At 75.7% G+C, this 53,548-nt stretch carries 49 protein-coding genes; 17 read left to right on the top strand and 32 right to left on the bottom strand.

All coding sequences use genetic code 11. The features are described 5' to 3' along the window. Positions 1–305: 305 nt before the first annotated feature. Positions 306–458 (top strand): hypothetical protein, encoded by a 153-nt coding sequence (locus tag D0Z06_RS25535; RefSeq protein WP_158580056.1) that lies wholly within the window; start codon positions 306–308, stop codon positions 456–458. Between the two features lie 6 nt (positions 459–464). Here D0Z06_RS25535 and dapF read toward each other — a convergent pair whose 3' ends face one another. From dapF to D0Z06_RS21850, 3 genes are read right to left on the bottom strand one after another with little or no spacing between them, the layout of a single operon-like run. Continuing rightward, on the bottom strand, positions 465–1,331 hold the full coding sequence (dapF, locus tag D0Z06_RS21840) for a diaminopimelate epimerase (protein WP_233517881.1): 867 nt from the start codon (positions 1,329–1,331) through the stop codon (positions 465–467). Beyond that, complete coding sequence (miaA, locus tag D0Z06_RS21845; RefSeq protein WP_199522470.1) at positions 1,328–2,266, bottom strand: tRNA (adenosine(37)-N6)-dimethylallyltransferase MiaA; 939 nt, start codon at positions 2,264–2,266, stop codon at positions 1,328–1,330. The genes dapF and miaA overlap by 4 nt, the downstream gene beginning before the upstream one ends. Then, positions 2,263–2,985 (bottom strand): class III extradiol ring-cleavage dioxygenase family protein, encoded by a 723-nt coding sequence (locus D0Z06_RS21850; protein ID WP_117379657.1) that lies wholly within the window; start codon positions 2,983–2,985, stop codon positions 2,263–2,265. The genes miaA and D0Z06_RS21850 overlap by 4 nt, the downstream gene beginning before the upstream one ends. A gap of 40 nt (positions 2,986–3,025) precedes the next feature. Here D0Z06_RS21850 and D0Z06_RS26990 point away from each other — a divergent pair, with 40 nt between their 5' ends. Together D0Z06_RS26990 and D0Z06_RS21860 are read left to right on the top strand one after the other, a co-directional pair. After that, a complete protein-coding gene (locus D0Z06_RS26990) occupies positions 3,026–4,558 on the top strand; it encodes a DUF349 domain-containing protein (protein ID WP_117379698.1) in 1,533 nt (510 codons plus the stop codon). A gap of 4 nt (positions 4,559–4,562) precedes the next feature. Next, positions 4,563–5,267 carry an alpha/beta fold hydrolase gene (locus D0Z06_RS21860; RefSeq protein WP_117379658.1) on the top strand — a complete coding sequence of 235 codons (705 nt, stop codon included), beginning with the start codon at positions 4,563–4,565 and terminating at the stop codon, positions 5,265–5,267. Here D0Z06_RS21860 and miaB read toward each other — a convergent pair. Further along, complete coding sequence (gene miaB / locus D0Z06_RS21865; protein WP_117379659.1) at positions 5,257–6,714, bottom strand: tRNA (N6-isopentenyl adenosine(37)-C2)-methylthiotransferase MiaB; 1,458 nt, start codon at positions 6,712–6,714, stop codon at positions 5,257–5,259. The genes D0Z06_RS21860 and miaB overlap by 11 nt on opposite strands. Before the next feature lie 144 nt (positions 6,715–6,858). Here miaB and D0Z06_RS21870 point away from each other — a divergent pair, with 144 nt between their 5' ends. The 5 genes from D0Z06_RS21870 to D0Z06_RS21890 all read left to right on the top strand — a co-directional run bounded on the left by D0Z06_RS21870 (position 6,859) and on the right by D0Z06_RS21890 (position 10,676). Then, positions 6,859–7,632 (top strand): amino acid ABC transporter ATP-binding protein, encoded by a 774-nt coding sequence (locus D0Z06_RS21870; protein WP_117379660.1) that lies wholly within the window; start codon positions 6,859–6,861, stop codon positions 7,630–7,632. A gap of 23 nt (positions 7,633–7,655) precedes the next feature. Continuing rightward, a complete protein-coding gene (locus D0Z06_RS21875; protein ID WP_117379661.1) occupies positions 7,656–8,546 on the top strand; it encodes a glutamate ABC transporter substrate-binding protein in 891 nt (296 codons plus the stop codon). Between the two features lie 70 nt (positions 8,547–8,616). Then, positions 8,617–9,267: an amino acid ABC transporter permease gene (locus tag D0Z06_RS21880; protein WP_117379662.1), complete on the top strand. Its 651-nt coding sequence runs from the start codon at positions 8,617–8,619 to the stop codon at positions 9,265–9,267. Then, the gene (locus D0Z06_RS21885; RefSeq protein ID WP_117379663.1) at positions 9,264–10,175 is read left to right on the top strand and encodes an amino acid ABC transporter permease; all 912 of its coding nucleotides are present in this window, start codon (positions 9,264–9,266) and stop codon (positions 10,173–10,175) included. Before D0Z06_RS21880 ends, D0Z06_RS21885 begins: the two co-directional genes overlap by 4 nt. A gap of 57 nt (positions 10,176–10,232) precedes the next feature. Continuing rightward, on the top strand, positions 10,233–10,676 hold the full coding sequence (locus tag D0Z06_RS21890; protein ID WP_117379664.1) for a hypothetical protein: 444 nt from the start codon (positions 10,233–10,235) through the stop codon (positions 10,674–10,676). A gap of 106 nt (positions 10,677–10,782) precedes the next feature. On the opposite strand, the gene D0Z06_RS21895 is transcribed toward D0Z06_RS21890, so the two are convergent. The 9 genes from D0Z06_RS21895 to D0Z06_RS21935 form a co-directional block, all read right to left on the bottom strand. Further along, positions 10,783–11,334 (bottom strand): regulatory protein RecX, encoded by a 552-nt coding sequence (locus tag D0Z06_RS21895; RefSeq protein ID WP_233517882.1) that lies wholly within the window; start codon positions 11,332–11,334, stop codon positions 10,783–10,785. Between the two features lie 197 nt (positions 11,335–11,531). After that, positions 11,532–12,569 (bottom strand): recombinase RecA, encoded by a 1,038-nt coding sequence (recA, locus tag D0Z06_RS21900; protein WP_117379666.1) that lies wholly within the window; start codon positions 12,567–12,569, stop codon positions 11,532–11,534. 168 nt (positions 12,570–12,737) lie between these two features. Continuing rightward, positions 12,738–13,385, bottom strand: coding sequence for a response regulator (locus tag D0Z06_RS21905; protein WP_117379667.1), 648 nt, complete (start codon positions 13,383–13,385; stop codon positions 12,738–12,740). Beyond that, positions 13,382–14,554 carry a sensor histidine kinase gene (locus D0Z06_RS21910; RefSeq protein WP_117379668.1) on the bottom strand — a complete coding sequence of 391 codons (1,173 nt, stop codon included), beginning with the start codon at positions 14,552–14,554 and terminating at the stop codon, positions 13,382–13,384. Before D0Z06_RS21910 ends, D0Z06_RS21905 begins: the two co-directional genes overlap by 4 nt. A gap of 38 nt (positions 14,555–14,592) precedes the next feature. Next, positions 14,593–15,411, bottom strand: coding sequence for an ABC transporter permease subunit (locus D0Z06_RS21915; RefSeq protein WP_199522471.1), 819 nt, complete (start codon positions 15,409–15,411; stop codon positions 14,593–14,595). Beyond that, on the bottom strand, positions 15,408–16,328 hold the full coding sequence (locus tag D0Z06_RS21920) for an ATP-binding cassette domain-containing protein (RefSeq protein WP_117379669.1): 921 nt from the start codon (positions 16,326–16,328) through the stop codon (positions 15,408–15,410). Before D0Z06_RS21920 ends, D0Z06_RS21915 begins: the two co-directional genes overlap by 4 nt. 123 nt (positions 16,329–16,451) lie before the next feature. Then, complete coding sequence (locus D0Z06_RS21925) at positions 16,452–16,646, bottom strand: DUF3046 domain-containing protein (protein WP_117379670.1); 195 nt, start codon at positions 16,644–16,646, stop codon at positions 16,452–16,454. Positions 16,647–16,796: 150 nt separating this feature from the next. Next, complete coding sequence (locus tag D0Z06_RS21930; protein ID WP_117379671.1) at positions 16,797–18,068, bottom strand: MFS transporter; 1,272 nt, start codon at positions 18,066–18,068, stop codon at positions 16,797–16,799. A gap of 7 nt (positions 18,069–18,075) precedes the next feature. Beyond that, positions 18,076–19,221, bottom strand: a complete 1,146-nt coding sequence (locus tag D0Z06_RS21935; protein WP_117379672.1) for an acyl-CoA dehydrogenase family protein — start codon at positions 19,219–19,221, stop codon at positions 18,076–18,078. A gap of 102 nt (positions 19,222–19,323) precedes the next feature. Between D0Z06_RS21935 and D0Z06_RS21940 the strand changes: the two genes are divergently transcribed. Further along, positions 19,324–23,961 (top strand): ATP-dependent helicase, encoded by a 4,638-nt coding sequence (locus tag D0Z06_RS21940; RefSeq protein WP_117379673.1) that lies wholly within the window; start codon positions 19,324–19,326, stop codon positions 23,959–23,961. Positions 23,962–24,006: 45 nt separating this feature from the next. Here the strand turns inward: D0Z06_RS21940 and D0Z06_RS21945 are convergent, their stop codons facing one another. Beyond that, complete coding sequence (locus tag D0Z06_RS21945; protein ID WP_233517883.1) at positions 24,007–24,663, bottom strand: antibiotic biosynthesis monooxygenase; 657 nt, start codon at positions 24,661–24,663, stop codon at positions 24,007–24,009. A 128-nt stretch (positions 24,664–24,791) separates the two neighbouring features. Between D0Z06_RS21945 and D0Z06_RS21950 the strand changes: the two genes are divergently transcribed. Then, positions 24,792–25,646, top strand: coding sequence for a DNA-formamidopyrimidine glycosylase family protein (locus D0Z06_RS21950; protein WP_117379674.1), 855 nt, complete (start codon positions 24,792–24,794; stop codon positions 25,644–25,646). A 45-nt stretch (positions 25,647–25,691) separates the two neighbouring features. On the opposite strand, the gene D0Z06_RS21955 is transcribed toward D0Z06_RS21950, so the two are convergent. Continuing rightward, positions 25,692–26,531 carry a PspA/IM30 family protein gene (locus D0Z06_RS21955; RefSeq protein WP_117379675.1) on the bottom strand — a complete coding sequence of 280 codons (840 nt, stop codon included), beginning with the start codon at positions 26,529–26,531 and terminating at the stop codon, positions 25,692–25,694. A gap of 148 nt (positions 26,532–26,679) precedes the next feature. Here D0Z06_RS21955 and D0Z06_RS21960 point away from each other — a divergent pair, with 148 nt between their 5' ends. Next, positions 26,680–27,696 (top strand): carbohydrate kinase family protein, encoded by a 1,017-nt coding sequence (locus tag D0Z06_RS21960; RefSeq protein ID WP_117379676.1) that lies wholly within the window; start codon positions 26,680–26,682, stop codon positions 27,694–27,696. Beyond that, on the top strand, positions 27,693–28,151 hold the full coding sequence (locus D0Z06_RS21965) for a GNAT family N-acetyltransferase (RefSeq protein ID WP_158580057.1): 459 nt from the start codon (positions 27,693–27,695) through the stop codon (positions 28,149–28,151). The genes D0Z06_RS21960 and D0Z06_RS21965 overlap by 4 nt, the downstream gene beginning before the upstream one ends. Here the strand turns inward: D0Z06_RS21965 and D0Z06_RS21970 are convergent, their stop codons facing one another. The 11 genes from D0Z06_RS21970 to D0Z06_RS22020 all read right to left on the bottom strand — a co-directional run bounded on the left by D0Z06_RS21970 (position 28,152) and on the right by D0Z06_RS22020 (position 41,789). Beyond that, complete coding sequence (locus D0Z06_RS21970; protein WP_117379678.1) at positions 28,152–29,807, bottom strand: glycoside hydrolase family 13 protein; 1,656 nt, start codon at positions 29,805–29,807, stop codon at positions 28,152–28,154. An 83-nt stretch (positions 29,808–29,890) separates the two neighbouring features. Next, positions 29,891–31,198 (bottom strand): ABC transporter ATP-binding protein, encoded by a 1,308-nt coding sequence (locus tag D0Z06_RS21975; protein ID WP_117379679.1) that lies wholly within the window; start codon positions 31,196–31,198, stop codon positions 29,891–29,893. A gap of 46 nt (positions 31,199–31,244) precedes the next feature. Next, a complete protein-coding gene (locus tag D0Z06_RS21980) occupies positions 31,245–32,078 on the bottom strand; it encodes a carbohydrate ABC transporter permease (protein ID WP_117379680.1) in 834 nt (277 codons plus the stop codon). After that, positions 32,079–33,041: a carbohydrate ABC transporter permease gene (locus D0Z06_RS21985; RefSeq protein WP_117379681.1), complete on the bottom strand. Its 963-nt coding sequence runs from the start codon at positions 33,039–33,041 to the stop codon at positions 32,079–32,081. After that, a complete protein-coding gene (locus D0Z06_RS21990; protein WP_117379682.1) occupies positions 33,038–34,303 on the bottom strand; it encodes an extracellular solute-binding protein in 1,266 nt (421 codons plus the stop codon). The genes D0Z06_RS21985 and D0Z06_RS21990 overlap by 4 nt, the downstream gene beginning before the upstream one ends. 211 nt (positions 34,304–34,514) lie before the next feature. Next, the gene (locus D0Z06_RS21995; RefSeq protein ID WP_117379683.1) at positions 34,515–35,744 is read right to left on the bottom strand and encodes a DUF4032 domain-containing protein; all 1,230 of its coding nucleotides are present in this window, start codon (positions 35,742–35,744) and stop codon (positions 34,515–34,517) included. Between the two features lie 85 nt (positions 35,745–35,829). Further along, on the bottom strand, positions 35,830–36,429 hold the full coding sequence (locus tag D0Z06_RS22000) for a TetR/AcrR family transcriptional regulator (RefSeq protein WP_233517884.1): 600 nt from the start codon (positions 36,427–36,429) through the stop codon (positions 35,830–35,832). A gap of 64 nt (positions 36,430–36,493) precedes the next feature. Continuing rightward, on the bottom strand, positions 36,494–36,886 hold the full coding sequence (locus tag D0Z06_RS22005; RefSeq protein WP_117379684.1) for a helix-turn-helix domain-containing protein: 393 nt from the start codon (positions 36,884–36,886) through the stop codon (positions 36,494–36,496). A 307-nt stretch (positions 36,887–37,193) separates the two neighbouring features. Continuing rightward, complete coding sequence (gene pgsA / locus D0Z06_RS22010) at positions 37,194–37,856, bottom strand: CDP-diacylglycerol--glycerol-3-phosphate 3-phosphatidyltransferase (protein WP_117379685.1); 663 nt, start codon at positions 37,854–37,856, stop codon at positions 37,194–37,196. Continuing rightward, the gene (locus D0Z06_RS22015) at positions 37,853–39,280 is read right to left on the bottom strand and encodes a MiaB/RimO family radical SAM methylthiotransferase (protein WP_117379686.1); all 1,428 of its coding nucleotides are present in this window, start codon (positions 39,278–39,280) and stop codon (positions 37,853–37,855) included. The genes pgsA and D0Z06_RS22015 overlap by 4 nt, the downstream gene beginning before the upstream one ends. Before the next feature lie 130 nt (positions 39,281–39,410). Beyond that, complete coding sequence (locus D0Z06_RS22020; protein ID WP_233517885.1) at positions 39,411–41,789, bottom strand: DNA translocase FtsK; 2,379 nt, start codon at positions 41,787–41,789, stop codon at positions 39,411–39,413. Between the two features lie 246 nt (positions 41,790–42,035). On the opposite strand from D0Z06_RS22020, the gene D0Z06_RS22025 reads away from it, so the two are divergent. The 3 genes from D0Z06_RS22025 to D0Z06_RS22035 are packed head-to-tail and all read left to right on the top strand — an operon-like array spanning position 42,036 to position 45,260. Beyond that, positions 42,036–43,997 (top strand): prolyl oligopeptidase family serine peptidase, encoded by a 1,962-nt coding sequence (locus D0Z06_RS22025; protein ID WP_117379702.1) that lies wholly within the window; start codon positions 42,036–42,038, stop codon positions 43,995–43,997. A 55-nt stretch (positions 43,998–44,052) separates the two neighbouring features. Then, a complete protein-coding gene (locus D0Z06_RS22030) occupies positions 44,053–44,592 on the top strand; it encodes a sigma-70 family RNA polymerase sigma factor (protein WP_117379688.1) in 540 nt (179 codons plus the stop codon). Continuing rightward, positions 44,589–45,260: an anti-sigma factor family protein gene (locus D0Z06_RS22035; protein WP_117379689.1), complete on the top strand. Its 672-nt coding sequence runs from the start codon at positions 44,589–44,591 to the stop codon at positions 45,258–45,260. Before D0Z06_RS22030 ends, D0Z06_RS22035 begins: the two co-directional genes overlap by 4 nt. A gap of 118 nt (positions 45,261–45,378) precedes the next feature. Here D0Z06_RS22035 and D0Z06_RS22040 read toward each other — a convergent pair whose 3' ends face one another. The 6 genes from D0Z06_RS22040 to D0Z06_RS22065 form a co-directional block, all read right to left on the bottom strand. Further along, positions 45,379–46,749: a right-handed parallel beta-helix repeat-containing protein gene (locus D0Z06_RS22040; RefSeq protein WP_147332110.1), complete on the bottom strand. Its 1,371-nt coding sequence runs from the start codon at positions 46,747–46,749 to the stop codon at positions 45,379–45,381. Between the two features lie 86 nt (positions 46,750–46,835). Beyond that, positions 46,836–48,536, bottom strand: a complete 1,701-nt coding sequence (locus D0Z06_RS22045; protein WP_117379691.1) for a ribonuclease J — start codon at positions 48,534–48,536, stop codon at positions 46,836–46,838. After that, positions 48,533–49,429 (bottom strand): 4-hydroxy-tetrahydrodipicolinate synthase, encoded by an 897-nt coding sequence (dapA, locus tag D0Z06_RS22050; protein WP_117379692.1) that lies wholly within the window; start codon positions 49,427–49,429, stop codon positions 48,533–48,535. Before dapA ends, D0Z06_RS22045 begins: the two co-directional genes overlap by 4 nt. Positions 49,430–49,439: 10 nt before the next feature. After that, a complete protein-coding gene (locus D0Z06_RS22055) occupies positions 49,440–49,970 on the bottom strand; it encodes a dihydrofolate reductase (protein ID WP_117379693.1) in 531 nt (176 codons plus the stop codon). A gap of 28 nt (positions 49,971–49,998) precedes the next feature. Next, positions 49,999–50,817, bottom strand: a complete 819-nt coding sequence (locus D0Z06_RS22060; RefSeq protein WP_199522473.1) for a thymidylate synthase — start codon at positions 50,815–50,817, stop codon at positions 49,999–50,001. 10 nt (positions 50,818–50,827) lie between these two features. Next, on the bottom strand, positions 50,828–52,075 hold the full coding sequence (locus D0Z06_RS22065; protein ID WP_117379694.1) for a winged helix-turn-helix domain-containing protein: 1,248 nt from the start codon (positions 52,073–52,075) through the stop codon (positions 50,828–50,830). Positions 52,076–52,161: 86 nt separating this feature from the next. Between D0Z06_RS22065 and D0Z06_RS22070 the strand changes: the two genes are divergently transcribed. Both D0Z06_RS22070 and D0Z06_RS22075 read left to right on the top strand, forming a co-directional pair. Next, positions 52,162–52,749 carry a GNAT family N-acetyltransferase gene (locus tag D0Z06_RS22070; RefSeq protein ID WP_117379695.1) on the top strand — a complete coding sequence of 196 codons (588 nt, stop codon included), beginning with the start codon at positions 52,162–52,164 and terminating at the stop codon, positions 52,747–52,749. Beyond that, positions 52,746–53,411 (top strand): DUF2461 domain-containing protein, encoded by a 666-nt coding sequence (locus D0Z06_RS22075; RefSeq protein ID WP_117379696.1) that lies wholly within the window; start codon positions 52,746–52,748, stop codon positions 53,409–53,411. Before D0Z06_RS22070 ends, D0Z06_RS22075 begins: the two co-directional genes overlap by 4 nt. The last annotated feature ends 137 nt before the right edge of the window (positions 53,412–53,548 follow it).

Consider the following 53,548-nt stretch of genomic DNA (forward strand, 5'->3'; position numbering starts at 1 on the left):
ATCCAGCGGATGCCCTTCTGCGCGGACCGGTCAAGCCTTAGACAAGCCCGATCGTTCCTCGTCAGAGGGGCATTCGTGCTTTCCGACGCGCAGTCACCCGCCTATTCGACGGTGGATCGAGGCTCAGTTGTCATCGCCCGGTGCAACACCGGCACGGCCCGACCCCATCCCAGGCGTGAGCGCGACCCCGGCGGGTAGGGCCGCACGGACGACGACCGCGAGGAGGTACGCCGATTAGCGAGTCCGAGCACGGGTCGCACGCGCCCGGTGCCGACGAGGAGATCGACGACCCGGGCCGCGACCCGGTGGGCCTGCACCCGCCCCGCGACATCCTCGACGCGCCCGGCGGCACGACCGCCGAGCCCGGGTACACGCCGCAGCGCCCGTCCGAGGCCGAGCGGCGGGCCGGCAGCAAGCCCGACGAGCCGCCGACCGGCAGCGAGAAGGGCGGCCCCTGACCGGGGTCAGCTGCCGAGCCACTCCGCGGTGAGCTCGCCGGCGGCCACCACGACGGCCGGCCCGGTCAGCACCGTGGTCGTGGGCTCCACCCGCACCGACAGCCGGCCACCGGGGACGTCGACCGCGACGGTCCCGGTGGCCGCACCCGCCGCCTCCAGCGCCGTCCACGCCGCGGCGCAGGCGCCGGTCCCGCACGACCGGGTCTCCCCCACCCCGCGCTCGGACACCCGCAGCCGCACGTGCGCCCCCGGGTCGAGCACGGTGACCAGCTCGACGTTGACGCCCTCCGGGAACAGCGCGCCGTCCACGGCGGGCGCGGAGGTCAGGTCCAGCGCGTCGACGTCGACGTCGGTCAGGCAGACCAGGTGCGGGTTGCCCATGGAGACGGCCCGCCCCGGGAAGGCCGTGCCGCCCAGCACCGCCGCCCCCGCCCCGAACGGCCGGGCCGGGCCCATGTCCACCCAGTAGCCGCCGTCGGCGGTGGCACCCACGCGGCGGGGCCCGCCCCGGGTACCCACCCAGACGCCGTCGGCGCAGGCCGCCCGGTCGAGCAGGCCCTCGGTGAGCAGCACGTGCAGGAACAGCCGGATGCCGTTGCCGCACATCTCCGCGTACGAGCCGTCGGCGTTGCGGTGGTCCATGAACCACTCGCAGCGGGCGATCCCCTCCCCCAGCACCGCCGGGGCGTCGGGCACGTGCACGCTTCGGACGACGCGCAGCACGCCGTCGCCACCGAGCCCGGCGCGCCGGTCGCACAGCCGCCGGACCAGCGCGGCGTCCAGCCGCTCCTCGGGCCAGGCGGTGCCGTCGGGGTCGGGGAGGACGACGAAGTCGTTCTCCGTGCCGTGCCCGACCAGCACCCGCGCGCTCACGCCCCCAGCGTACGGGCGTCGAGGACCGCCCCCGCCGCGTCGACGAGGTCCGGGCGGGCGGCGTCCAGCCAGGTGGTGGCCGCGTCCCGGCGGAACCAGGAGCGCTGCCGCCGCACGAACCGGCGGGTCGCCGACACCGTCCGCTCGCGGGCCTCGGCAGCGGTCAGCCGCCGGTCGAGCTGGGCGAGCACCTGCGCGTAGCCGAGGGCGCGGGAGGCGGTCGGCCCCTCGCGCAGCCCGTCGGCGGCCAGCGCCTCCACCTCGGCGACGAACCCGGCGGCCCACATCCGGTCCACCCGCTGCGCCACCCGGGCGTCGAGCTCGGCCGGCTCGCGGTCCAGCCCGAGGACGACGGCCGGGTAGTGCGGGCGCGGCTCGGGCAGCGTGGCCCGGAACGGCCCGCCGGTCAGCTCCACCACCTCCAGGGCGCGCACCACGCGCCGCCCGTTGCCGGGCAGGACGGCGGCGGCGGCCGCGGGGTCCACCGCGGCGAGGCGGGCGTGCATCGCCGCGGACCCCCGCTCCGCCAGCTCGGCCTGCAGCCGGGCCCGCACCGCGGGATCGGTGCCGGGGAGGTCCAGCTCGTCGAGGACCGCGCGGACGTAGAGCCCCGACCCACCCACGAGCAGCGGGACGACGCCCGCGGCGCGCATCCGGTCGATCACCCCGCGGGCCCGCCGCCGGTACTCGGCGACCGACGCCGCGTGGCGGACGTGCCACAGGTCGAGCAGGTGGTGCGGGACGCCGCCGCGCTCGGCGACGTCGGGCTTGGCGGTGCCGATGTCCATCCCGCGGTAGAGCTGCATGGAGTCGGCGTTGACGACCTCCCCGCCGAGCCGCCGCGCCAGGGCCACACCCAGCGCCGTCTTGCCGGTGGCGGTGGGGCCGACGAGCGCGACGACGGGCGGGCCGCCCGGGGGCGGCGTCGGCGTCACCGCGGCACCCAGCTCGCGACCAGGTAGCCGACGCCGAAGGGGGCCTCGTCGGCGAGCAGGCGCGCGGTGACCGGCCGGCCGGCGAGCAGGGCTCCCACCGCCCGCCAGGTGGGGACGCCCGCGGCCAGGAGCCGCTCCCCCTCGGCGGGGTCGAGCGCCGCCAGCGCCGCCGCGTCCCCGCCGGCCAGCGCGGCGGCGACGGCCGCGTCGAACGGGGCGGCGGCGTCGTCGAGGTACCCGGGGGCCTTCGCCGTGCGCCGCGCCGAGCCGTCACCGACCGCGAGGACCGCGGCCGGTCCCGGCAACCCGGTCAGCGCGGCCGCGAGGTCCGCGGGGGCGACGCCGAGACGCGGCCCGCGGTGGCCCACCCCGTCGAGCAGCCACGCGCCCACGGTGAGCGCCAGCGGGGTGCGCCGTCCCCCTGGCCGGGCCGGGCGGCAGAAGGGCACCTCGAGGTCGACCCCGTGCCCGCGCAGGTCCCCGGCGTCCCCGGGCCCGTAGCGACCCCGCCCGCCGACGCCGACCACGACCACGACGGCCGGGCCGGTGGCCAGCAGGTCGCCGAGCGCCTGCGCGCACGCGGCGCGCAGTCCGGCGGTGCCGGCGGCCGCCCGGCCGGCGACCTGCGGCAGCAGCAGGGGCGGGCCGGGGCAGAAGGCGACGGCCACCGGCGCGGCGGCGGCCCGGGCGCCCCGGTCCTCGCCCGGGAGGGAGGTCACCGCAGCAGTCTCCCCGATGCGGCGTGGGACACTCCGGGGCGTGTCGAGCACGGAGAACGTCGGAAGCCCCGCCCCGCAGGACCCCGCGGCCACCGTCGCCGGGTCCGAGGCGGTCGCCCCCGAGGCCGGGACGCCCGCCGCGCCCACCCCCGGCGACGCCGCGCTGGCCGACCCGGCGGCAGCCGCCGGCCAGGAGCCGGCACCCGCGGGGACCGCCGGGGAGGCGCCCGACCCGGCGACACCGCCGGCCGAGGCGGCACCCCCGGCCGAGGCGGCACCCCCGGCCGAGGCGGCACCCCCGGCCGAGGCGGCACCCCCGGCAGCTCCCGCCGAAGCCGCCCCGCCCGCGCCCGAGGCACCCGCGGACCCTGCGCACTGGGGCCGGGTCGACGAGGACGGCACGGTGTACGTGCGCACCGCCGACGGCGAGCGCGCCGTCGGCTCCTGGCAGGCCGGCGACCCGGAGGCCGGCCTGGCGCACTTCGCCCGCCGCTACGACGACCTGGCCACCGAGGTCACGCTGCTGGAGGCGCGGCTGCGGGCGCACACCGGCAACCCCAGCGAGATCAAGGCCAAGGCGCAGACGCTGGCCGACTCCATCCCGGCCGCCGCCGCCGTCGGCGACCTCGACGGCCTGGCCGCCCGGGCCCGGGCCATGGTCGGCACCGCCGACGAGGCCGCCGCCGAGTCGCGCGCGGAGAAGGCCGCGGCCCGGCAGGCCCAGATCGCCCGCAAGGAGGCGCTGGCCGCCGAGGCCGAGCAGATCGCCGCGGAGTCCACCTCCTGGAAGGCGGCCGGCGACCGGCTCAAGGCCATCGTCGAGGAGTGGAAGACCATCCGGGGCATCGACCGCAAGACCGACGAGGCGCTGTGGACCCGGTTCGCCGCGGCCCGCGACGCCTTCGGCCGCCGCCGGGGCGCGCACTTCGCCGCGCTCGACGCGCAGCGCAGCGAGGCCCGGGCGCAGAAGCAGGAGCTCATCGCCGAGGCGCAGCGGCTCTCCGGCTCCACCGACTGGGGGCCCACCTCGGCGGCGATGCGCGGCCTGATGGAGCGCTGGAAGGCCGTGCCGCGCACCGGCCGGGACGGCGACGACGACCTGTGGAAGCAGTTCCGGGCGGCCCAGGACGTCTTCTTCTCCGCGCGCGCCGAGAACGACAAGCACCGCAACGCCGAGCAGCTGGCCAACCAGCAGGCGAAGGAGGAGATCCTCGCCGAGGCCGAGAAGCTCGACCCCAGCTCGGACCTGCGCGGCGCCCAGGCCGTGCTGCGCAAGCTCCAGGAACGCTACGACGCCATCGGGCACGTCCCCCGCGGCGCGATGCGGCAGCTCGAGGACCGCATGCAGGCCGTCGAGCAGCGGGTCCGCGGCGCCGCCGACTCCACCCGCGCCCGGGTGGCCCCGGAGAACCCGATGGTCACCTCGATGCGGCAGGCGGTCGCCAAGGCCGAGGAGCAGCTGGCCAAGGCCGAGGCGGCCGGCGACACCCGGCGCATCGAGGACGCCCGCGCCAACCTGGCCACCCGGCGCGAGTGGCTGGCCGAGGCGGAGAAGACGGCGTCCCGCCGCTGAGCCGGTGACCGCGGTCGTCCTGGTCCACGGCGCCTGGGGCGGGGCCCACGGGTTCCGCTCCGTGCGCCGGTTGCTCGCCGCCGCCGGCCAGGAGGTGACCGCCCCGGCCCTGACCGGCATCGGCGAGCGGGTGCACCTGACCGGCCCCCAGGTCGGCCTGGACACGCACGTCACCGACGTGGTGAACCACGTGCGGTACGAGGACCTGACCGACGTGGTGCTGGTCGGCTTCTCCTACGGCGGGATGGTCGTCACCGGCGCCCTGGACGAGATCGGCGACCGGGTGCGGGCGCTGGTCTACCTCGACGCGTTCGTGCCGGACGACGGCGACTCGGTGTACGGGCTGCTCGGCGTCCCCCCACCGCCGGCCGGCCTCGGCGCACCCTGGCTGGTCGACGGCCCGCGGCGCGTGTACGAGGACCCCGCGGAGGAGGCCTTCTCGGTGCCGCGGCGCACCCCGCAGCCGGTGCGCTGCTTCACCGAGCCGGTGCGCCTCTCCCGGCCCGTGGAGGAGTGGCCGCTGTCGCGCACCTACGTCCGGGCCACCGAGGCCGAACCCGGCGTGCCGCCCAGCCCGGCCTTCGCCGCGGCCGCCGAGCGCGCCCGGACGTCGGCGGCGTGGACCTACCGGGAGCTCGCCGCCACCCACATGCTGCCGCAGAACCGCCCGCGCGAGGTGGCCGACCTGCTGCTCGAGCTCACCGGCTGAGGGCGGGGGCGCCGATCCGCGGCATGCCCAGCAGCACGCCGGGCGTGGTGGGCCGGGTGCCGGCCTCGCTCGCGTCCCCCGCCCGGGTCCGCCGGTGCGAGCGCAGCGGCCCGTCGGCGACCAGGTGGTGCGGCGCGGCCCGGGTGACCACGGTCTCGACGACGTCCCCCGGGCGGACCCCGTCGGTCCCGGTGAAGTGGACCAGCCGGCCGTCGCGCGCCCGGCCCGACATCCGGCCGGTGCGCGCGTCCTTGCTGCCCTCCCCGGCCGCCACGAGCAGCTCGACGGTCCGCCCCACCTGGGTGCGGTTCTCCGCCCAGCCGATGTCGTCCTGCAGCGCGACCAGCCGCTCGTAGCGCTCCTGGACGACCGCCTTGGGCAGCTGCCCGGCCATCTCGGCGGCCGGCGTCCCCGGGCGCTTGGAGTACTGGAAGGTGAAGGCGCCGGAGAACCGGGCGGCGCGCACGACCTCGAGGGTCTGCGCGAAGTCCTCCTCGGTCTCCCCGGGGAAGCCCACGATGATGTCGGTGGTGATCGCGGCGTCCGGCATCGCCGCCCGCACCCGCTCGAGGATGCCGAGGTAGCGGTCCTGCCGGTACCCGCGGCGCATCCGGCGCAGCACGTCGTCCGAGCCGCTCTGCAGCGGCATGTGCAGCTGGTGGCAGACCGCCGGGGTCCCGGCCATCGCCTCGATGACGTCGTCGGTGAACTCGCGCGGGTGCGGGCTGGTGAACCGGACCCGCTCGAGGCCCTCGATCCGGCCGGTGGCGCGCAGGAGGTCGGCGAAGGCGCCCCGGTCCCGGAAGTCCACGCCGTAGGCGTTCACGTTCTGGCCGAGCAGGGTCACCTCGAGCACGCCCTGGTCGACCAGCGCCTGCACCTCGGCGAGGATCTCGCCGGGGCGCCGGTCCTTCTCCTTGCCGCGCAGCGCCGGGACGATGCAGAACGTGCAGGTGTTGTTGCAGCCGACGCTGATCGACACCCAGCCGGAGTAGGCGGAGTCCCGCCGGGCCGGCAGCGTCGACGGGAAGACCTCGAGGGCCTCGGCGATCTCCACCTGGGCCTCGGCGTTGTGCCTGGCCCGCTCCAGCAGCGCCGGCAGGGACCCGACGTTGTGGGTGCCGAAGACGACGTCCACCCACGGCGCGCGCCGGACGATCTCGCCGCGGTCCTTCTGCGCCAGGCAGCCGCCGACGGCGATCTGCATGCCCGGGCGCGCGTCCTTCACCGGGCGCAGGTGGCCGAGGTTGCCGTAGAGCCGGTTGTCGGCGTTCTCCCGGACGGCGCAGGTGTTGAGGACGACGACGTCGGCGTCGTCCCCCTCGGCCGCGGCGGTGTAGCCGGCCGCCTCCAGCAGCCCGGCCAGCCGCTCGGAGTCGTGCACGTTCATCTGGCACCCGTAGGTGCGCACCCGGTAGGTGCGCGCGGGGCGGAGCTCGGTACCCATGTCGTCTGCGAGGGTACGGCTGCCGCCCGCCCGGGTAGGGCGACGCCCGATCGGGCGAGGCCGCTGTCGTGAGCAGCGGCTTCGTTACGTCTTCGTGATCGGCGGGTGCGGTTCTCGTGGCCGCGCCGCCCTACTGTCTCCGGGGTGACCAGCCTCGCGAAGGGCGAGACCCGCGCCGCGGGAGGGCCTCTCGTCCGCCTCACCGGCGTCAACAAGTGGTTCGGCGACCTGCACGTGCTGCAGGACATCGACCTCTCCGTCGAGCGCGGTGAGGTCGTCGTGGTCATCGGGCCGTCCGGGTCCGGCAAGTCCACGCTGTGCCGCGCGATCAACCGGCTGGAGTCCATCCAGCAGGGGGAGATCAGCATCGACGGCGAACGGCTGCCGGAGGAGGGCAAGGCCCTGGCCCGCCTGCGCAGCGACGTGGGCATGGTGTTCCAGAGCTTCAACCTCTTCGCCCACAAGACGATCCTCGAGAACGTCACCCTCGGGCCGACCCGCGTCCGCCGGAAGTCGAAAGCGGACGCCGAGCGGCGGGCCCGGGAGCTGCTGGAGCGGGTCGGGGTGGCGGCGCAGGCCGACAAGTACCCCGCCCAGCTCTCCGGCGGGCAGCAGCAGCGCGTGGCCATCGCCCGGGCGCTGGCCATGGAGCCCAAGGTCATGCTCTTCGACGAGCCGACCTCGGCCCTCGACCCGGAGATGATCAACGAAGTCCTCGACGTCATGACGTCGCTGGCCCGCGAGGGGATGACGATGATCGTCGTCACCCACGAGATGGGCTTCGCCCGCCGGGCGGCCAACCGGGTGGTCTTCATGGACGGCGGCCGGGTCGTCGAGTCCTCCGACCCCGAGAGCTTCTTCACCAACCCGCAGTCCGACCGGGCCAAGGACTTCCTCTCGAAGATCCTGAACCACTGAGCCCACCCGAGAGAGGGGAACCGATGCGCACCACCCGCTACGCCGCCACCCTGGCGGTCGCCGGCCTGGCACTGGCCGCGTGCTCCAGCGAGGCCGGCCAGCAGGCCGAGGACGAGGCGGCCTCCGCGCCCACCGTCGCCGAGGACGTCCAGTTCGAGGAGGGCACCACGATGGCCGAGCTCGCCGAGGCGGGCTCGATCACCGTGGGCACCAAGTACGACCAGCCGGGCTTCGGCCTGCTGAACCCCGACGGCGAGCCCGAGGGCTTCGACGTCGAGATCGCCAAGATCGTCGCCGGCGAGCTCGGCATCGCACCCGAGGACATCGAGTGGACCGAGACGGTGTCGGCCAACCGCGAGCCGTTCATCCAGAACGGCCAGGTCGACATGGTCGTGGCCACCTACACGATCAACGACCAGCGGAAGCAGGTCGTCGACTTCGCCGGGCCGTACTACGTCGCCGGCCAGGACATCATGGTCGCCGCCGGCAACCCGGAGGGCATCCAGGGCCCCGAGGACCTCGCCGGCAAGACCGTGTGCTCGGTCGAGGGTTCCACGCCGGCCCAGAACATCCGGGACAACTACCCGGAGGCCAACCTGGTCACCTACGACGTCTACTCCAAGTGCGCCGACGACCTGTCCAACGGCAACGTGCAGGCGGTGACGACCGACAACGTCATCCTCACCGGCCTGGTCGCGGGCAACCCCGAGGGCTTCGAGCTGGTGGGCAACCCGTTCACCGAGGAGCCCTACGGCATCGGCGTCCCCAAGGGTGACGACGAGTTCCGCTCCTTCATCAACGACGTCCTCGAGGAGGCCTACGAGGACGGCCGCTGGGCCGAGGCCTGGGAGCGCACCGCCGGCGCCATCACCGGCGAGCCCGCCCCCGAGCCGCCGTCGGTCGACCGGTACTGAGTTCCGTGGCGTCGCCGGGCGGGGCCCCTGCCCGGCGACGCCGCACCACCCCTGACCTGGCGAGGGCGCAGTGGACTTCCTCTCCGACAACATCGACCTGCTGTGGGGCGCGTTCCTCACGACGCTGTCCCTGGCGGTCGTCAGCGGCCTGTGCGCCCTCGTGCTGGGCACCGTCCTGGCCGGGATGCGGGTCAGCCCCGTCCCGCCGCTGCGGGGGCTGGCCACCTTCTACGTCGAGGTCTTCCGCAACACCCCGCTGACGGTGGTGTTCTTCTTCCTGGTGTTCGGGATCGTGCAGATCGACCTGCAGTTCCCCAGCCGCTTCGCCGCCGCGGTGGCCGCGCTGTCGCTGTACACCGCCGCGTTCGTCTGCGAGGCGCTGCGCTCGGGGATCAACGCGGTGCCCCCCGGGCAGGCCGAGGCCGCCCGGGCGCTCGGCCTCGACTTCGGGCAGACGCTGCGCACCATCGTGCTCCCGCAGGCCTTCCGCACCGTGGTCCCGCCGCTGGGCAACGTCTGGATCGCGCTGGCGAAGAACACCTCGATCGCGGCCGGCTTCGCCGTCGCCGACCTCACCGCCGCCCTGCAGCGGCTGTCCAACGCCAACGCCGACCGGCTGCTGCTGGTCTTCGCGGCGATCGTGGCCGGCTACCTGGCCATCACGCTGCCCTCGGCGTGGGCCATCCGCGTGATCGAGAAGAGGGTGGCGATCATCCGATGAGCGCGCAGACCGTCCTCTTCGACCTGCCCGGACCGCGGGCCCGCCGGCGGCAGCGGATCGGCACGGTGATCGGCGTGCTGCTGATCCTCGGCCTCGTCGGGCTGGCGCTGTGGCGGCTGGGGGCCAACGGGCAGCTGGACCCCAACCGCTGGGCCATCCTCTTCGACCCGGCCGCCGGGGTGCCGCAGGCGCTGTGGGAGGCGCTGCTCAACACCCTCGCCGTGGCGGCGGTCGGCATGGTGGCCGCGACCGTGCTGGGCGCGCTGCTCGCCGTCGGCCGGCTCTCCGACCACGCCTGGGTGCGGGCCCCGGTGACCCTGGTGATCGAGTTCTTCCGCGCCGTGCCGCTGCTGGTGCTGATCCTGTTCTGCCTGCTCTTCCTGCCGACGGTCGGCGTCTCCATGACGGCCTTCCGCGCGCTGGCCCTCGGCCTGACGCTCTACAACATGGCGGTGCTGGCCGAGATCTTCCGGGCCGGCATCCTGTCGGTGGACCGCGGCCAGCGCGAGGCCGCCTTCGCCCTCGGCATGCGCAAGAGCCAGGTGATGACCCTGGTGCTGCTCCCGCAGGCGGTCCGGCGGATGCTCCCGGTCCTCGTCGCCCAGCTGGTGGTGCTGCTCAAGGACAGCTCGCTGGGTTTCATCGTGGGCTACGTGGAGCTGCTGCGGCAGGCGCGCAGCCTGGTGGAGTTCTTCAACTTCCAGTTCGGCAACATCTACACGTTCCAGCTCTACACGGCCGCCGCGCTCATCTACATCATCGTCAACGTCCTGCTCTCCCAGCTGGCGCGCTGGGTCGAGTCGCGCACCCGCCGCGACACCAGGTCCGCCGCCGGGAAGGGCGAGCTGCCGGCGGAGGTCCAGATGGACGGCGGCGGGGGCATGGTGGCCGAGCCGGGCGGCCGGTAGCACCGCGGGCGTTCCGAGGGGGTACCGCGGGCGCCCGGGGCTGCCGATGAGGGAGCCGTGGACACCGCACTGCGCCCCGTCGTCCCCCCGCTGCCGGCCCTCGTGCGCCGGTCCGACGGGCCGTCCGACGCCGCGCAGGAGTTCGTGACCCGGCTCCGCGCGGCCGGCCCGGACTTCGCCGTGGCCGCCGGCGCCGACACCGCCGTGGTGCGGGAGGTGGTGCCGCCGGCGCGGCACCGCCGGGCCCGCTGCCGGGTGGTGCTGCGCTTCGCCGACGGCGACGAGCGCGACGTGACGCTGCTCGGCCCGGTCAGCCGTCCGACCGCCCGGGGCGAGCGCGCGTTCGACCTGCAGGTGCAGGCCTACCTGGCGCAGTCCCTGGGCTCCGACGGGCCGTGGCTGGTGCCCGACGACGAGGCCGAGGACGGCGTGGCCGTCGACGTGCCCGCGTGGACCGCCCGCGCGGCCGCTGCCGCGCTGCCGGAGGCCACGGCGGGCTGAGCAGGAACCCCGGATGACGCTGCGGCCCGCCCCCGAGGGGGCGGGCCGCAGCGTCATCCGGCGTCCGAACCGGCTCGCCGGGTGCCGGGGACCGTCGCCCGCGGGCTCAGGGGAGGTAGGCGTCGAGGCCGACGCCGCCTTCGGTGATCTCGTCGGAGGGGTCGCCCCCGCCGCGGTCGGCGTCGAGGGCCTCGCGCACCACCCAGCCGGCCAGGCCGCCGCCGTAGCCCCGCCGGGCCAGCATCCCGACCAGCCGCCGTTCGGCGGTGGCCCGATCGACCCGGCGCAGACCGGGTACCCGGCGGGCGACCAGCCGCCGGGCGGCGTCCCACTCGTCCTGGTCCTCGACCTGGCCGAGGGCCTCCTCGGCCACCTCGCCGTCGACGCCCTTGGCGCGCAGCTCGGCCTTGAGTGCCCGGCGGGCCAGGCCGCGCCCGCTCTGGCGGGAGGTGACCCAGGCGCGGGCGAAGGCGGCGTCGTCGATGAGCCCGACCTCGGTGAAGCGGTCGAGCACCCGCTCGGCGGCGTCGTCCGGGACGCCGCGGCTGCCGAGCAGGTCGGCCAGCTGCCGCCGGGTCTTCGGCGCGCCGGTCAGGGCCCGCAGGCAGATCGAGCGGGCGACCTGCTCGGGGTCGCCCGGGTCGTCGCCGGGCTGCACCGGGTCAGCGCCGCCGACGTCACCCGGGCCCTCGGAGGTGTCGCCGTGGCGGTCGGTGCGGTGGTCGCCGCGCCGGGCCGCCCGGCCGGAGCGGGTCGGCGCCGGGCCCGGCCCGTCCGGGTCAGGGGACGAGCCGGGCCCGCGCCGCTGCCGGCGCCCGGGGCCGGCGGGGCCGGAGCCAGCAGTAGCCACCGGGCTCAGAAGTCGGGAGCATCGGTCGGCGCCGGCGCGTCGACCTGCGGGCCGATGCCCAGCTTCTCCTTGACCTTCTTCTCGATCTCGTCGGCGAGGTCGGGGTTGTCGCGCAGGAAGCTGCGGACGTTCTCCTTGCCCTGGCCGAGCTGGTCGCCCTCGTACGTGTACCAGGCGCCGGACTTGCGGATGAAGCCCTGCTCGACGCCGGCGTCGATGAGACCGCCCTCGCGGCTGAAGCCCTGCCCCCAGAGCAGGTCGAGCTCGGCCTGCTTGAACGGGGCGGCGACCTTGTTCTTGACGACCTTCACGCGGACCCGGCTGCCGACCGCCTCGGTGCCCTGCTTGAGGGTCTCGATGCGCCGGACGTCGAGCCGCACGGAGGAGTAGAACTTCAGCGCGCGGCCACCGGTGGTGACCTCCGGGGAGCCGTAGACGACGCCCACCTTCTCGCGCAGCTGGTTGATGAAGATGGCCGTGGTGCCCGAGCTGTTGAGCGCACCGGTGATCTTGCGCAGCGCCTGGCTCATCAGCCGGGCCTGCAGGCCGACGTGGCTGTCGCCCATCTCGCCCTCGATCTCGGCGCGCGGCACGAGCGCGGCGACCGAGTCGATGACGATGATGTCGAGCGCGCCGGAGCGGATCAGCATGTCGGCGATCTCGAGCGCCTGCTCACCGGTGTCGGGCTGGCTGACCAGCAGCGCGTCGGTGTCGACGCCGATCGACCGGGCGTACTCCGGGTCCAGGGCGTGCTCGGCGTCGATGAACGCCGCGATGCCGCCGGCGGCCTGGGCGTTGGCCACCGCGTGCAGGGCGACCGTCGTCTTGCCGGAGGCCTCGGGGCCGTACACCTCGATGACGCGACCGCGCGGGAGCCCGCCGATGCCGAGGGCGATGTCCAGGGCGATGGAACCGGTCGGGATGACCTTGATCGCCTGCGCGGGGTTGTCGCCCAGCCGCATCACCGAGCCCTTGCCGAACTGCTTGTCGATCTGGGCCAGGGCCATGTCGAGGGCCTTGTCGCGGTCGAGCGTTGCTGCCATGGGGCTCACCTTCGGAAGTTGCGTGGAGCGGTCGGGTCCGACGCTAGGGCGGAGGTCCGACAGTTCCGGGGATCCGGCGGCCCTGTGGAGAGCCGACCCGCCTGTGGACGCGAGGATAGGCCGAACACACGTTCGATGCGAGCGACACGCGGGCGGTGCGGCCGGTGCTCAGTCCAGCCCGTGCCGGTGGGCGAAGACCGCGGCCTGGGTCCGGTCCCGCAGCCCCAGCTTCCCCAGGATCCGGGCGACGTGGGTCTTCACCGTCAGCTCCGACAGCACCAGGTCCCCGGCGATCTCCGCGTTGGACCGGCCCTGCGCGACGGAGCGGAGCACCTCCCGCTCGCGGTCGGTGAGCGAGGTCACGCGCGGGTCGGGGGGCGCACCGTCCGGCAGCCGGTGCGCCACGGTCTCCAGCAGCCGGCGGGTGACCCGCGGCGAGACGACCGCGTCGCCCCGGGCCACCGCCCGCACGGCGGCGAGCAGCGCCGCGGGCTCGCTGTTCTTGAGCAGGAAACCGCTGGCGCCCGCCCGCAGCGCGGCGAAGGCGTGGTCGTCCCGGTCGAACGTGGTCAGCACGAGCACGCGCGCGGGCAGCCCTTCGGCGACGATGCGGCGGGTCGCCGCCACGCCGTCCACCCCGGGCATCCGGACGTCCATCAGCACGACGTCGGGGCGCAGCCGGCGGGCCAGCTCCACCGCCCGCTCGCCGTCCCCCGCCTCCCCCACCACCTCCAGGTCCTCCTGGGCGCCGAGGACCATCGACAGGCCCAGCCGGACCAGGGGTTCGTCGTCCACGAGCAGCACCGTGGTGCTCACGCCGCACCCACGGGTGCCCGCCCGGCGTGTGCCCGCGCCGCTGCGAGGGGCAGCGTCGCGGTCACCAGCCACCCGCCACCGGGGCGGGGACCGGCCGCCACGGCGCCGCCGAAGGCGCCGAGGCGCTCGCGCATCCCCACCAGCCCGTGCCCCGGCACCGGGGCGCCCGCCGTGCTCCGGCCGTCGTCGCCGACCTCCACCGTGAGGGCGTCCCCGCCCCACGCGAGGTGCACCTCGACCCGCCCGGCGCCCTCGGCGTGCCGCAGCGTGTTGGTGAGGGCCTCCTGGACCAGCCGGTACACGGCCAGCTGCGCGCCGGCGGCGAGGGGCACCGGCGCCCCCGTGACCGTCAGCGTGGCCGGCAGCCCCGCCGCCCGCACCTGCTCCACGAGACCGCCGAGCCCGGCCAGCCCGGGGGCGGGAGCGAGGCCGCCGGCCGGGTCGGGGTCCTCGTCGTCGGCCCGCAGGACGCCGACCAGCCGGTGCATCTCGCCGAGCGCCTGGCGCCCCGTGGCCGCGATCTGCGCCACCGCCCGGCGGGCCTGCTCCGTCCCCGGGGCGAACCCGGCGCCGTCTGCCAGCGCGGTCATGACGGACACGTCGTGGGCGAGGACGTCGTGCAGGTCCCGGGCGATGCGGGCACGCTCCTCCGCCACCGCGATGCGGGCCAGCTGGTCGCGCTCCCGCTCGGCCCGGGCCGCCCGGTCCTCGAGCGCCTCCAGGTAGGCCCGGCGGGTGCGCCGGTCGCGCCCGACCACCGCGGCCGTGACCGTCACCGTCACGAACGGCACCAGGGCCTCGACGCCCGGCCGGCCGGCCGCCGCGCCCACGGCCACGACCAGCGGCGGGAGCGCGCAGATCCCGAGCGCCAGCGCGACCCGCCGGGGCCCGCACCGGTCGGCCACCGCGGCCAGCAGCCACCAGACGACCACGCCGGCCGGCAGCAGGCCCCGCAGCGCGAACCCGTTCAGGGCCCACCACCCCAGCACGACCGCGGCCGCGGCGAGGAACGCCGCGAACGGTGCCCGCCGGCGGGCGAGCGCCGGGGCCCAGGCCAGCGCCGAGACGGCGACGTCGGCCGGCGTCGGGCCGCCGAGGCGGGTCAGCGGGCCGAGGCTCAGGACGAAGCCCGCGAGCACCGGCCCACCGGTCCGCAGCACCGCCCGCACGGGAGGGATCCTGCCCCCCGTGCGGCCCCGGTGGGACCTCACGCGTCCCGGCGCCGCACCACGACCACCGCCACCGCGAGCAGGAGGACGACGTAGCCGCACAGGACCGCGAACCCCGTCCAGGGCGCGAACTCGTCAGGCCCGGGGAGCACCTCCGTCACGCCGGCACCGGCCTGACCGGGCAGCCAGCGCACGACGTCCGGACCCCAGCTCGACGGCAGCAGCCCCCCGAGGACCGGGAGGAGGAACACCACACCGAACAGCGTGCCCACCGCGCCGGCCGTGGAGCGCAGCAGCCAGCCGAGGGCGGCTCCCATCAGGCCGATCGCGGTCACGTACAGGGCCGTGCCGACGGTCGCCCGCAGGACACCGGCATCGCCGAGGGAGACGCCCCGGTCGCCGAGTGCGGCCTGCCCGGCCAGCAGCGCGGCCAGCGAGGCGGGCAGGAGGACGGCGAGCGACACGGCCGCCGTCACCGCGGTCCGGGCCAGCACCACCGGCCAGCGGGCGGGGACGGCCGCGAAGAGGACGCGCAGCGCGCCGCTGGTGTGCTCACCGGTGACCAGGAGGACCCCGAGGACGCCGACCGCGAGCGCGGCCGGCCGGTACCCGCCGAGGCTGAGGGCGACCGGGTCGGAGCCGTCCAGCCCCGGCGGCCCGCCCTGCCCGCCCGGCCCACCGCTGCCGGCCGTCGCGCTGAACAGCAGGCCGAACAGGACCATCGCCGCGGCCGCCCCGCCGAGCACCCACCAGGTCGTCCGGAGCGAGCGGACCGCCAGCCACTGGCCGGTGAGCAGGCCCGTGGCCCCGCCGCCGGCCAGGCGCCCGGGGGTCCGGGTCACCGTCAGGGCGCTCACGCCGCCACCTCCGCCGGGCCGGTCCGGTACTCGCGGTCCTCGCGGGTCAGGTCCATGAACGCCGTCTCGAGCGTGGGGGCGACGGGGCTCAGCTCGTGCAGCGTGATCCCGGCCCGGGCGGCGCGGTCGCCGATCGCGGCGGCGTCGAGCCCGGCCACCTCCACCAGCCCGCGCTCCGGCGAGGTCAGCGTGACGCCGTTCCCGGCGAGCAGGGAGGCCAGCCGGTCGGCCTGCGGGCTGCGCACCCGCACCGACCCGCCGCCGGCGCGGCGCAGGAACGACCCGGTGGGCTCGTCGGCGACGAGCCGGCCGCGGCCGAGGACGACGAGGTGGTCGGCCGTGACCGCCACCTCGCTCATGAGGTGGGAGGACACCAGCACCGTCCGACCCTCGGCGGCCAGCGCGCGGGCGAGGGTGCGGATCCAGAGGACGCCGTCGGGGTCCAGCCCGTTGACCGGCTCGTCCAGGACCACCGTGGCCGGGTCGCCGAGCAGGGCGGTGGCGACGCCGAGCCGCTGGCCCATCCCGAGCGAGAAGCCCCCGACGCGCCGGTCGGCCACCGACGACAGCCCGGCGAGGTCGAGGGCCTCGTCGACCCGCCGGCGCGGCAGCCCCGCGGTGGCGGCGAGGACCCGCAGGTGGTCCCGCGCGGTGCGGCCGGGGTGCGCGGCCCGGGCCTCGAGGAGCGCGCCGACCTCGCGCAGCGGGACGGGGAGGTCGGCGTAGCGCCGGCCGTTGACCCGGACGCTGCCGGACGTCGGCCGGTCGAGGCCCACGACCACGCGCATGGTGGTGGACTTCCCGGCCCCGTTGGGGCCCAGGAAGCCGGTCACGCGGCCGGGGAGGACGGTGACGGTCAGGTCGTCGACGGCGGTGCGCTCGCCGTAGCGCTTGGTGAGGGAACGGATCTCGATCACGCCGACGATGCTGGCGGCGCCGACCCGGTCCCCGCGTCCGCCGCCCGGACGGACCTCGCGCGCCCCGGGCTACTCCCTCCGGAGTACCCGGGCGGCAGCGCCGCCCCGGTCGTCCCGGCGTGGTCAGCGCTCCGTGCGGGGGACGTCGAAGGCCTCGCACACCGCCAGCCACACCTTCCGCACCGGCAGCCCTGCCTCGAGCGCGTCGACGGCGGTGCGCCCGCCGAGGGACGCGAAGACCTGGTCGCGGGCGACGCTCTGGGCGCGCACCGGCCCGAACTGGTCGTCGAGGCGGGCCCAGAACTCCTGCAGACGCACGCCGCGACGCTAGCGCGCCCGCGCCACCGCCGTCGGGGCTCCTACGCTGGGAGGCGTGTTCCCCGGTACCGGCTCGGCCACGTGGGACCTGGTCCTGGAGATCGGCATCGCGGTCGTGCTGCTGATCACCCTGGTGCTGCTCTGGCGGAACTACCGGGGCCGCTGAGCCGCCGCCGGCGTCCGCGCCCAGACGACGAGCAGCGGCACGACCAGCACCGCCGACACCGACGCCACCAGCCCGTAGCCGCCGAGGGCCAGCAGCGGACCGCCGACCACCCCGGCCAGCGCCGCGCCCAGCCCCATGAGCAGGTCCGTGCCGCCCTGCGCCGTCGGGCGCTGGCCCTCCCCCACCGCCTCGGTGACCAGCGTGGAGCCGGCGATCAGGCCGCAGGACCAGCCGAGCCCGAGCAGCAGCAGCCCCGCGCCGAGCTGCCAGGCCGCCCCGGGGGCGGCGGTCCCGGCCAGCGCGGCGGCGGCCAGGAGCAGGACGGCGGCGAGGGCCACGGTCGCGCGGCGGCCGGCCCGGTCGGCGAGCAGGCCGACGAGCGGCGAGAACAGGTACATCCCGGCCACGTGCACGCTGATGACCAGGCCGATCACCCGCAGCGTCGTCCCCTCGTCGCCGCCGGCGTGCCCCATGTGCACCGGGGTCATGACCATCACGCCGACCATGACCGCGTGCGAGACCACGACCGCGGTCAGCCCGAGCCGGCCACCGGGGTCGGCCCACACCGCGCGGAGCGCGGTGGTCGTCGCCCGGCGCGGGCGGGCGGGGGCCGTAGCGCCGTCCCCGCGCAGCCGGCGGGCCAGCAGCAGCGGGTCCGGCCGCAGCCCGGCGAGCAGCCCCAGGGCCACGACGGCGAACACGGCCACCGCGACGACGAAGGCGCCGCCCAGCGGTGGCAGGCCGAGCGCGTCGCCGAGGTCGGCGCCCGGGCCGGCCAGGTTGGGCCCGAGCACGGAGCCCACCGTGGTGGCCCAGACGACCAGGGACAGCGCCCGGCCGCGGTGGGCGGGCTCGGCCAGGTCGGCGGCCGCGTAGCGGGCCTGCAGCCCGCAGGCGGTCGCGGCGCCGAAGGCGAAGAGCCCGACGAGCAGCAGCACCAGCGACGAGAGGACCGCCGCGACGACGGTGAGCAGGGACCCGGCGACGGCGACCGCGTAGCCGGCCGCCAGCCCCGCCCGCCGGCCGGCCCGGTCGCTGATCCGGGCCAGCGGGACGGCGAGGACGGCGGCCCCCAGCACCCCGGCGGTCTGGCCGAGCCCGGCGGCGGTGTCGGTGCCGGCGACGTCGCGGGCGAGCAGGCCGCCGACGGTGATACCGACGGTCACGCCCAGCCCGCCGAGGGCGACGCCGCCGCCGAGGACGCCGACGGTGCGGCGCTGGACCCGGGCGACGTCCGGCGCGGTCGTGGTGCTCACGGGGACCTCACAGCCCCATCGAGCGGCCGATGATCTCCCGCATGATCTCGTTGGTGCCGCCGTAGATGGGCTGGATGCGGGCGTCGCGCCAGGCCTTGGAGACCGGGTACTCGTCCATGTAGCCGTAGCCGCCGTGCAGCTGCAGGCAGCGGTCGGCGACCTTGTTCTGCAGCTCGGTGGTCCAGTACTTCGCCATCGCCGCGTCCACGGGGGTCAGGTCGCCGGCGTCGAGCTGCCGGATGCACTCGTCGACGAAGGTGCGCGCGACGGTGACCTCGGTCTGCAGCTCGGCGAGGACGAACCGGCTGTTCTGGAAGCTGCCCACCGGCCGCCCGAAGGCGGTGCGGGAGGTGACGTACTCGACGGTCTGCGCCAGCACCGTCTCGGCCGCCGCCACCGCGCTGACGGCGATCGACAGCCGCTCCTGCGGCAGGTTCTCCATCAGGTGGGCGAAGCCGCGGTTCTCGGTGCCCAGCAGGTTCTCGGCCGGGACCCGGACGTCGTCGAAGAACAGCTCGGCGGTGTCCTGGGCCTTGAGGCCCACCTTGGCGAGGTTGCGGCCGCGGGTGAAGCCCGGGGTGCCCCGCTCCACCACGAGCAGGCTGGTGCCCTTCGCGCCCGGGGCGTCGGGGTCGGTGCGGGCGACGACGACGACGAGGTCGGCGTTGATGCCGTTGGTGATGAAGGTCTTGGTGCCGTTGAGCACCCAGCCCTCGCCGTCCCGGCGGGCCGTCGTCCGGATGCCCTGCAGGTCGCTGCCGGCGGCCGGCTCGGTCATCGCGATGGCGGTGATCAGCTCTCCGCTGCAGAACCGCGGCAGCCAGCGCCGTTTCTGCTCCTCGGTGCCGAGGTCGCGCAGGTAGGGGCCGACGACGTCGTTGTGCAGGGAGAACCCCACGCCGGTGGCGCCCACCCGCATGAGCTCCTCGTCGACCACCGCGAGGTAGCGGAAGTCGCGCACCCCGCCGCCGCCGAAGCGCTCCTCCTGGTCCGTGCCCAGCAGCCCCTGCGCGCCGGCGGAGGTCCACACGTCGCGGGGCACGATGCCGTCGGCCTCCCACCGGTCGTGGAAGGGGACGACGGTCTTCTCCGCCCACGCCCGGACCGTGGCCCGGAAGTCCTCGTGCTCGGCCTCGTACAGCGATCGGCGCATACCCGGGAGTGTGCCGCAGGGCACCGGCTCCCCGGGACCCGTCCGCCGGACGGGGGGACCGTGGCGCGGCGGAACGTCGTACCCCGGGGCGACACTGGCAGCGTGCCGACCCGCCCGAGCCCGCTGGAGCGCTTCTCCGAGCCCACCCGCGCGTGGTTCACCGGCGCGTTCGCCGAGCCGACGGCCGCGCAGGAGGGCGCCTGGCGGGCGATCAGCAGCGGCGGGCACGCGCTGGTGGTCGCGCCCACCGGCTCGGGGAAGACGCTGGCGGCGTTCCTGTGGTCGCTCGACCGGCTGGCGTCGTCCCCACCGCCGGCCGACGAGCAGGCGCGCTGCCGCGTCCTCTACGTGTCCCCCCTCAAGGCGCTGGCCGTCGACGTCGAGCGCAACCTGCGGGCCCCGCTGGCCGGCATCGGCCAGGCCGCCCTGCGGCTCGGGCTGGAGCGGCCCGGCATCCGGGTCGCGATCCGCTCCGGCGACACCCCGGCCGACGAGCGCCGCGCCTTCACCCGCCGGCCCAGCGACATCCTCATCACCACGCCCGAGTCGCTGTTCCTCATGCTGACCAGCTCGGCCCGCGAGGCGCTGCGCGGCGTCGAGACGGTGATCGTCGACGAGGTGCACGCCGTCGCCGACACCAAGCGCGGCGCCCACCTGGCGGTCTCCCTCGACCGGCTCGACGAGCTGCTGGAGCGGCCGGCCCAGCGGATCGGCCTGTCGGCGACGGTGCGCCCGGTCGAGGAGGTGGCCGCCTTCCTGGCCGGGGGCCGCCCGGTCGAGGTCGTGGCCCCCGGGTCGGCCAAGGAGTGGGACCTCACGGTCGTCGTCCCGGTCGAGGACATGAGCACGCTCGGCCAGCCCACCGGCGAGCTGGAGGGCTCGGCGGCCGGCGCGCAGCCGCGGACCTCGATCTGGCCGGCGGTCGAGGAGCGGGTGCTGGACCTGGTGCAGGCCGCCCGCAGCACCATCGTGTTCGCCAACTCCCGCCGGCTGGCCGAGCGGCTGACCAGCCGGCTCAACGAGCTGGCCTACGAGCGGGCCACCGGCGAGACCGTCCCGCCCGGCACCAACGCCGCCGCCCTCATGGCCCAGGCCGGCTCCGGCGGCGGGGTGCCCGAGGGGGTGGCGCCGGTGGCCGCCGCCCACCACGGCTCGGTGTCCCGCGAGCAGCGGGCGGTGGTCGAGGAGGCGCTGAAGTCCGGCCGGCTGCCGGCGGTGGTGGCCACGTCCTCCCTCGAGCTCGGCATCGACATGGGCGCGGTCGACCTCGTGGTCCAGGTCGAGGCCCCGCCGACGGTCGCCTCGGGGCTGCAGCGGGTCGGCCGCGCCGGCCACCAGGTCGGGGCGGTCAGCCGCGGGGTGCTCTTCCCGAAGTACCGCGGCGACCTGGTGCAGTGCGCGCTGGTCGCCGAGCGGATGCGCGCCGGGGCCATCGAGTCGGTCCGCTACCTGCGCAACCCGCTCGACGTGCTGGCCCAGCAGGTGGTGGCGATCGTCAGCGAGCGGCCGCGCACCGTCGACGAGGTGGGCGCCCTCGTGCGCCGCTCGGCACCGTTCGCCGCGCTGCCCGAGTCCGCGCTGCACGCGGTCCTGGACATGCTGGCCGGCCGCTACCCCTCCGACGCCTTCGCCGAGCTGCGGCCCCGGCTGACCTGGGACCGCGTCACCGACACCCTGACCGCCCGCGGCGGCGCGCAGCGCCTGGCGGTCACCAGCGGCGGCACGATCCCCGACCGCGGTCTGTTCGGCGTCTTCCTCGTCGGCGGCGAGGGGGCCGGCGGGCGGCGGGTCGGCGAGCTCGACGAGGAGATGGTCTACGAGTCCCGGGTCGGCGACGTCTTCCTGCTCGGCTCCTCCTCGTGGCGGATCGAGGAGATCACCCACGACCGGGTGCTGGTCTCCCCCGCCCCCGGACAGCCCGGGAAGATGCCGTTCTGGCACGGCGACGCCCCCGGGCGCCCGCTGGAGCTGGGCCGCGCGCTGGGTGCCTTCCTCCGCGAGGTGGGCGCGGCGACGCCCGAGGCCGGGCTGGAGCGGGCCCGGGCGGCGGGCCTGGACGAGTGGGGCGCGGCCAACCTGCTCGCCTACCTGGCCGAGCAGAAGCAGGCCACCGGGCACCTGCCCGACGACCGCACACTGCTGGTCGAGCGGTTCCGCGACGAGCTCGGTGACTGGCGGCTGGTCGTGCACTCGCCCTTCGGGGCGCAGGTCAACGCCCCGTGGGCGCTGGTGCTGGCCGCGCGGCTGCGGGAGCGCTACGGCGTGGACGTGGCCTCCATGCACTCCGACGACGGCATCGTCCTGCGGCTGCCCGACACGACCGGCGAGCCGCCGGAGGCCGACCTCGCCGTCCTCGACCCGGACGACGTCGAGCGGGAGGTGACCGCGGAGGTCGGCAACTCGGCGCTGTTCGCCAGCCGGTTCCGCGAGTGCGCCGCGCGCGCCCTGCTGCTGCCCCGCCGCGACCCGCGCCGCCGCACCCCGCTGTGGCAGCAGCGGCAGCGGGCCGCCCAGCTGCTGTCGGTGGCCGCCGAGTTCCCCGGCTTCCCCATCACGCTGGAGGCCGCCCGCGAGGTGCTGCAGGACGTCTACGACGTGCCCGGGCTGGTCGAGCTGATGCGCGACGTGCGGGCCCGCCGGGTGCGGGTCGCCGACGTCCAGACCCAGACCGCCTCGCCGTTCGCCCAGTCGCTGCTGTTCGGCTACGTCGGCCAGTTCCTCTATGAGGGCGACGCCCCGCTGGCCGAGCGGCGGGCGCAGGCCCTCGCGCTGGACTCCGGCCTGCTCGCCGAGCTGCTCGGCCGCTCGGAGCTGCGGGAGCTGCTCGACGCCGACGCGATGGCCGAGATCGAGCGGGAGCTGCAGCGGCTGCCCGCCGAGCGCCACCCCCGCGACGTCGACGGCGCCGCGGACCTCCTGCGCGTGCTCGGCGACCTCACGCCCGCCGAGGCGGCCGCGCGGGGGGTGCCGCGGGAGTGGCTCGACGAGCTGGTCGCCGCCCGACGGGCGCTGCAGGTGCGCATCGCCGGCGAGGAGCGCTTCGTCGCGATCGAGGACGCCGGCCGGCTGCGCGACGCCCTCGGCACGGCGCTGCCGGTCGGCGTGCCCGAGGTCTTCACCGAGCCGGTCGCCGACCCCCTCGGGGACGTCGTGGGCCGCTACGCCCGCACCCACGGCCCCTTCCTCCCCAGCGAGGTCGCGCGGCGGCTGGGTCTCGGGGTCGCCGTGGTCACCGCCACCCTGCAGCGGCTCACCGGCACCGGCCGGCTGGTCACCGGGGAGTTCCGGCCCGGCGGCACCGGCCAGGAGTGGTGCGACGCCGAGGTGCTGCGGTCGGTCCGCCGGCGCAGCCTGGCCCGGCTGCGCCAGGAGGTGGAGCCGGTGCCGGTCGACGCGCTGGCCCGGTTCACGCCGTCCTGGCAGTCGGTCGGCAGCCGGCTGCGCGGTCCGGACGGCGTGCTGGCGGTCGTGGAGCAGCTCGCCGGCGCCCTCGTCCCGGCCAGCGCCCTGGAGACCCTCGTGCTGCCGTCGCGGGTGCGCGACTACGCGCCGGCGATGCTCGACGAGCTGACCAGCGCCGGGGAGGTACTGTGGTGCGGCGCCGGGGGGCTGCCCGGCGGGGACGGCTGGGTGAGCCTGGTGCCCGCCGACCTCGCCCCGCTGCTGCTGCCGGACGCCCTGGAGGTGCCCGAGGCCGGCGGCCCGGTGCTCGACGTCCTGGCCGGCGGGCAGGCGCTGTTCTTCCGCGGGCTCTCGGACCTGCTCGGCTCGACCGACGACGCGGCGCTGGCCGACCTGGTCTGGGACCTCGTGTGGGCCGGGCGGCTCACCAACGACACCCTGGCCCCGCTGCGGACCCGGCTCTCGGGCGGCGGCACGCACCGCAGCCGGCCCGCCGCGCCGCGGGCCCGGCTCGACCGCACCCGGTACGGCCGGGCGCGGCCGGGCCGGCCGGCCATGCCCACGCGCACCGGGCCGCCCACGGTGGCCGGGCGCTGGTCGCGGCTGCCCGACCGCGAGACCGAGCCGACCCGCCGCGCCACCGCCCGCGCGGAGGCGCTGCTGGAGCGGCACGGCGTGCTGACCCGCGGCGCGGTCACCGCCGAGCAGGTGCCCGGCGGCTTCTCCGCGGTGTACCCGGTGCTGCGGGCCTTCGAGGACAACGGCCGGGCCCGCCGCGGGTACTTCGTCGAGACGCTCGGCGCCGCCCAGTTCGGCACCCCCGGGTCGGTGGACCGGCTGCGCGGCTTCGCCTCGCCCGACCGCCCGCCGCAGGGAGCCGTGGTGCTGGCCGCCACGGACCCGGCCAACGTCTACGGGGCGGCGCTGCCGTGGCCCGAGCGCGGGGGCGCGGCCGGGGGGGAGGGCGCCGCGCAGGTCGCCGTGGACGCCGCGGTGGACGTCGGTGAGGGCGGCGTGCAGCGGGCCGGCGGCGAGCGGCGCGGCGGCAACGGGCACCGGGCCGGGCGCAAGGCCGGGTCGCTGGTCGTCCTGGTCGCCGGCGAGCTGGTGCTCTACGTCGAGCGGGGCGGCAAGAGCCTGCTGTCCTGGACCGAGGAGGAGACCGTGCTCAAGGAGGCGGCCACGGCGCTCTCCGGCGCGGTCGCCGCCGGCGCGCTGGGCCGGATGGTGGTGCAGAAGGCCGACGGCGCCTCGGTGCACGAGTCGACGCCGCTGTCGGCCGCGCTCCAGGCGGCCGGGTTCGCCGCCACCCCGCGGGGGCTCCGGCTGCGCGGCTGACCTCGTCGCCGGGACCGTGCCCGTGCCGGCACCGGCTCCGTCGGGTCAGCGGCGCCCGCGCAGCCAGGGGGCGAACCACCGGGTCAGCCGGGGCATGATGACCTGCCCCAGCAGCACGACGACGACCGTGGCCGACAGCAGCAGCCGGGCCGGCAGCGGCCAGGAGACCAGCCACGGTCCGAGCAGCAGCTGGAACGCCAGGGTGATGGTGAAGACGGCGGCGATGGTGAGCAGCGTGAGCCGCCAGCGCGGGCCCGGCCGCGGCGGGGTGAGCGCGGTGAAGAAGCTGTCGAGGCCCGCCACCCGGGCGTAGTCGGCGCTCTCGGCCAGGTGCTCGACCCGCTCGAGGGCGGCCTGCCGCTCGGGTGAGCGCTCCCAGCGGGCCAGGGACTCGCCGTCGGCGAACCGGTACACCAGGTGGTAGCGGTCGGAGCCCGGCCCGGGCCGCAGCAGGCTGGTGCCCAGGTTGCCGGGGAAGGCCCCGGCCAGGCCGAGGACCTCGGCGGCCCACTGCTCGAACGCCGCCCGCTGGTCGGGGCGCACGTCACGGGCCACGGTCACCGTGACCGGCTCGGCGACCGCGGCGACGTGGGCGGGGGCGATGGCACCGGAGGCGGCACCGGAGGCGGCACCGGAGGCGGCACCGGAGGCGGCACCGGAGGCGGCACCGGCCGGCGTGCTGGGCTCGGGACGTCGGGGCACGCAGGGTCCAGCGCCGCGACCGGCCCGGCCCTTCCCGGCCCTCGGGTGACCTGGCTCGCCCCGGCCCCGTCCTCCCCCGCCGGCGCGCGGCGGTGCCCCGCTCCGGGCCGCGGGGGACACTGGGCCCCGTGCCCGAGGGAGACACCGTCTGGCTGGCCGCGAAGCGGATGAACACCGCGCTCGCCGGTGCCCGGCTGCGCCGCGGCGAGCTGCGGGTCCCCCAGCTGGCCGCCACCGACCTCGCCGGGCGGACGGTCGCGGAGGTGGTGCCGCGCGGCAAGCACCTGCTCACCCGCTTCACCGACGGCTGGACGCTGCGCACGCATTACCGCATGGACGGCTCCTGGCACATCTACCGGCACGGCGCCCGGTGGCGCGGGGGCCCGGCGTTCTCCATCCGCGCGGTCCTGGCCACCGACCGGTGGGACTGCGTCGGCTACCGGCTGCACGACGTCGCCCTGGTGCCCACCACCCAGGAGGACACCGTCGTCGGGCACCTCGGCCCCGACGTGCTCGGCCCCGACTGGGACCTCGACGAGGCGCTGCGCCGGCTGCGCTCCCACCCGGACGAGCAGATCGGGGTCGCGATCCTCGACCAGCGGAACCTGTGCGGCCCGGGGAACCTCTACAAGGTCGAGGGGCTGTTCGTCTGCGGCGTCCACCCGTGGATGCGGGTGGCCGACGTCGCGGACCTCCCCGGGCTGGTCGAGCGCACCCGGGCGCTGATGCTCGCCAACCGCGACCGCCCCGAGCAGAGCACCACCGGCGACCTGCGCCGCGGCCGCGACCACTGGGTCTACGGCCGCAAGGACCGCCCCTGCTACCGCTGCGGCACGCCGGTCCTGCGCGGCGACCAGGGCCCCGACCTGCAGGAACGGATCACCTACTGGTGCCCCACCTGCCAGGCCACCGACGCCCCCGTCGACCCGCGGGCCCGCACCGGGGAGCCGGACCACCCGCCCCCGCTGGCCGGCGCCCACTGAGGAGGTGCTGCCCCCGCTGCGGACGCCGGCGGCGGGCCGGACGGCCTACTGCTCAGGCCGCTGGACGGGCTGCTGGACGGGCTGCTCGGCCTTCTCGAACGACGGGGCCGGCGTCCCCGGGCCGATGGCGCCGGCCGCGCCGGTGCCGCCCTCGACCGCGGTCTGCCCGCCCATCGAGGCGCGGATCTGGTCCAGCCGCGAGGCGCCGGCCACGTCGAGGGTGGCCTTCTCCACCTCGAGCATCCGGCCCTCGACGGAGCTCTGGGCGAGCTCGGCCTGACCCAGGGCGTTGGCGTAGCGGGCCTCGATCTTGTCGCGGACCTCGGAGAGGCTCGGGGTGTTGCCCGGCGCGGAGAGCTCGTTGACCGACTTCATCGAGGCGGCGACGTGCTCCTGCATCTTGGCCTGCTCGAGCTGGCTCATCAGCTTGGTGCGCTCGGCCAGCGTCGTCTGCAGCCGCATCCGGCTCTGCTCCACCGCCCCGCGGGCCTGCTCGGCGGCCTGCAGCGCCTCGTCGTGGCTGCGCTTGAGGTCCTCCATCGACTGCTCGGCGGCGACGAGCTGGGTGGCGAAGGCCTGCGCGGCGTTCTCGTACTCCGCCGCCTTCGCGGCGTCCCCCTTGGCCCGCGTCTGGTCGGCGAGGACCAGCGCCTGGCGGGCGGAGGCCTGCAGCTTCTCGACCTCGCCGAGCTGCCGGTTGAGGCGCATCTCGAGCTGCCGCTGGTTGCCGAGCACGGCGGCCGCCTGGTTCGCGAGGGCCTGGTGGCGCTGCTGCTCGGCCTCGATCGCCTGGGCGATCTGGATCTTCGGGTCCGCGCGCTGGTCGATCTGCGCGTTCGCCGAGGCCGTGAGGTACTTCCAGAACTTCACGAACGGGTTGGGCATGTGCTCCTCCTGCTCCGCGCGGGTCGTCCGCGGCCGGGCTGCCGGTCCGGCGGGCCGCAGCGGTCGTCGTCGTCCCCCATCGTCCCAGGTGCGGTACCCCCCGGGCCACCAGGGAGACCCCGGAGCGGTCCCCCGATAGGGTCGGTCCATGGCGGGCGGTGACGCGGTCCTGAGCGTCCTGGGCGAACTGGTGGTCGACCTGATCCCCGATCCCGATCCCGCGGCCGACCCGCTGGGCACCGCTCCCCGCTACGTCGCCCGCCCCGGGGGCAACGCGCTCAACGTGGCGGTGGCCGCCGGCCGGCTCGGCGTCCCCGTCCGCCTGCTCGCCCGGCTGGGCACCGGGCCGCTGGCCGCGGGCCTGCGCCGGCACGTCGAGCTGGCCGGCGTCGACCCGGGTGGGCTGGTCGTGGCCGGTGAGCCGGTCAGCCTGGCCGTGGTGGGGTTGGGCCCCGACGGCTCCCCCGACTACGGCTTCCACGTCCTCGGCGCGGCCGACTGGCAGTGGACCGACGACGAGCTGGCCGCCGTCCTGCCGCCGGCCACCGCGGTCCTGCACGTCGGGTCGATCTCCAGCTGGACCCCGCCGGGGTGCGAGGCGATCGCCCGGCTCGTCGAGCGGGTGGCGGCCTCGGGCCGGGCGCTGGTCAGCGTCGACCCCAACATCCGGCCGATGCTGGCCGACGGGCCCGTCGGGACGGCGCTGGGCAACACCGCCGCCGACGTCCGGGCCCGGCTCGGCCGGCTGCTGGCGGTGGCCGACGTGGTGAAGGTCAGCGCCGAGGACCTCGCCTGGCTCGAGCCCGAGGCGCTCGACGACCTCGACGCCGCCGCCGAGCGGTGGGCCGCCCGGGGCCGGGGGCTGGTCGTGCTGACCGACGGCGGGGCACCGCTGCGGGTGGCCCGCCCCGGCCGGCCGCTCGTGCACCGCGAGCCACCGCGGGTGACCGTGGTCGACACCGTCGGCGCCGGTGACTCGCTGGCCGCGGGGCTGTTCGCCGGCCTGCTCGACGCGGGCGTCACCACCCGCGCGGCCCTCGACCGGCTCGACGACGACCGGCTGCTCGCCGTGGTGGACGACGCCGCCCTGGTCGCCGCGCTCAACTGCACGCGCCCCGGCGCCGACCCGCCCACCCGCGCGGAGCTGGCCGCGGCCCGGCGGTGACCCCCGCCCTCGTCGCCCTCTCCGACCTCTCCGCCGGGGTGGTGCGCGCCCGGCTGCTGGCCGCGCACGACCGGTTCTGGGACGTCGACACCCGCGCCCGCCACGACCCGGTGTGGTTCGACCAGTTCGGCGGTTTCGGCGTGCTCGCCCGCAGCGCGGACGGCGCGGACGCCGGCTACCTGCTCGGCGTGGTCACCGCCGACCGCCTCGCCGTCGTGCACCTGCTGGCGGTCCGCGACGACGTCCGCCGCCGCGGTCTGGGGCGGGCGCTGCTCGGGTGGTTCACCGACCTGGCGGCGGGCACCGGGGCGCGCGTCGTCCAGGGCGTCGCCCGGCCCGGGGACACGGCGGCCCTGGGCCTGGCCGCCGCGCTGGGGGCCGTCCCGCACCCGGCGCCGGACCGCGAGGGCCCGGGGCAGGACCGGGTGGTGCTCACCCGGTCGCTGCGCACCTGATCAGCCGTCGAGCAGCCAGACCGCGGTGTCGGGCGGGAGCCGATCGCCGACGTCCGCGCTGGCCAGCGCGACCGCGCCGTCCCCCGGGAGCGGGACCGGGGTGGCGGACAGGTTGACCAGGCACCGGAAGCGGCGACCGCGGCGGAAGGCGAGGACGTCCTCCCCCGCCTCCAGCCACCTCAGGTCCTCGCCGGCCAGGTCGGGCAGCTCGCGGCGCAGCCGGAGGGCGGTGCGGTGCAGCCGCAGGGTGGAGCCCGGGTCCGCCTCCTGGGCCGCCACGGTCAGGGTCGACCAGCCGGCCGGCTGCGGCAGCCACGGTTCGACCCCGTCGGCGGTGAAGCCGAACGGCGGTGCGTCGCCCGACCAGGGGATCGGCACCCGGCACCCGTCGCGGCCGCGGGCCGTCCGCCCCGACCGCTCCCAGGTGGGGTCGGTCAGGACGTGCTCGGGGAGGTCCTCGACCTCCGGCAGCCCGAGCTCCTCCCCCTGGTACAGGTAGGTCCCGCCGGGCAGCGCGAGGGTCAGCAGGGCGGCGGCGCGGGCGCGTCGCAGGCCCAGGTCGAGGTCCGCGGGCGCCCCCGGGGTGTCGAAGCCCATGGTGGCCGCGCCGCTGTCGGCCCGGCCGAACCGGGTGACGTGGCGGGTCTCGTCGTGGCTGGACAGCACCCACGTCGGTGGTGCGCCGACCGGTCGCAGCGCGTCGAGCGTCCCCTGCACCACCTCGCGCAGCCGCCGGGCGTCCCAGGGGGCCTTCAGGTAGTCGAAGTTGAAGGTGGTGTGCAGCTCGTCCGGCCGGACGTAGCGGCTCAGGCGGTCCGGGCCGTTGACCACCGCCTCGGAGACGAACAGCCGGTCGCCGGGGTAGGCGTCACCGATCCGCCGCCACCGACGGAAGATCTCGTGCACGGCGTCGACGTCCCAGTGCGGGTTGTCGACCCACTCGCTGGAGGCGAACAGCGCGCCGGGCGCGTGCCCGGCGTCCGGCAGGCCGGGGAGCTTCGCCATGGCCGGGGCCGCGTCGACCCGGATCCCGTCGACGCCGCGGTCGAGCCAGAAGCGGAGCACGTCGTCGAACTCGGCCCGGACCGCCTCGTGCGCCCAGTCCAGGTCGGGTTGCTCCGGGGCGAACAGGTGCAGGTACCACTGCCCGGGCCGGCCGTCGGGCTCGCGCACCCTCGTCCAGGCGGGACCGCCGAACGCGCTGATCCAGTCGTTCGGGGGCAGCTCCCCGCCGGCCCGGCCGTCCCGGAAGAAGTAGCGCTCCCGTTCGGGGGCGCCGGGACCGCCGGTCAGCGCGGCGACGAACCACGGGTGCTGCGCGGAGGTGTGGTTGGCGACGAGGTCGACGACGAGGCGCAGGCCGGCCGCGTGCGCCTCGGCGATCAGCGCGTCGACCTGGCCGAGGGTGCCCAGCCTCGGGTCGATGTCGCGGTGGTCGCTGATGTCGTACCCGCCGTCGGCCAGCGGTGACGGGTACCAGGGCGTGACCCACACGGCGTCGACGCCCAGGCCGGCCAGGTAGGGGATCCGGGACCGCAGCCCGTCGACGTCCCCCATCCCGTCACCGTCGGAGTCCTGGAAGCTGCGCAGGTACACCTCGTAGACGACGGCGCGCCGCCACCACGGTGGCCGGTCCGGGAGGGCCCCGGTGGGCATCGCGCGCTCCCGTCGGTGCATCGGTGTCCGGACGCGCGGGACGGCGCCGGGGGCCTCGCGGGCCCCGGCGCCGTCCGCGGGGCTCAGGCCGCGCCGGCGCGGTGCGCGCCGCCCGACGGGCCCGGCGACCCGCCGGACTCACCGCTGATGGTCTGCCCCTCGCGCTGGGCCTGCTGGACCTGCTCCTCCCGGTCCTCCACGGCCATCTGCGTCAGTCGAGCGCCGGCCTCCGCGTCACGGGTGAGGTTCTCGCCCGACTCCGGGTCGAAGACGTGCACCTTGCGGGCGTCGAGCCAGAACTCGGCCTCCCGGCCCTCGCGGATGCGGCTGGTCGCGTCGATGGACACGATCGCCTGGGTGCGCAGCTCCTCCGAGTCCAGCTCCTTCGCGAGGTCGCGCAGCTCGGTGCGGATGGAATCCGGTGCCTCGTAGGGGATGTAGGCGTACTGCGAGTCCCCGAGCCACTCGGTGACGTCCACCGGAGCGCGGAAGGTCGAGCCGTGCGGCCGCTTGGCCTCGTCGACCAGCGTGGCGTCCTCGAAGTACTCCGGTCGGATGCCGACGAGCAGCAGCTCGCGGCCCTGCACCGCGGCCAGCCGCTTCTCGTCGAGCGTGATCTCGGCGAAGGGCGTCCGCAGCTTGTCGCCCTCCAGCGTGGCCGGCAGGAAGTTCATCGGCGGGGACCCGATGAAGCCCGCCACGAACAGGTTGACCGGCTGCTCGTAGAGCTCCCGGGGGGAGGCGACCTGCTGGATCTTCCCCTTCCGCAGCACGCACACCCGGTCCCCGAGGGTCATCGCCTCGGTCTGGTCGTGGGTGACGTAGACGGTGGTGATGCCCAGACGGCGCTGCAGCCGGGAGATCTCGGTGCGCATCTGCCCGCGCAGCTTGGCGTCGAGGTTGGACAGCGGCTCGTCGAAGAGGAAGGCCTCGGCCTGCCGGACGATCGCCCGGCCCATCGCCACCCGCTGGCGCTGACCGCCGGAGAGGTTGGCCGGCTTGCGCTCGAGGTGCTCGTTGAGCTCGAGCACGTCGGCCGCCTCGGTCACCCGGCGGCGCACCTCGTCGTCCGGGGTCTTCGACAGCCGCAGCGGGAACGCGATGTTCTCGTAGACGGTCATGTGCGGGTAGAGCGCGTAGTTCTGGAAGACCATCGACAGGTTGCGGTCCCGCGGGGCGAGGTCGTTGACCCGCTTCCCGCCGATGACCATGTCCCCGCTGGTGATGTCCTCCAGCCCGACGATCATCCGCAGCAGCGTCGACTTCCCGCAGCCGGAGGGGCCGACCAGGATCATGAACTCGCCGTCGGCGATGTCCAGGCTGACGTCGTTCACGGCGGGGAAGCCGTCGCCGTACTGCTTGACGATGTTCTTCATCTCGATGGAGGCCATCAGATCTCGTCCTCTCGGGAGGTCGGTGGGATGCGCAGCACCGGGGTCAGCCCTTCACGGCGCCGTTGGTGAGGCCGGCGACGATGCGCCGCTGGAAGAGCAGGACCAGGACGACGACGGGGATGGTGACGACCACGGCCGCGGCCGCGATCGCCCCGGTCGGGTCCTCGAACTGCGAGGCGCCGGAGAACAGCCCCAGCGCCGCGGGCACCGGCCGCGCCGCGCTCGTCGACGTCAGCGAGATGCCGTAGGCGAAGTCGTTCCAGGCGATGAAGAAGGCGATGATCGCCGTGGTGAACACACCGGGAGCGGCGAGCGGGACGATCACCTTGCGGAACGCCTGCCAGTTGGTGGCGCCGTCGACCTGGGCGGCCTGCTCCATCTCCCACGGGATCTCGCGGAAGAACGCCGACATCGTCCAGATGGAGATCGGCAGGGTCAGCGACAGGTACGGGATGATCAGCCCGGGCCAGGTGTCGTACAGCCCGATCTGCCGCCACAGGTTGAACAGCGGCGTGACGATGGAGATGACCGGGAAGATGGCCACCGCCAGCGCCGTCGAGAGGATCAGCGTCTTCCCCCGGAAGTCCAGCCGGGCGATCGCGTAGGCGGCGAACATCGCCAGGATGCACGAGATGGCCGTGGCGATCAGGCAGATGCCGAAGCTGTTGCGCAGCGCCGGCAGGAAGAGGTCGCTCGCCGTCCCGGTGATGATGGTCGAGTAGTTCTCCCACGTCGGGTTGGACGGCAGGAACTGCCCGTTGAAGATGTCAGCCGGCGCCTTGAACGACAGCGACACGATCCAGGCGATCGGGAACAGGCAGTAGATGACGATCGCGATCCCGCCGACGATCCACCAGTTTCTCTCCCGACGAGACATCTACTTGTCCCCCCTCGCCTGCGACAGATCGACTCGGAAACCCTTGATGAAGCTGAACGCGATGAGCACCACCGAGAGGAAGAGCAGCACCGAGACCGCCGAACCCAGTCCGATCTCCACGCGGGCGATGGTCTGCCGGTAGGCCAGGAAGGAGACGGTCTCGGTGTTGTTCGCGCCCGCGGTCATGATGAAGATGGCGTCGAAGATCCGGAACGCGTCCAGGGTCCGGAACAGCAGGGCCACCATGATGGCGGCCTTCATGTTCGGGAGCGTCACCCGCCGCATCCGCTGCCACCAGGTCGCCCCGTCGACCTTGGCGGCCTCCTGGAGGACCTCGGGCACCTGCGCGAGCCCGGCCAGGAGCAGCAGGGAGATGAACGGCGTCGTCTTCCAGATCTCGGCCAGGCAGACCACCGCGATGGAGGACCACTGGCCACCGAACCAGTCGGTGGTCTCCGAGACGCCGGGGAGCCAGGCGAACCAGTTGTTGACGAAGCCGGTGTCGATGTCGAAGGCGAACGCCCAGGCGAACGCGGACACGACGGTGATGACCGCGTACGGGATGAGGATCGCGGCGCGGAGGGCCGGGCGGATCGCGCTCAGCGCCTTGGCCATGACCAGGGCCAGCGCGAACCCGAGGACCAGCTCCACCGCGACGGTCACGACCGTGATGACGACGGTCACCCACAGGGACTGCCACCACAGGCCGTCGGTGAGGACGACCGCGTAGTTGGACAGCCCGGTGAACGACCGGTTCTCCGGGTCGGTCAGCCGGTAGTTGAACAGGGAGTAGTAGACCGCCTGGAGGATCGGGTAGGCGGTGACCAGGAGCATGACGAGGAACGCCGGGCCGGCCAGCAACCAGCCGAGCCGACGCTCGGCGCGCGATCGGTCACTCAGCCCCCGTGCAGGCGCCGAGACCGGTTGGGTCTTCTCCGTGGGGGGAAGCGTCGTCTGGGTCATAGCAGCTGCTCTCCTGCCAGGACGGCCTCGATCAGGGCCTGGGCCTGCTCACCGGTCTGCGGACCGACGCTGGACGGCGGGTGGTACTCGCGCTGGAGCGCTCCGGAGACCTCGCTGTAGTACGGGGTCTGCGGCCGGGGCGCGGCCAGTTCGAGGGATTCCCGGATGGTGTCGGCCATCGGGAACACCTCGAGGACCTCCGGGTCGTCGTACACCGACGCCTTCGAGGCCGGGTTGCCGTTGGTGATGAAGTAGTACGCCTGGTTCTCCTCCGAGACGATGCACTCGGCGGCCTCGAAGGCGGCGTCGACGTTCTCGCTGAAGGCGCCGATGCCGATGTTGATCCCGCCGTACGGGGGCGCGGTCTCCTCGTCCTCGTTGACCCGCGGGTACAGCGCCCAGCCGATGTCGTCGGGCAGGGACTCGTCCAGCGTGCCGGCCTCGACCCCCGCGAGGGCGCGCGGCCAGACGAACGGCCAGTTCACCTGGAACCCGCCCTGCTCGCCCTCGAACTCCGTCGCGCTGGTGTCCTCGCTCGACGTCGAGAACGCCGGGCCGACGACGCCGGAGGTGGCCACGGCGTTCATCACCTCGGCGGCCCGGTCGGCCGCCTCCGTGGTGAGCCCGAACTCGATGCCGGTCGGGTCCTCGGGCGAGTTCTCCTGGATGATCGAGCCACCGGCGGACTCGATCAGGGCGTTGAGCCAGACGACGAGCGACTCGGACCGGCGCCCCTGCGCGCTGAGGATGACGTCCTGGTCCTGCGCCGCCTGGATCAACTGGTCCCAGGTCACCGGCTGGCTCATGTCCAGGCCGGCCGCCTCCACCACCGAGTTCCGGTACCAGAGCAGCTGGGTGTTGGCCCAGAACGGGATGGTGACCAGCTCGTCGTCCCAGGTCGCGCCGTCGATGGCGGACTGGACGACGTCCTCGCTGGTCCGTTCGGCGACGTCGTCCGGGACCGGGGCGAGGAAGCCCGCCTGGGCGAACTCCGGGATGTACGGCGGGTCCAGGCTCATCAGGTCGATCGAGCTGTCGTTGGCCGCCAGCCGGCGGACGAGCTGCTCGCGCTGGGCGGGCGAGTCACGGGGCAGCTGCGAGACGGTGATGGTGTACGCGCCGTTCGACTGCTCGGAGCACCGTGCCGCGATCTCCGCCTGCCCGCCGGAGTCGGGGTTGATGTACCAGTTCAGGACGTTGGCGCCGCCGCCCTCACCACCGCAGGCGGTGAGGGTGGAGGCCAGTACGAAGGCACCGGCCATGCCACCGAGCGCACGCCGGCGCGAGGGGAGGACGCGACCAACCGGCGGCGCCCCGTTGCCTGTTCTCGACACGAACATCGCCTCCGTTGGCGAGGGAGTCTTCGATCACCGCGGTCTGCCTAACGTGGCCCAGGCCACAAGGGCTGTCAACTCGAACGAGACCCCGCCGTGACACGCGGCTGACCTGCGTCGACCCCCGTACCGGAACGGGTCAGGTGCGCCGCGCGATGATCGACGGCGTGGTCATCTCCTCGGGTGTCCGCGCCAGGACGTTCTCGACGTAGGAACGGGTCGCGGCCGTCGTCCCGACGTCGCGCCCCTCGCGCTCGGACAGGAACCAGCGGTGCTCGAGGACCTCGTGGAAGACCTCGGCCGGCTCCAGCCGCCCGGCCAGTTCTGAGGGGATCGCCTCGACGACCGGGCGGTAGACCTCGGCCAGCCAGCGGTAGCCCGCGACCGTCTCGGCGACCGGGGTCCCGCTCCTCTGCTCCAGGTAGGCGCGGAAGGAGCGCAGGTCGTTGAGCAGCCGGCGGGCCTGGTTCTCCTGCACCTCCAGCCCGGTGAGCCGGAAGAGCTCCCGCCGGTTCTGGCCCGGCTCGGCGACCCGCGTCTCCACCCGCAGCCGCGCCCCCTCGGCGTCGGTGACCAGCTCCACCTCCCCCACGTCGAAACCGAGGTCGTTGAGCCGCTGCAACCGCTCGATGACGCGGTAGCGCTGCTCCTCGGCGGTGAACACCTCCTCCCGGGTCACCTCGTCCCACAGCGCCTCGTAGCGCACCGGGAGGCTGTCGGCGACGTCGATCGGGTCGACCTCGGCCGGCAGCAGGTCGCCGGCGCGCAGGTCGAGCAGCTCGGCCCCCACCCGCTCGCGGGCCAGGTCCACGTCGTAGTGGCGCTGGCCGGTGGACAGCCGCGGGTGCCGCTCGGCGGTCTCGGCGTCGACCAGGTAGGCGGCGAGCGTGCCGGCATCGAGCCGGAAGAGGGTGTTCGACAGCGAGCAGTCGCCCCAGAAGACGCCGGCCAGGTGCAGCCGCACGAGCAGCTCCACCTGGGTGTCGAGCAGGGCGTCGACCGAGTGGCCGTGGGTGGGGCGGGAGAACAGGTAGCGGTAGGACATCGAGTACTCGAGGTAGCGCGTGACCAGGACGGCGTCCTGCCCGTCGGGCCGGTCCACGCAGATGCCGAGGACCGAGACCGAGGGCAGGCCCTCCTCCTCGAACTCCCCCAGCAGCGCGTACTCGTGCCGGGCCAGCGGCTCGGGGATCTCCTTGAGGGCGAACACCTGGCCCTGCTCGGCGACGAAGCGGACCACGTGCCGGGAGATGCCGCGCTGGGGGACCTCCAGCAGCAGCGCCGGGTCCCACTCCTCGAGGGGCAGGTGCCAGGGCAGCGCGAGCAGCCCGGCCCCCTCGGTCCCCGGGGGGCGGAAGAGGTACCGCACGGCGACCTCCGTTGGTGACGCGCAGCATCCGCACCGCCCTGCCCGGGCGGTGGTCACCACCCTGCCACGCCGCCCGGTGCGGCGCTCAGGGCCCCGGGACGGCCGGGCCCCCGGTCACCAGCGCCGCCAGCCGGCGGGCCTCGGCCTGCCGCGTGGCCCGGCACCCCGGCTGCAGGACCAGCGAGACGAGCCAGCGGGCGACGACCGCCGCGGCGACCGGGTCGGTGCCCAGCACGCCCGCCAGCCGGGTGACCACCGCGGCCCACCCCTCCGGGGCCGGGGCGAGCACCGCGGCGAGCGCGGCGGGCTCGTCGACGGCCAGACGCCGCAGCACCGGGTGCTCGGCGACCTCCTCGGCCAGGGCGGCCACCGCCGCCCCCGGCGAGGGCCGGCCGGCGGCGAGGTCCCCGAGCCGGTCCAGCTCGGCGGCCAGCAGCGCCAGGGCGACGTCGTCCTTGGTGCGGAAGTGGTTGTAGAGCGTGCCCTTGGCCACCCCCGCGGCGGCGGCCAGGGACTGCATCGTGCTGCGCCGGAGGCCCCGCTCGGCGAACGCGCGAGCGGCCCCCTCCAGCAGCCCGGCGCGGGTGCGGACCATCGCGTTGCCCGCCCGGCTGCGGGTGCCCGGGACGTGCTCCGGGGGCGGCGGGACCGCACCGCCGAGGAGCGTCCGACCGGGGCTCGACACGGCCTCCTGTCTGGCACGCGTCGGCGACCCGGTCAAGCAGGACCGGGCCCGCGCGTGTCGTGGCTCAGGCGGCCAGCGACACCGCCTCACCGTGGCCGAGCGACGCGCGGGCGGGGGCCGGGCCGCCGACCAGCGCGAGCGCCGGCTCCTCGGCGGGCGCCACCCCGGCGCCCTCCGCCGCCGCGACGGCAGGCTCGGCGGGGGCCAGCGGACGGACGCCGCCGTCGGCGTGCCGCAACTCGCGGCTGACCTCGGCGAGCAGGTCGGCGAGCTCCACGTCGAGGGCGTCGCAGATGGAGGCCAGCAGCTCGGAGGAGGCCTCCTTCTGGCCGCGCTCGACCTCGGAGAGGTACCCCAGGCTCACGCGGGCGGCGCCGGAGACGTCCCGCAGCGTGCGGCGCTGGCGCAGCCGGTGGCCGCGCAGGGTGCTCCCGAGCTGGGTGCGCAGCAGCGTCATGGCCGTCTCCTGTCCTGCCGGTGCGGGGTACGGCGGCTCCCTCGAGGGCGCCGTGCGCTCACGGTACGCGGCACCCCCGACGGGGACCGCGCCATCCCGGGCGCGTCCGCTCAGGGCGTAACGCCCCGGGTCGATCGGCCCTTCCCGTCGCCGCGCCGACGGCTCCCGACCCGGCCGCGTCGAGCGGAGGGGGGCGGGGAGGCCGGTGGCCCCGTCCCGGGCCCCGCCCCGAGCCCGCGAGGGGTGGGGAGGACGGTGGCCCCCTGCAGGGTCCCGGCGCGAGCTCGCGAGCGCTGGGGGGCAGGCTTCAGGCGGCGGCGTCGCTGCGGGAGCCGCCGGGGCGTCCCGCGGCCCGACGGGCGGCAGCCGCGCGCATCGCCCGGGCGCTGGTGCGGCGCAGCACCAGGGCCCGCCAGACGTAGTCCAGGCCGGTGAGCACGGTGAGCACCACGGCCACGGCCATCACCCACCAGCGCGCGGTGGCCAGCGCCCCCTCGAGCGGCAGGATGTAGAGGCCGATCGCCAGGGCCTGCACGACCGTCTTGGCCTTGCCGCCCCGGCTGGCCGCGATCACCCCGTGCCGCAGCACCCAGAACCGCAGCAGGGTCACCCCGATCTCGCGGACCAGGATGACCACCGTCACCCACCACGGGAGCAGGGACAGCACCGAGAGGCCGATCAGCGCGGTGCCGGTGAGCGCCTTGTCGGCGATCGGGTCGGCGAGCTTGCCGAACTCGGTCACCTGGCCCCACCGCCGGGCGATCATCCCGTCGTAGCGGTCGGTGATGATCGCCAGCCCGAAGAAGAGCGTCGCCCAGTAGCGCCGGTCGTCGTCCATGCCGCCGTCGGTGAGCAGCAGGGCGGCGAAGACCGGCACCACCGCCAACCGCAGGACCGTCAGCGCGTTCGGCAGGTTGAGCACCCGCTTCGACGCGGGCGGGCTGGCGGCCGGGCCGGCGGGTGGGGTCATGCGCGCACCGCGGGCACCAGCGCGGCGGCGACCAGGTCGATCCCCTCGGTGTCGACGACCTCGGCGGCCACGACCCGGCCGGGGGCGGCGTCCGCCGGCACGCCGGTGACCGTCGTCGTCCCGTCGGACTCGGGGTCCTGGTGCGCGGCGTGGCCGAGCCACACCCCTTCCCCCTCCTCGGGGGAGAGGTCCTCGGTGAGCAGCACCTCGACGCGCTCGCCGATGCGGTCCTCGGCGCGCTGCGCGGTCAGCTCCTCGACCAGGTCGGTGATCCGGCGGACCCGCGCGTCGATCTCGGCCTGGTCCAGCTTGCCGCCCAGGCCGATCGCCTCGGTGCCCTCCTCGTCGGAGTAGCCGAACACCCCGACCGCGTCCAGGCGCGCGCCGGTCAAGAACCGCTCGAGCTCGGCGACGTCCTCCTCGGTCTCGCCCGGGAACCCGAGGATCACGTTGGTGCGGAAGCCGGCCCCCGGGGCGAGGGACCGGGCCCGCTCGACCAGGGCCAGGAAGTCGTCGGTGCCGCCGAACCGGCGCATCCGGCGCAGCAGGCCGGGCGAGGAGTGCTGGAAGGACAGGTCGAAGTACGGCGCCACACCGTCGGTGGTGGCGATGACCTCGAGCAGGCCGGGCCGCAGCTCGGCCGGCTGCAGGTAGGCCACGCGCACGCGGGCGACGCCCTCCACCGCGGCCAGCTGCGGCAGCAGCCGCTCCAGCGACCGCAGGTCGCCGAGGTCCTTGCCGTAGGACGTCGAGTTCTCGCTGACCAGGACCAGCTCCGCCACGCCCTGCCCGGCCAGCCACTGCGCCTCCCCGAGCACCTCGGCCGGCGGGCGGGACACGAAGGACCCCCGGAAGGCGGGGATCGCGCAGAAGGCGCAGCGCCGGTCGCAGCCCGAGGCCAGCTTGAGCGCCGCGGAGGGACCCCCGGCCAGCCGCCGGCGCTGCACCCACCCGTGGCCGGGGATGGCCGGGGCGTCCTCGGCGGCGGCCGCCGCACCGCGGGCCACCGGGCTGATCGGCAGCAGGGTGCGCCGGTCGCGCGGGTCGTGGGGCACCAGCGACCGGCCGGCGAGGACGTCGTCGAGCCGGTGGCCGATCGCGGCGTAGTCGTCGAAGCCGAGCACGGTGGCCTCGGGCAGCGCCCCGGCCAGCTCCGAGCCGTACCGCTCGGCCATGCACCCGACCGCGACCACCCGGGCCCCGGTGTCGGTGGCGGCCAGGATCGCGTCGACCGAGTCCTTCTTCGCCGACTCGATGAAGCCGCACGTGTTCACGAGGACGGCGTCGGCCCCGTCGGGGTCCTCCACGAGCCGGTAGCCGTCGGCGGCGAGCCGGCCGGCCAGCTCCTCGGAGTCGACCTCGTTGCGGGCGCACCCGAGGGTCACCACCGCCACGGTCCGGGCGGGGTCGGGCACGGCGCTCACCGGTCCATCGTAGTCGACGGGCCTGCCGCCCCCCGCCGCGCGAGGACCCCGTCCCCGCGCCCCGCACCGGCTCGGGGTGGGCCTCCGGAGCGGGCCGGCGACGGGCCCCTGCAGCGAGGGCGTCCGGGGATCAGGACTCGCCGCGCAGCGTGAACATCACCGACTCGAGCTCCTCGGGCTTGATGAGGACGTCGCGGGCCTTGGACCCCTCGGAGGGCCCGACGATCCCGCGGCTCTCCATGAGGTCCATGAGCCGGCCGGCCTTCGCGAAGCCGACCCGGAGCTTGCGCTGCAGCATCGAGGTCGAGCCGAACTGGCTGGTGACGACGAGCTCCACGGCCTGGACCAGCAGCTCGAGGTCCCCGCCGATGTCCTCGTCGATCTCCTTCTTCTCGCCACCGCCGGCGGTGAAGACCTCCTCCCGGTACTCCGGCTCGGCCTGCCGCTTGGTGAACTCGACGACCGCCTCGATCTCGGTGTCGGAGACGTAGGCGCCCTGCACCCGCTGCGGCTTGCCCGCGCCGATCGGCATGAAGAGGGCATCGCCCATGCCGATGAGCTTCTCCGCGCCGGGCTGGTCGAGGATGACCCGGCTGTCGGTGAGGCTCGAGGTGGAGAACGCCAGCCGCGAGGGCACGTTGGCCTTGATCAGGCCGGTGACCACGTCGACCGACGGGCGCTGGGTCGCCAGCACCAGGTGGATGCCGGCGGCGCGGGCCTTCTGCGTGATCCGGACGATGCAGTCCTCGACGTCGCGGGGGGCGACCATCATGAGGTCGGCGAGCTCGTCGACGATCGTGAGGATGTACGGGTAGGGCCGGTACACCCGCTCGCTGCCGGGCGGGGCGGTGATCTCCCCGCGCTCGACCTTGCGGTTGAAGTCGTCGATGTGCCGGACCCCGGTGGCCCGCATGTCCTGGTAGCGCTGCTCCATCTCCTCGACCAGCCAGGCCAGCGCGGTCGAGGCCTTCTTGGGGTCGGTGATGATCGGCGTGATCAGGTGCGGGATGCCGTCGTAGGGCGTGAGCTCGACCATCTTCGGGTCGACCAGGATCATCCGCAGCTGCTCCGGGCTGGCCCGCAGCAGCAGCGAGGTCAGCAGCGAGTTGATGCAGCTGGACTTGCCGGCGCCGGTGGCGCCGGCGACCAGCAGGTGCGGCATCTTCGCCAGGTTGGCGCAGACGAAACCGCCCTCGATGTCCTTGCCGAGGCCGACCAGCATCGGGTGCGGGTCCTGCTTGGCCGCCGCCGAGCGCATGACGTCGCCGAGGCTGACCGTCTCGCGGTCGGCGTTGGGCACCTCGATGCCGACGGCGGACTTGCCCGGGATCGGGGCGAGGATGCGGATGTTGTCGTTGGCCACGGCGTAGGCGAGGTTGCGGGTCAGCGCGGTGATCTTCTCGACCTTGACCGCCGGGCCGAGCTCGACCTCGTAGCGGGTGACCGTCGGGCCGCGGGTGTAGCCGGTGACGTCGGCGTCGATGTTGAACTGGGTGAGCACGCCGCGGATGGCCTCGACGACCACGCCGTTGGCCTGCGACTCCTTGCGCGGCGGGGTGCCCGGGCGCAGCAGCGCCACCGACGGCAGCGTGTACTCGCCCTCGACCGGCTCGATCCGCAGCTGCTCGGGCTCGGTGACCGGCTCGAGCTCCTCCGGCGGGGCCGTGCGGTCGACCACCGGGGCCCCGCGCGTGGGCACCGGCGGGGGCGGCGGCTCGACGCGGACGGCGTCGCCGGCCTCGTCGTAGGCGGCGGTGTCCACGGCGGGCAGGTCGACCGGGCCGGTCTCGAGGAGGTCCTCCGACAGCGACGCCCGGCGCCGGGAGCGCCGCGGGGCGGGGAGCTCGGCCGGCTCCTCGTCGTCGCCGTCCCAGCCGTCGTAGCCGTCCTCGTCGTCGTGCGCCCCGTCGTCGGCCTCGTCGTCGGGGGCCTGGCCGAGCAGCCGGTCGCCGAGGTCGCGCAGCCGCTCGGGGATCTGGTGCACCGGGGTGGCGGTGAGCACGAGCAGGCCGAAGAAGGCGGCGAGCACCAGCAGGACGACGGCGACCACGGCGCCGACCCCCGCCTCCAGCGGCGTCCCGACGGCCCAGCCGAGCAGCCCACCGGAGCCGGGGCGCCCGGCGGCCGGCACGGCGGGCTCACCGACCACGTGGGCGATGCCGAGCACCGCGATGACCGTGCACAGCCAGCCGATCGCCAGCCGGCCGCGCGCCTCAGGCCGGGGGCCCCGGCGCAGCAGCCGCAGCGCGGCCAGGAAGAGGACGACCGGCAGCAGCACGACCAGCGAGCCGACGACCCAGCGCACGGCACCGGCCAGCCCCGCGCCCACCGGGCCGATGCCGGTGGTCCACGCGGCGGCACCGAGCACCACGGCCAGGCCGAGCACGGCCAGCCCGACGCCGTCCCGCCGGTGCTCGGGGGCCAGCGGCTCGGCCTCCGCCGGGCGGGCGACCGAGCGGGCCAGGCCGCCGGCACCGCGGGCCACGAGCGACCAGGTGCCGCTCACCACGCCCCACAGGCCGGGGCCCGAGGAACGCGCGGCGGCGGGCCTGCGGCCCCCGGCGGGCCGCTTCGCGGCGGGTCGCTTGGCGGGTGGCCGCTTCCGGGACGCGGTCGACCCGGAGCGGCCGCGCGCGGACGACCGCCCCGAGGTGCGGGTGGTCGTGCTGCGAGCAGGCATGCGTCAGACCGTAATCTCCCCCGGCCCGCGCCGGGGGCAGGCGACGCCGACGTGTCCGCCACCTACGGTCGGGGCATGCCGACGACGTCCCCCGGGAGCCTGCCCCCCGGGAGCTGGCCCACGCCCATCACCTCCGAGCTGGTCGTCCGGGCCGCCGCGCGGCTGGGCGAGGTGCGCGTCGACGGCACGGACGTCTGGTGGTCGGAGGGCCGTCCCGAGGAGGGCGGCCGCTCGGTCGTGGTGCGCCGCTCGGCCGACGGCACCACGACCGACGTCCTCCCCGCCCCCTGGAACGCCCGCACCCGCGTGCACGAGTACGGCGGCGGGGCCTGGGCGGTCCGCGACGGCGTCCTGTGGTTCACCGAGTTCACCGACCAGCGGCTCTACCGGCTCGCCCCGGGGGCGGCGGAGCCGGTGGCGGTGACGCCGGAGCCGGACGTGCCCTCCGGGGTGCGCTTCGCCGACCTGACCGCGACGCCGGACGGCGGGCTGCTCGCCGTCCGGGAGACCCACGCCCCGGGCGGTGCGGCCACCGACGTCGTGAACGAGATCGTCCGCATCCGGCCCGACGGCACGACCGAGGTCCTGGCCGGCGGCACCGACTTCGTCTCCGACCCCCGGCCGGCACCCGACGGCGTCACGTTGGCCTGGCTGCGGTGGGACCACCCGGACATGCCGTGGGACGCCGCGCAGCTGGTCGTCCGGGCCGCCGACGGCACCGAGCACGTGCTGGCCGGGGGGCCGGGCGAGTCCGTGGTGCAGCCGGTGTGGGGCGAGGACCTCGCGCTGTGGTGGCTCAGCGACCGGTCCGACGTCTGGTCGCTCTACCGGCGCCGGCCGCACGGCGAGGTGGAGTGCGTCGCGGACGTCGGCGGCGACATCGCCGGGCCGCAGTGGGTGTTCGGGCAGAGCCGGTACGCGCTGCTGCCCGACGGCCGGGTGGTGCTGGCCTACGCCCGGGACGGTCGCGACCGGCTCGCCGTCGCGGGGGACGGCGGGCCGCGCGAGCTGGACCTGCCGCACACGGTGTTCCGGTACGTCACGGCGGCGGCGGACGGCGCGGTCGTCTGCGTCGCGGCCGGTCCGGCGTCCGAGCCCGTCGTGCTGCGGGTACCGGTGGACGGGGGCGCGGCCGAGGTCCTGCGCCCGGCGCGCGACCTGGGGCTGGACCCGGCCTGGTTCTCCCGGCCCGAGCACGTCACCTTCCCCACCGAGGACCGCGGCACCGGCATCGCGGAGGCGCACGCGCTGGTCTACCCGCCGACCAACCCGGGAGTCGCCGCCCCCGAGGGCGAGCTGCCCCCGCTGCTGGTCGTGGTGCACGGGGGGCCGACGGCCGCGGCCACCGCGGCACTCGACCTCGCGGTGCAGTACTGGACCTCCCGCGGGTTCTGCGTGGCCGACGTCGACTACCGCGGCTCCGCCGGCTACGGACGGCGGTACCGGGAGGCCCTGAAGGGCAACTGGGGCGTCGTCGACCTCGACGACGTGGTGGCCTGCGCCCGGCACCTGGCCGGCACGGGCCGGGTCGACCCGGCCCGGATGGCGATCCGCGGCGGCTCGGCCGGCGGCTACACGACGCTCGCGGCGCTGTGCCTCCGACCCGGCGTCTTCACCGCGGGGGCCAGCCACTTCGGCGTCGCCGACCTCGCGGCCCTGGCCCGGGACACGCACAAGTTCGAGTCCCGCTACCTCGACGGGCTGGTCGCGCCGTGGCCGTCCGGGGCCGACGTCTACGCCGAGCGCTCGCCGTTGACCCACGTCGACGCGTTCGACACCCCGCTGGCCGTCTTCCAGGGCGAGGAGGACCGCGTCGTCCCGCCGGAGCAGGCCGAGTCGATCGTGGCCGGCCTCCGCGCCAAGGGCGTCCCGCACGCCTACCTGCTCTTCCCCGGGGAGCAGCACGGGTTCCGAAGGGCCGAGAGCATCCGGGCCGCCCTCGACGGCGAGCTGTCGTTCTACGCCCAGGTGTGGGGCTTCGACCTGCCGGAGGGCGAGGGGATCGCGCCGGTCGACGTCGTGCGGCCGGCCGGGTGAACGCGGCAGGCCCCTGCGCCGTAGACCACGCCGTGGACCGACTCCCGGGAGCACCGTGACGAGGCCCGCCCGGAGGCGCGGGGGCGCCGGGCCGATCGACGTGCGCGCCGCCTACGCCGCGCACGGGCCGGAGCTGTACCGGTTCGCGCTGCGCCAGCTCGGCGACGACCACAGCGCCCAGGACGTCGTCCAGGAGGTGTTCCTCAAGGCCTGGCGGGCCTCGGGCTCCTTCGACCCGGAGCTGGCCAGCCTGCGCACCTGGCTGTTCGCCATCGCCCGCAACGTGGTGGTCGACGAGGCGCGCCGGAGCGCCGCCCGGCCCTGGCAGCGCAGCCTCACCGAACCGCAGGACGTGCAGCTCCCCCCGGACGGCGGGCTCGACGACCGGGTGGTCGACGCCTGGGTGGTGGAGGAGGCGCTGCGGCGGCTCTCCTCCGAGCACCGGGCGGCGATCGTGCAGACCCACCTGCGCGGCCGTCCCCACGCCGAGGTGGCCGCCGAGCTGGGCGTCCCGATCGGCACGGTGCGCAGCCGCGTCTTCTACGGCCTCAAGGCCCTGCGCCTCGCGCTCGACGAGTTGGGGGTGGAACCGTGAGCGACCTGCCGCGGGAGGAGCACCGCTCGCTCCGCGAGCAGCTGGGTGTGTACGCCCTCGGGCACGGCACGCCGCAGGAGCGCGCGGCCGTGCGGGCGCACCTGGACGGCTGCGCGGAGTGCCGCGCCGAGCTGGCACCGCTGGTGGGGCTGGCCGCCCGGCTGGACGCGGTGGACCCCGACCGCCTCGACGAGACGCCCACCCCGCCGCCCGGGCTCGGCGAGGCGATCCTCGCCCGCATCGCCGAGGAGCGGGCACGCCCGACGCCCCTGGTCACCCGCCGCCGGCTGGCCACGGCCGGGGCGGCCGCCGCCGTCGCGGCGTCGGCGTTCGGCGTCGGCTGGCTGGTCCGGCCGGTGCCCCCACCGCCCCCGCTGGAGGCGGTCGCGGTCGAGGTGCTGGAGCAGGGCGTGCGCGCTACCGCCGACGTCATCCCGCACACCTGGGGGGTGGAGGTCCGGCTGTCCGGCCAGGGCTTCACGGCCGGCGAGGCGCACCGGGTGTGGGTGACCGACGAGGCCGGCGCCGAGGTACCCGCGGGGGGGTTCATCGGCGTGGGGCCGGAGCAGCTGGACTGCAACCTCAACGCCTTCGTGCTGCGCGAGGACGCGGTCGGCTTCACCGTCGTCGACGCCGCGGGGGACGTCGTCCTGACCTCGCGGTTCTGACCCTCCCGGCGCGGCCCGCATGCCCCGGACGCGGCCGCGCCGGGCGGGGTCTCCCCCCGCCCGGCGCGGTCGGTGGCCCCGGCCCACCCCCGTAGGGCCGGGGCCGGTCCTCGGGCTGTCAGCTGCCGTTCGCCGGTACGGTGCGCCCGTCGACGGTGAAGCCGGTGCCGTTGCCGTCCTGGAACACGTCCGGCCCGACGGGTGCCCGGTTGTCCCGGATCTCGGTGCGGGTGACGGTCATGGTCCCGGGCTCGGAGTTCCACAGGCCCCCGCCCTCGGCGGCGGCGGTGTTGCCGGTGACGGCGCTGCGCTCGACGGTGACCGTGCCCGCACCGGTCAGGTGCAGGCCGCCGCCGTTGCCCGGCGCGGCGCCGGTGGTGTTGCCGGTGAGGCGGGTGCGGTCGAGGACGGTCTCCCCGAGGTTGGCCTCCACCCCGCCCCCGGCGCGCGAGGAGCTGTTGCCGCTGAGCACCGACCGCTCGACGACCAGGCGGCCCTGGTCGTTGAGGACACCTCCGCCGGAGCCGGCGGCCCCGTCGGCGCGGTTGTCCCGCACCTCCGTCCGCCGCACGGTGAGCTCCCCGCCGTCGTTGAAGAGCCCGCCGCCGCCGTTGGTGGCCTCGGCGCCGCCGGCGGCGTTGCCGACGACCGTGCTCCGGTCGACGGTCATGGTGCCGTCGGCCGAGTTCCACAACCCGCCACCCTCGGCGGCGGCGGTGTTGCCGGTGACGGCGCTGCGCTCGACGGTGACCGTGCCCGCACCGGTCAGGTGCAGGCCGCCGCCGTTGCCGGGACCGGCGCCCGTGGCGTTGTCCGACAGCGTGGACCGGTGCACCGTGGTGCTGGAGCCGGCCGAGGCCTCGATGCCGCCGCCGGCGCGCACCGCGGTGTTGCCGGTGACGGTGCTCCCCTCCAGGTGCAGCGTGCCGGCGTTGAGCAGGCCGCCACCGGAGGCGGGCACCCCGGTGCCCTGCGCCGCGCCGCCGGTGACGGTGGCGTGCTCCAGCCGCAGCGAGGCCCCGGGGCGGACGTCGAACACCCGGTCCAGGCCGCGCGCGTCGACGGTCGCCCCGCCGCCGCGGATCGTCACCCGGCCGGTCACGTCCAGGTCGCCGGTCGCCGCGGCGTCCTCCCCCGTGCCGCCCAGGGTCAGCGCGTAGGTGTGCTTCCCCAGCTCGATCGTCCCCCCGCCGAGGGCGTTGGCCTCCTGGACCGCCGCGCGCAGCGAGCAGGCGCCGGAGCCGTCGGCGCAGCGGCCGTCCCCCGGCGCGGTGTCCGCGCTGTCGGCGGCCGTGGTGACCCGCAGCCGGTCGCTGGCACCGCGATCGCGGTCTCCCCGGTCGGCACGGTCGTCGGACCCCCAGCTCTCGCCGTGCGGCCGGTCCCCTCCCCAGCGGTGGCCGTGGTCGTCGGCCATGGCGGGGCCGGCCGTGAGCAGGCCCAACGCCACGGCCGAGGCCGCGGCTCCTGCCAGTCGTCTCGTCCGCATGTCGTCGTCTCCCTCGTGGTCCTCCGTGACCGCGCCGGTTGGCGCCGGACGTCAGGGGATACGGGGGGCGGCGCGGCCGCGTTCGATCAGACCTCGAGGACGGTGGGGATGATCATGGGCCGGCGGCGGTGGGTGTCCGAGACCCACTTGCCGACCGTCCGGCGGATCACCTGCGAGAGCCGGTGCGGATCGGTCTCGCCGTCGGCGAGGGTGCGCCGCAGCGCGTCCTCGACCAGCTGCAGCGCCGGGTCGAACACCGACGGGTCGTCGGCGAAGCCGCGGGCGGAGAGGTGGACCGGCCGGACGATGGTGCGGGTCGAGGGCTCGATGACGACGGTGAGCGCCACGAACCCCTCGTCGCCGAGGATGCGCCGCTCCTGCAGCGACTCCTCCCCCACGTCGCCGACGTTGAGGCCGTCGACGTAGACGTCCCCGACCGGGACGCTGCCGACGATGGCGGCCTTGCCGTCGACGAGGTCGACGACCACGCCGTTCTCGGCCAGGATCACCCGGTCGGCGGCCATGCCGGTCTGCCCGGCGAGCGCGGCGTGCGCGCGCAGGTGCCGCCACTCGCCGTGCACGGGCATGAGGTGCCGCGGCTTGGCCACGTTGAGCAGGGTGCGCAGCTCCCCGGCCGGGGCGTGCCCGGAGACGTGCACCATCGCCGTCTCCTTGTGCACGACGGTGGCCCCGAGCCGGGCCAGGCCGTTGATCACCTTGTAGACGGCCGTCTCGTTGCCGGGCACCAGGGAGGAGGCCAGCACGATGGTGTCGCCGGCCTCGATGGTCACCTGGTGGTGCTCGCCGCGGGCCATCCGCCCGAGCGCCGACAGCGGCTCGCCCTGGGAGCCGGTGCTGACCAGCACGACCTGCTCGGGCGGCATGCTCGTCGCCTCGTCCAGGCTCACCACGAGCCCGGGCGCCACGCGCAGCAGCCCGAGGTCCCGGGCCACGCCCATGTTGCGGACCATCGACCGGCCGACGAGGGCCACCTTGCGGCCGTGGACCTCCGCGGCGTCGAGCACCTGCTGGATGCGGTGCACGTGGCTGGCGAAGCTGGAGACGATCAGCCGCTGGGTGGCGCGGCGGAAGACGTCCTCGATGACCGGCCCGATGGCCCGCTCGGAGGTGACGAAACCGGGCACCTCGGCGTTGGTCGAGTCGGCCATCAGCAGGTCGATGCCCTCGATGCCGAGCCGGGCGAACGCGCCGAGGTCGGTGAGGACGCCGTCGAGGGGCAGCTGGTCCATCTTGAAGTCGCCGGTGTGCACCACGAGCCCGGCCGGGGTGTGGACGGCGACGGCCAGCGCGTCGGGGATCGAGTGGTTGACGCTGATGAACTCGCAGTGGAACGGGCCGGCGAGGTGGTCGTCGCCGGCGGCGACCTCGACCAGCACCGGGTCGATCCGGTGCTCGCGGAGCTTGGCCCGCACCAGCGCCAGGGTGAACCGCGACCCGACCAGCGGGATGTCGCCGCGCATCCGCAGCAGGTAGGGGATGGCGCCGATGTGGTCCTCGTGCCCGTGGGTCAGGACGACGGCGGCGATGTCGTCGAGCCGGTGCTGGATGACCCCGAAGTCCGGGAGGATCAGGTCGACCCCGGGCTGCTCGGCCTCGGGGAAGAGCACCCCGCAGTCGATGACCAGCAGCTTCCCGTCGAACTCCAGCACCGCCATGTTGCGGCCGATCTCGCCCAGGCCGCCGAGGGCCATGACCCGCAGCCCGCCGTCCGGCAGCGGCGGGGGCGCCTGGAGGTCCAGGTGCGGCTGGGAGCCGGAGGCGGTCACAGGACCACCCCGCCGGCAGCCAGGTCGGCGCGCAGCTGCTCGACCTGCTCGGGCGTGGCGTCGACCAGCGGGGGACGGACCGGGCCGGCCGGCAGGCCGAGCGCGTTGAGCGCCGCCTTGACGAGGATGACCCCCTGGGTGCGGAAGGTGCCGGTGTAGACCGGCAGCAGGCCGTCGTTGACCTCACGGGCCTTGGCGAGGTCCCCGGACTCCACGGCCGCGATGAGCTCGGCGAGCCGGGGGCCGACCAGGTGGCCCACCACGCTGACCACGCCCACGGCGCCGAGGGCCAGCAGCGGCAGGTTGAGCATGTCCTCGCCGCTGTAGTAGGCCAGGTCGGTGCGGGCGAGGGTCCAGGCGACGGCGCCGAGGTCCCCCTTCGCGTCCTTCACGGCCACGATGCGCGGGTGCTCGGCGGCCCGGACGAGGGTCTCCACCTCGATGGGCACGACGGTGCGCGGCGGGATGTCGTAGAGCATCACCGGCAGGTCGGTGGCGTCGGCGACGGCGGTGAAGTGCCGCAGCAGCCCCGCCTGCGGGGGCTTGTTGTAGTACGGCGTCACCACCATGAGGCCGTGCGCACCGAGCCGCTCGGCGTCGCGGGCCTTGTCGATGGAGTGGGCGGTGTCGTTGGTGCCCACGCCGGCGACCACGGTCGCCCGGTCACCGACCGCGTCGAGGACCGCCTCGAGGACGGCGCGCTGCTCCGCGTCGCTGAGCGCGGGCGACTCCCCCGTCGTCCCGGCGACGACGAGCCCGTCGTGGGCGCCGCGGTCGACCAGGTGGGCGGCCAGTTCCTGGGCGCCGGCGAGGTCGATCGAGCCGTCCTCGGCCAGGGGGGTGACCATCGCCGTGAGGACACGCCCGAAGGGCCGGGTGGGGTCGCGGGTCATGGGGGTGAATCTACCGACCGTCGCCGGTCGCGCCCCGGCCCCGCGGATCGGCCCCGGCGCGGCGGAACTCCGACACGGCCCAGCGCAGCCCGGTGGCCGAGGTCGCCCAGCCGTCGGCGGGCCGGCGGTCGACGCGCGTCCAGCTCCCGTCGAGGGCCGGCGCCCACGTGTCGCCGTCGACCGCCACGTCGACGTCGGTGACCACCACCCGGTCGGCGTGCGGGAGGAAGGCGGCGTAGACCCGCCCGCCCCCGATGACCCAGCAGTCGGGGTGGCCGGCGAGCACCTCGGCCACCGAGCCGGCGCGGTGCGCTCCCTCGGCCTGCCACCCCGGGTCGCGGGTGAGCACGACGTTCGTGCGCCGCGGCAGCGGCCGCACCCCCTCGGGCAGCGACTCCCAGGTGCGCCGGCCCATGACGACCGTCGAGCCGGTGGTCAGGTCCCGGAAGCGGCGCAGGTCCTCGGGCAGGTGCCAGGGCAGCCCGCCGTCGGCGCCGATGACACCGCCCCGGCCCTGCGCCCACACCACGCCGACGCTCACGGGCGCCCCGGGGGCCTCGCGGGCCCGGTCACACCGCCACCGGGGCCTTGATCGCCGGGTGGGGGTCGTAGCCGTGCACGGCGAAGTGCTCGTAGGTGTAGTCGAACAGCGACGGCGCGGGGGCCAGCTCCAGCGACGGGAAGGGCCGCGCCTCGCGGGAGAGCTGCTCGGTCACCTGCTCGACGTGGTTGCTGTACACGTGGCAGTCACCGCCGACCCAGATCAGGTCGCCGGGCGCCAGGCCCACCTGGTCGGCGACCATGCGGGTCAGCAGCGCGTAGCTGGCGATGTTGAAGGGCACGCCGAGGAAGAGGTCGGCGCTGCGCTGGTAGAGCTGGCAGGACAGCCGGCCGTCGGCGACGTGGAACTGGAACAGCGCGTGGCAGGGCGCGAGCGCCATCTCGGGCAGCGCGGCGACGTTCCACGCGGAGACGACCATGCGCCGGGAGTCGGGGTCGGTGCGCAGGGTGTCGAGGACGGCCGCGAGCTGGTCGATGCTCCGGCCGTCCGGCGCCGGCCACGAGCGCCACTGGACGCCGTAGACCGGCCCGAGGTCACCGGTCGGCGAGGCCCACTCGTCCCAGATCGTGACCCCGTGGTCGCGCAGCCATTGCACGTTGCCGTCCCCGCGGAGGAACCACAGCAGCTCGACGGCCACCGACTTGAAGTGCACCCGCTTGGTGGTGACCAGCGGGAAGGACCGGGACAGGTCGTAGCGGAGCCGCTCGCCGAACAGGCTGACCGTGCCCGTGCCGGTGCGGTCCCGCTTGGGCGCGCCGGTCTCCAGCACCCGGCGCAGGAGGTCCTCGTACTGCGTGTCCAGCGGCCGGCCGCCCGTGCTCCCCACGCCGCCCACCCTAGGCGCCGACCGCCGGGTGCCCGGACGTCGACACCGTGAGGTCCGCCGCGAGGTCCCCGCGCCCGGCCACGAGCACCCGGTCGAGCTCGAGCCAGGCGGCCATGAGCGCCAGCTCCTCGGCGAGCTCTGCCGCGACCTCGCGGCGGTCGACCCCGACCTCGGCGTGGGCGGACTGGACGAGCAGCGCCCCCGCCCGCCGGTCGGCCTTGAGGTCGACGCGGGCGACGAGCCGGTCGCCGAGCAGGAAGGGCAGCACGTAGTAGCCGTGCACGCGCTGCGCGGCCGGCGTGTAGATCTCCAGGCGGTAGCGGAAGCCGAACAGCCGCTCCACGCGTGGCCGCTCCCAGACCAGCGAGTCGAAGGGGCTGACCAGGGCGCGGGCGAGCGCCCGCCGGGGCCGGCGCGTCCCGGGGTGCAGCCACGCGGGCGCCGACCAGCCGGCCACCTCGACCGGCAGGAGCTCCCCGGCCTCCACCAGCTCGGCGACGGCGGCGCGGGCCGGGGCCGGGCGCAGCCGGAAGTAGTCGCGGAGGTCCCGCTCGGTGGCCACGCCCAGCGCCCGCGAGGCCGTGCGGACCAGCTCGCGCACCGCGTCGGCCGGCTCGGGGGTGGGCGCGCGGACCACCTCGGCCGGCAGCACCCGTTCGGTGAGGTCGTAGACGCGCTCGAACCCGGCGGTGCGACGGGTGGCGGTCACGACGCCGGACCAGAACAGCCACTCCAGGGCTGCCTTGCCGGCGTGCCAGTTCCACAGGCTGCCGGGCCGGTCGGGCCGGGGTTCGGCGAGGTCGCTCGCCTTGAGGGGCCCGCCCTCCCGGACGCGGTCGAGCACCTCCTGGACGTACCCGGGCCGCTCGCGCTGGACCCGGACCATCGACCCCCAGGCGTGCTCCTCCGCCGCTGCCATCCGCCAGCGCAGGTGCGGGTGCAGCCGCACGGGGAGGAAGGAGGCCTCGTGCGCCCAGTACTCGAAGAGCAGGTGCCGGCGCCCGGACAGCCCGTCGAGGGCGGCCCTCGGGTAAGGCCCCAGCCGGCTGAACGCCGGCAGGTAGTGGGCCCGGGAGAGCACGTTGACCGAGTCGATCTGGAGGACGGCGAGACGCTCCGCGGTGCGGCGCAGCCGGCCGGCGTCGACGGGACCGTCCGGACGCGGGTCGGCCAGCCCCTGCGCGGCCAAGGCGATCCGCCGCGCCAGCGGGGCGGCGAGGCGGTCGACGGCACGGTGGTCGACGGTGCGGTCGTCCACCGCACGGCGTCGGTCGGCAGGCTCTCCCACGAGGTCCGATACTGCCGGCCGGGTACGACACCCCGCCCGCCGCCTACGCTCGCCGAGTGGACCCCACCTCGCCGTTCCCGCGCCTGACGGGCAGCGCCGAGGTCTCGGTGCGCCCGGCCCGCGCCGCGGACGCCCCCGAGGTGGCGCGCGTCCAGGTGGTCACCTGGCGGACGGCCTACCGCTCCCTCCTGCCCGCGGCGGTGCTCGACGAGTGGGACGACGACGCCGCGGCCCGGTCGTGGGGCGCGGCCATCACGGCCCCGCCGACGCCCGCCCACGGCGTCCTGGTCGCCTGCGAGCGGGAGGCGGTCGTCGGCTTCGCGGCCTACGGCCCGCCCAAGGTCGTCGCCGGGGACACCGCCGCAGGCGCCGGTCCGACGACCGAGGTGGCCACGCTGCTGGTGGAGCCGCGTTGGGGACGCCGGGGGCACGGCAGCCGGCTGCTGGCCGCGGTGGCGGACCTCGCCCGGGGATCCGGAGCCCGCCGGCTGCAGACGTGGCTGGCCGAGCAGGACCAGGTGTCCGCCCGCTTCCTCGAGTCGGCCGGCTGGGCACCGGACGGGTGGGTGCGCACGCTGGACACCGGGGCGGCACCGGTGCGGGAGGTGCGCTGGCACGCACTGCTGGAGGAGGCGGGCGGATGAGGTTCCAGGGGTTCCCCGACGAGGGGCTGGTCTTCTACGAGGGGCTGGAGGCCGACAACAGCAAGACCTACTGGACCCGGCACCGCGCCGTCTACGACGACTGCGTCCGCGCGCCGCTGCAGGCCCTCCTGGACGAGGTCGCCGGGGAGTTCGGGACGGCGAAGGTGTTCCGCCCCTACCGCGACGTCCGGTTCAGCAACGACAAGACGCCGTACAAGACCCACCAGGGCGCGGTCGTCACGCCTGACGGCCGGGGCGCGGGGGCCTGGTACGTGCAGGTGTCCGCCGACGGGCTCATGGTGGCCGGTGGGGCCTGGCGGCTGGAGTCCGACCAGGTGGCCCGGTACCGTCGCGCCGTGGCCGAGGACGTCCCCGGTGAGCGGCTCGAGCAGGAGCTGTCGCGGCTGACCGGGAGCGGCTGGACCGTGGACGGTGAGCGGCTCAAGCGGGTCCCCGCCGGCTTCCCCCCGGAGGGTCCGCGCGCCGACCTGCTCCGGCACAAGACGCTGCACGCGAGCCGGCACTGGGAGCCGGCCGGCTGGTTGCACACCCGCGGGTCGCTGGAGCGCGTGCGCGACTCGTGGCGAGCGCTCACGGCCCTCAACGACTGGCTGGCCGACAACGTCGGGGCGACGACGAAGCAACCGCGCCCCCGTCGCTGAGCGTTCTGGCGGCTCTTCACGATCGGGGGTGTAGTCGGGGTCGGAAGCCGCCGGTTTCGAGCAGGCTCCTGGCGATGTAGTTGGTGAGGTTGCGGAAGCCGAGCGCGGAGCCTCGGAGGTGCTCGAGTCGTCCGTTG

The organism is Geodermatophilus marinus (genome assembly GCF_003428645.1).
Lineage (GTDB): Bacteria > Actinomycetota > Actinomycetes > Mycobacteriales > Geodermatophilaceae > Geodermatophilus.

Bases quoted from the DNA above. Each gene is read 5' to 3' on its own strand.
- miaB (WP_117379659.1), bottom strand. From the start codon at position 6,714: ATGGGTACCGAGCTCCGCCCCGCGCGCACCTACCGGGTGCGCACCTAC.
- D0Z06_RS21875 (WP_117379661.1), top strand. From the start codon at position 7,656: ATGCGCACCACCCGCTACGCCGCCACCCTGGCGGTCGCCGGCCTGGCA.
- D0Z06_RS21885 (WP_117379663.1), top strand. From the start codon at position 9,264: ATGAGCGCGCAGACCGTCCTCTTCGACCTGCCCGGACCGCGGGCCCGC.
- recA (WP_117379666.1), bottom strand. From the start codon at position 12,569: ATGGCAGCAACGCTCGACCGCGACAAGGCCCTCGACATGGCCCTGGCC.
- D0Z06_RS21935 (WP_117379672.1), bottom strand. From the start codon at position 19,221: ATGCGCCGATCGCTGTACGAGGCCGAGCACGAGGACTTCCGGGCCACG.
- D0Z06_RS21955 (WP_117379675.1), bottom strand. From the start codon at position 26,531: ATGCCCAACCCGTTCGTGAAGTTCTGGAAGTACCTCACGGCCTCGGCG.
- D0Z06_RS21960 (WP_117379676.1), top strand. From the start codon at position 26,680: ATGGCGGGCGGTGACGCGGTCCTGAGCGTCCTGGGCGAACTGGTGGTC.
- D0Z06_RS21970 (WP_117379678.1), bottom strand. From the start codon at position 29,807: ATGCCCACCGGGGCCCTCCCGGACCGGCCACCGTGGTGGCGGCGCGCC.
- D0Z06_RS21975 (WP_117379679.1), bottom strand. From the start codon at position 31,198: ATGGCCTCCATCGAGATGAAGAACATCGTCAAGCAGTACGGCGACGGC.
- D0Z06_RS21980 (WP_117379680.1), bottom strand. From the start codon at position 32,078: ATGTCTCGTCGGGAGAGAAACTGGTGGATCGTCGGCGGGATCGCGATC.
- D0Z06_RS21985 (WP_117379681.1), bottom strand. From the start codon at position 33,041: ATGACCCAGACGACGCTTCCCCCCACGGAGAAGACCCAACCGGTCTCG.
- D0Z06_RS21990 (WP_117379682.1), bottom strand. From the start codon at position 34,303: ATGGCCGGTGCCTTCGTACTGGCCTCCACCCTCACCGCCTGCGGTGGT.
- D0Z06_RS22005 (WP_117379684.1), bottom strand. From the start codon at position 36,886: ATGACGCTGCTGCGCACCCAGCTCGGGAGCACCCTGCGCGGCCACCGG.
- pgsA (WP_117379685.1), bottom strand. From the start codon at position 37,856: ATGACCCCACCCGCCGGCCCGGCCGCCAGCCCGCCCGCGTCGAAGCGG.
- D0Z06_RS22025 (WP_117379702.1), top strand. From the start codon at position 42,036: ATGCCGACGACGTCCCCCGGGAGCCTGCCCCCCGGGAGCTGGCCCACG.
- D0Z06_RS22040 (WP_147332110.1), bottom strand. From the start codon at position 46,749: ATGCGGACGAGACGACTGGCAGGAGCCGCGGCCTCGGCCGTGGCGTTG.
- dapA (WP_117379692.1), bottom strand. From the start codon at position 49,429: ATGACCCGCGACCCCACCCGGCCCTTCGGGCGTGTCCTCACGGCGATG.
- D0Z06_RS22075 (WP_117379696.1), top strand. From the start codon at position 52,746: ATGAGGTTCCAGGGGTTCCCCGACGAGGGGCTGGTCTTCTACGAGGGG.